A 57671-nucleotide genomic window follows, 5' to 3' on the forward strand; every position below is an offset into this window, starting at 1 on the left:
CCCCGGAGGCCTCGGAGAAACAGCGCCGGATGGAGGAGCTGGAGCGGATCCTCTCCAACGATCCCCTGGCATTTTAGGGGACGTGATGCGTCGGCGAGGTGACAGAAAGGGCAGGGGGGTTGGTTTAAACTGAAGTTTGGTGCAGTTTTTGGAGTTACCCTGAAAATCATACGGGAAATCACGGGCTTGGGCTTTCAGGCCTTGCGTTCCGACAGGTGATTGGATACTATCCGGTGCAACAAAACAAACCGGGTGGTATCCATGGCGGACCCTTTTTCCGTTGTGATAAAAGATAAGCAGGTGATGGTGATCCGCCGGTGGCTTATCTTTTTTTTTGATGCATCCGGTCATGCGGTACACACGATGTTCCGGGCCTGTCGGTCAGGCAGGCCGGGTTTCTGTTCGTATAATCCATATCCAACGCATCTCGTGCGATTTTTAGAGGTAACTTCATGGGGCATAACACCAAGTATATTTTTGTGACCGGCGGGGTTGTTTCATCACTGGGCAAGGGGCTCGCCTCCGCAGTGATCGGAGCACTTCTCGAAGCACGTGGCCTGAAGGTCACGATCCAGAAACTGGACCCGTACATCAACGTTGACCCGGGTACCATGAGCCCCTTTCAGCACGGTGAGGTGTTCGTCACCGACGACGGCGCCGAGACCGACCTCGACCTCGGCCACTACGAGCGCTTCACCACGGCCCGCATGGGCCGGAACAACAACTTCACCACCGGTAAGATCTACAACTCCGTCATCACCAAGGAGCGCCGCGGGGAGTACCTGGGCGGCACCGTGCAGGTGATCCCCCACATCACCGATGAGATCAAGCGCAGCATCCTTATGGTGGGGGACGACGTGGACGTGGCCCTCATTGAGATCGGCGGTACCATCGGCGATATCGAGAGCCTTCCCTTCCTGGAGGCCATCCGCCAGTTGCGGGCCGACCTCGGCAAAGAGAACGTCCTGTACGTTCACCTCACCCTGGTGCCCTACATCGCCGCCGCAGGCGAGCTCAAGACCAAGCCCACCCAGCAGAACGTCAAGGAGCTCAGGAGTATCGGTATCCAGCCCAACATCCTCATCTGCCGCTCCGACCGCGAGATCCCCAAAGAGCTCAAGAAGAAGATCTCCCTGTTCTGCAACGTGGACGACGACGCGGTCATCACCGCCCGGGACGTGGACTGCATCTATGAGCTGCCCCAGGTCTACCACGAAGAGGGGCTGGACGAGAAGATTATCAAATACCTCCAGATCTGGACCCGGGCCCCCCGCCTGGAGAACTGGGAGGAGTTCGCCCACCGCTTCAAAAACCCCAAAAAACGCGTCACCATCGCCATCGTGGGCAAGTACGTGGACCTCACCGAGTCGTATAAGAGCCTCAACGAGGCCCTCTACCATGCCGGGGTTCCCAACAACTGCGGTGTGGATCTCGATTTCGTCGACTCCGAGACCGTGGATGACGCCAACGCCGCAAGCCTCCTCGCCCATGCCGACGGCATCCTCATTCCCGGCGGGTTCGGGTCCCGGGGCACCGAGGGCAAGGTGGCGGCCGCGCGTTACGCCCGAGAGAACAAGGTGCCGTACTTCGGTATCTGCCTCGGCATGCAGATCGCCGTCATTGAATACGCCCGTCACGTGGCCGGTATGGATGATGCCAACAGCGCCGAGTTCGACGCCAAGACCGGCCATCCCGTCATCTATCTGATGACCGAGTGGATCAACGAGCGCACCGGCGAGATGGAGAAAAGGGACGTGAACTCCGAAAAGGGCGGTACCCTGCGCCTGGGCGCCTACCCCTGCACCCTTGCGGAAGGCACCCACGCCCGGGACGCCTACGGCACCGAGGCCATCTCCGAGCGCCATCGCCACCGCTACGAGTTCAACAACGAATTCAAAAAGGCCCTCACCGACAAGGGACTCATCCTCTCCGGGACCTCACCCAACGGCGAGCTTGTGGAGATTGTGGAAGTCCCCGACCACCCCTGGTTTGTGGGCTGCCAGTTCCACCCCGAGTTCAAGTCCCGCCCCATGGAACCCCACCCTCTCTTCGTGGAGTTCATCCGGGCGTCTCTGAAGAACGCCAAAAAGTAGAAAGGCTGGGAAATCCAGCCTCCGGCGGCCAGGGGCTTTTTAGCCTAAGTGGCTTCGCCACCCCTGGACCCCAGGATTGCGAATGCTCTCGGCCTTCGTTCCTCAGGCCGATCGCATTCGCTGACGGGCTGCGCCCGTGGAAGGCCCGATGAGGTCTTTTTGCGATGTCGTTTAGCACTGATCCGGATATGCTCTCGTCCCCAGGCTCTGCCTGGGGACGTTTTGAGGAAATTTTCCTCCACTCCTGACCCTCCCCCTACCTGAGAAAATCACCCCACGACATATCGTTCTATGCAGGCAAGGCTGAGCCATTGATGGCAGCAATCTTCTCGAAAATGGATGGCAAGGGTGCTTTGGCGCGAAACCGGATTCATACGCAAGGAGTTTGTTCAAATAGAGTAGCGTGCGCTTGCGTACGGTGCTTGTCGACCCCCTGCGACCTGTCGATACGCGCCAACCCCAGCGTTGATACAGGACGTGCTTCCAGAAAAATGAAATGGGCCTCTCCGGAAAAAACGGTTGCCGCATATCACACCCCGCGCGAATGCCCCGAAAACGTGTGCATGATGTCTGCCGTCATGCATTCGCCATAGCCCGGATATTTCACGAAATGATGTTTTCTTTTTGACTGGTTGTTTTCTCATGAAATATCCGGGATAGGGTTCCCAGGTGCCCCCACCTGGCCACCGGAGGCATGCGTTGGTTTTTTTCTCTGAACCTTGAATTTTTAACCGACTCTCCTTATCTTTGGATCATTGAAGGCTGAAAGGCCCATCTGTTGATGATTCATTGCCCATCGAAAGGGAACCCCCATGACCGAACCTGTCGAAACCCACCTCAAGGACTACAAGCGCCCTGATTTTAATGTGGAGACCGTTGAGCTCCATGTAGATATATTCGAGACCGAAACCTTTGTGACCGCCAGCCTGGGCGTCAAGAAAAGCTCCGAGGCAGCCGACGGCGCCTCTTTTCTTCTGGACGGCAGGGAGCTTGAGTTGCTCTCCATCGAGCTGGATGGCCGTACTCTTACCGACGGCGAGTACACCCTTGAAGGAGAGGTCCTCACCCTGCAGGCGCCCCCCGATGTTTTTTGCCTTACAACAAAGGTGAAGATTCATCCCGAGACCAACACCTCCCTTGAGGGGCTTTACCTTGCCGACGGAACCTTCCTGACCCAGTGCGAGGCAGAGGGCTTTCGCCGCATCACCTTTTTCCCGGACCGCCCGGACGTGATGAGCAGCTACCGCTGCACGGTGTCGGCCGATAAGGAAAAATACCCGGTGCTCCTGGCCAACGGGAACCTGGTGGACGAAGGGGAGCTTACCGGCGGCCGTCATTTTGCCACCTGGGAGGATCCACACAAAAAGCCGAGCTACCTGTTTGCCATGGTTGCAGGGGATCTGGCCTGTCGGGAAGATACTTTTACTACGGCCTCGGGGCGAGAGGTGGCCCTGAAGTTCTATGTGGACCATCAGGACGCCGACAAGTGCGGACACGCCATAGAGTCCCTGAAAAAGTCCATGGCCTGGGACGAACAGACCTTTGGCCTGGAGTACGACCTGGATATTTATATGGTGGTGGCCACCCACAGCTTTAACGCCGGGGCCATGGAGAACAAGGGGCTTAACGTCTTTAACTCCAAGTACGTGCTGGCAAAGCCCGAGACGGCAACGGACACGGATTTCCAGGGCATCGAAGGGGTCATCGGCCACGAGTACTTCCACAACTGGACAGGCAACCGGGTGACCCTGTGCAACTGGTTCCAGCTCTCCCTCAAAGAGGGGCTCACTGTCTTCCGTGACCAGGAGTTCTCCTCGGACATGGGCTCCCGGGCGGTGAAGCGCATCGCAGACGTCCGGGGCTTACGGGCCTCCCAGTTCCCTGAAGACGCAGGGCCCATGGCCCATCCCATCCGGCCCGAGTCTTACATCGAGATGAACAACTTCTACACGGCCACGGTGTACAACAAAGGGGCCGAGGTGATCCGCATGATCCATACCTTTCTTGGCCCCGAGGGCTTTCGCAAGGGCATGGATCTTTACGTGGCCCGCCACGACGGCAGCGCCGTGGCCTGCGAGGATTTCATCGCGGCCATGGAGGACGCCTCCGGGGTTGACCTTACCCGGTTCCGTCTCTGGTACAGCCAGGCTGGTACCCCCACGGTGACTGTCACCCGCGCCTTTGACGCGGAGACCTCTCGCTACACCCTCACCTTTACCCAGAAAGTGCCCGACACCCCGGGTCAGGCCAACAAGAAGGCCATGCAGATCCCTGTGAGGATGGGGCTTCTGGGGAGTGAAGGGGCACCCATACCCCTCACCCTTGAGGGGGAAGCCTCTCCCGGGCCCCTGGAGCGCGTTCTGAGCCTCTCCTCGGAGTTGGAATCCTTCACTTTTACCGGGGTGGAGAAAGAGCCTGTTCCTTCCCTGTTCAGGGGCTTTTCCGCCCCCGTCAATCAGGTGACGGACTTAACCGAGGCCGAGTTGATCTTTCTCATGGCCCACGATCAGGACTCCTTCAACAGGTGGGACGCTGCCCAGCAGCTCTATGCCAACACCATCCTGGGTATGGTGGCAGAACTCAAAAAAGGAGAGCCTCTGGCCCTGAGCACCGACCTGGTGGCAGCGGTTCAAAAGACCCTCACGCATCCGACTCTGGACAAGGCCCTCATCGCCCAGGCCCTGACCCTGCCGTCGGAAACCGAGCTGGGGGACCGCATGGCCGAGATCGATGTGGACGGGATCCACGCGGCCCGCGAGTTCGTGGCAGACACCCTGGCCGTGGCCCTCAAGGAGAGCTGGCGGTCCGTGTACGAGGCGAGCAAAGAGGACGGCCCCTATCGCCCGGACACCCAGTCCATGGCCAAGCGCCGCCTCAAGGGCCTTTGCCTTTCTTATCTTTCCAGAGTTGAGTCCCCGGCCTTTGTCATGGACGCCTTTGCTTCGGCTGCCAACATGACCGACGAGCTGGCAGCCCTTACGGTTCTGGCCGGTCTGGATGCCCCGGAGAGCGATGAGGCCATGGGCCGGTTCTACGGTGCGTGGAAAGGGGACACCCTGGTTCTGGATAAGTGGTTCACCGCCCAGTCCCTCTCCAACCGCCCCGGGACCCTGGAACGGGTTGCCACCCTCATGGAGCATCCCGACTTCGACATCAAAAATCCCAACAAGGTGCGGGCCCTCATCGGCGCTTTCTGCCAGGCCAACCCCTGGCATTTCCACCGGCTGGACGGCAAAGGATACGACCTGCTGGCCGATGCGGTCATTGCCCTCAATACCATCAACCCCAGCATCGCCGCTCGCATGGCCTCCGGCTTCAACCGCTGGAAACGCTACGATGAAAAACGCCAGGGCCTCATGAAGGCCAGGCTGGAGCGCATCAAGGGCACCGAAAACCTTGCCAACGGTGTCTTTGAGATTGTTTCCAAGGCTCTGGCTTAGCCCTTGGAATCCAGGTTCGCACATGCTCCGCCCCTTCGTTTCTCAGGAGCGTAACATGTGATGATGGGCTGCGGCCATTCATGACGATGGTGGTGTAACGCTTCACGTTCGTCCCAACGGGTTTGACTCGATAATCAGGATATTTTGTAGACGAAAGGCCGTTGCGGTTTGCAACGGCCTTTCGTGTATGGCAGGCTGGTGTAGCTTTGTTGACATGGTGACCCTTCCGGCGAGGAGGCCCTTGATCCCTCTTGGCATGCCCCGAAAATTAATGCTGTCCAAGTCTTTGGAGGCGTCACGCTTCATTAGACCGGACATTTCATGGCATGTTATGTGAGGTCCTGTAGGGTGTGCTTGCGCACCATTTGGTCGGAAAAATAGTGTCTTTTGTTGCTTTAATACTTTGTGATTATCACCCGTACATAGAGTTTATGATTGTTACGGTTCTTCGACGGTGCGCAAGCGCACCCTACCTCACATTCCCTATACCGCTGGCAATGTGCCAAACCCACATAAAGATGTAATCATTGAAGAAATACCAATTCTTTATCATAGGGTTGGCTTCGCGGGGACTGTGCATGTGGCATCCGTATCACGGCCCAGCTGCGCCCTGATTTTTTCCAGTAACGTGCCGGTGTCCATGGGTTTCTGGAGGTAATCGGTGTTGCCGAGATCCGTCAGGAAGTCGTCCGGGGGGGGGGTACCCCGAGAAGAGGAGGGCCGGGAGTCCCGGGCGGATGGCGGTTATTTCACGGATCAGTTCCATGCCGGTCATCCCGGGCATGGTGACGTCGGTAAGGACCAGGTCGAAGGTGTCCGGTGCCTCCTTGAAGCAGGCCAGGGCACGGGCACCGTCGGTGAAGGTGCGTGTTGCGTAGCCGTGCAGGCAGAGAAGGTCCGAGAGGCTGTCCGTGATTTTCTTTTCATCATCCACCACAAGGATGGTCTCGTTGGCGCCACCTGGCAGTCCTTGGTCGGGGGAGGAGAGGGCCGGGTCACCTTTCTGGGGCAGGCGGGGGAGGTAGATTTTGAAGGTGGTGCCGTCCCCGGGCTGGCTTTGCACGCTGATGTGACCGTGATGCTCTTTGACGATGGCGTGGACCACGGAGAGCCCAAGGCCCGTTCCCTTTCCCTTTTCTTTGGTGGTGAAGTACGGGTCAAAGATATGCGCAAGGTGTCCCTGGTCGATGCCGCAGCCCGTATCGGAGACCTCAAGGAGGATGTATTCCCCCGGGGCATAGGGCGCGTCGGATATCGGGGCGTCGATACAGACATCCGTCAGGGAAACGCGAAGGGTGCCCCCGGTGGTTTCCATGGCATGGTAGGCGTTGGTGCACAGGTTCATGATGACCTGGTGGATCTGGGTGGGGTCTGCGTGAATGAGGCTTTTTGATTGGATGACGCTCTCGATGCCGATGGAGGAGGGCAGGGACGGCCTCAGGAGTTTCACGGTTTCCTTGATGATCAACAGGGGCTGGAGGGATTGCTTTTCCGGCTCGGTTTTCCTGCTGAAGGTAAGGATCTGGGAGACTAGCTCTTTAGCCCTTAAGCCCCCTTGGGTGATCTGTTCCAGGGCCTCTTTGACCTTTTTTGGGGTGTTGAGGTGAAGCTGGGCCAGTTCGGTGTAGCCGAAGATCACCGTCAGGATGTTGTTGAAGTCGTGGGCGATGCCTCCGGCCAGGGTGCCGATGGCCTCCATTTTCTGGGCCTGGTAGAGGCTGGTCTCCAGCTGGCGACGCTGGCTGATGTCGATGCCGATGCTCAGGATCTCCTGAAAGCGGCCCAGGTCGTCGGTAATGGCCCGGTTGCTCCACTGGATATAGACCGTGCGCCCGTCCTTGCAGGTGTTTTCATTTTCAATGAGGGCATGGGTCTCCAGCAGGTCGAAGGTCTCATTGTCGAGGTTGTTGATGTGCAAGGCCCGGGCCGCTTCCGGGGTGAGGATGGTGCCCAGGACGTTGCGTCCGTAGAGCTCTTCCCGAGTGTACCCGAAGAGCTCCAGGCCAAAGCGGTTGAGGAACAGGACACGGCCGTACTTGTCCATTCTGAGGATGATGCTGTTGGCGCTCTCCACCAGGTCCTTGTACAGTTTTTTCTGGTATTCCAGTTCCCGGGTGCGGTTCGTGACGGTGAGCTTCAGGGCCCTGTTCAGGTAGAACAGCATGGCCGATATCATGGCAATGGCCACCACCGCCATAAATGGCCAGCGGGGGACCACGGTTTTTTCATAGGCTGTCAGCCCTGTCCAGTTGGTAATGCTCTTGTCGTAAAGGGAGTCCGGCTTTCTCTTCCATTGAATGAGATAACGATCAATGGTGGCCAGGATGTCACCGTGGAGACCTTTTTTGGTGGCAAAGTTGATGGTGAAGGGGGAGAACTGGATGGCGCTGGCTATAAGGGAGGGGGTGTCTGATCGATGGAGCCCGTATAGCTTGCTGGCCACCCCTGCGTCAACCTCTCCTGAAGTGACCGCGGCAAACACTTCGTCGGGTGAGGTGTATTCCGTGATGGTGCATTTTATGCCGAGCCCTTCTACGGTTTTTCGGAAGTTGATGCCGCTGATGTCCCGGGCGGTGACGGCCACGTGTCGGTCGCCTAAGTCTGAGATGGTGTCGATGGGGCTCCCGGCTTTCAGGAAAACCTGCCCCCACTCTTCAAAGACCGGCTCCAGGTTGAAATCCATGGTGCGGGCACGTTCGGGGGAATGGGCGATGGTGCAGACCAGGTCGACCTCCTCGTGTTCAAGCCTGTCCAGCCCCTGCTCCCAGGTGCCGTAAACATAGGCGACGGTCCAGTGCTCCGATTTGGCGATGTGGTTGATGAGGTCGGGGTAGAGGCCCCGTGGGGTTCCCGATGCATCGACAAAGCAGAACGGAGGGGTGTCGCTTATGCCTATGCGCAAGGTGGTGGGAAGGTCTGAACCGTATCCAGTGGAGGAGGAGAAAAAAAGAAGGGTAGCAAAAAGGTACGCGGTACAAACAACGTATTTCATATTCTGGCTTTATACTGTTCAGTGACCGGCTGTCGAAAGGCCGGTGTGTTGTTTATTTTGCGTTGGGGGGCACACAGCGGTTCCGGTTTCATGTGACTTCATGAACAAAAACCGTTCCCCGACGGATGTTGTCGGTTGTCTATTTTCAGCAAACTATAGCTTGGCCGGTGGGGATGTCAAGGCCACAGAGGCAGGGGTGGTAAATTAAGCAGGGGAGATGAGGGAAGGGCAGGGGCTTGGGGAGAAATGGCCCACCGATCCTCTCTGCAGGAGTTGCTGATGTCCGGCATGTGACAGGATGTAAAGTGAAACTTAATATTACTATTTGTGAAAAGTTTAGATTAATTGCTGGTTCGTTTGACATGGTGTGGTTGAGCCTCGGAGGAACCAATGGTCGATGCTATGTCGCGTCGGGGATGTGTGCTTTTGGGTTTTGGGTAACTGTTTGGTGTCGCGGAGGATCCGGTGGGTGCCCATTGACGTGACGTGTCCGGGATACGCCCCGGATTCCGAAGATCACATGACGGGGCTATTCATTGGCTAAATACTTCCAATGGGTGTAGGGTAGATATAAGCGCAGTAACGGGCGATCAAGATCAGCGTGCTGCGTATTACCCATAAAGCAGGAATCTTATGACTTCGGTACGTGTTCGTTATCAAACCATGGAATTCGATGGTATGGATATTCATATACGAACGTTACGCGATAGACAGCAATATGAAGATGTCGGCGGGGTTGCAGAAAAACTGGGCATATCATCCGCCACCTGGCCACTGTTCGGTGTGATCTGGGCGTCCAGCGAAGTTCTGGCTCATTTCATGGTGGATTTTGAGATCGAAGGAAAGCGCATTCTTGAGGTGGGCTGCGGCATTGCCTTGACGAGCCTGGTGTTGAACCATCGCCATGCGGACATCACCGCCACGGACTACCATCCTGAGGTGTCTGATTTCCTTCTGGAAAACGTGAGGATCAACAACGGGCGGAAGATTCCCTTTGTCCGCACGGGGTGGGGGGACAACGATACGAGGCTGGGGACATTTGACCTCATCACCGGGAGCGATCTTCTGTACGAACGAGACCATGCCGACCTGTTGTCCCGTTTTATCGATCAGCATGCCAACCCTCACTGTGAAGTGATTATCGTGGACCCTGGACGAGGAGAACAGGCCCGGTTCAGCAAGAAAATGGCCCTCCTGGGGTATTCCCACAGCCAGAGCAAGCCCGTCAACCCAGAGTCCTACCTGAAGAGCCCCTTTCGGGGGAAAATCCTACGATACAAGCGGTAGCCGATCCTTGGGGCCGGGGCATCAGTCCCTGGCCCTTGCGGCGTAATTGGAGGTGTCTCCCAGTGCTGCTGGCCGGTGGACCTGTTGCTGATCATGAGCAGCAGTGAATAGGCCAGGAAAACGGAGAGAACCTGGCAAAGGACGGTCAGGACGCTGTCCATGAGGGGCTGGTGGAAATAGCTGGCGATGGGATCCCCTGTGATGGCGAAGACAACGCGGGCAAAAAAGACGGCTGCAAAGAGCGCAAAGGTCACCCCGGCGGGGACGCCATGGCTTTTCAACGCCCTGTCTGGGCAGGAAAAGACAATCCAGGCACTGTAGGAGACCACGGGGAGCAGCATGCCCGAGAAGAGAACGATACGTACCCTGATGTCAGGGTGGATGAGGGCAAAGAAGGCGTAAAGCGCCGTGAAAAGAAGAATGTACAGGGCATAGGGCATGGCGCGGAGCCGGATCCTGAAAAATCGAGCCATGCCGAAGAGCATGAAGATGGTGCCGGAAAACATCAGGACGTTTGCCGCGACAATGGAGATGGCGTGGGGAAGGGTGTTCCGAAGGCAGGCCAGGGTCATTCCCGTGGATTTCAACACAAAATCAGCGAAAAAGAAGCCGACTCCCCAGCGGTGCGTTCGGCTCCGGTACCAGACGACTCCCAGTACCATGCTGTAAATGTGGTTGACGAGGATGTAGGTGAAGATGGACGTCTTCATGTCAAAGGGCATCATGGCAATCATCCGGTTTGGCCGACTGTCCCGGGGGTGGTCAACCGAACGCATGGCGGTTCCGGTGATATGGGGCTCCCGTGACGTGAGCGGCGTTTATGTTAGCGGATACCATTCATACGTTGTTGCGATGGCGTATGCAACCTTGTTGCGTGGCGGCAGATCATGAAAATAAGGGGGCAGGAGGCGGTAAAGGGAGGCCGGCACAAAGAAAAACCCAGCGGCATTGGGGCGCCGTTGGGTTTTTATTGGTGGGCGGGGTAGGGCTTTTACAGAAGCTGCTCAGCCCCTGCGAAGACCGCCTCGACCTTGAGGGCCGTGGCTGCATGGCCCGGGTGTTTTTCCGGGTTCCAGGTCTTCATATCGTCAAAGATAGCACCTTCGGTGTGGTACTCAATGGAGCCCTTAACCTGGTAGGCCTTTCCATCTTTCGTGATGAAGAGCAGGGAACCGTTGCTGCCGGACTGGATGTTTTTCAACGTTTTGGAAAAGTAGTTGTTGGCCACCACCAGAGTCTCTTCATCGTATTTGGAGACGCAGGTAGCGTAGATGGCGTTGGGAGTCCCGGCTTCATCCACGGTTGTTAAAATGACGGGGCCCTGGTGGTCGTCCCAGGCTTTGCTGGCTTTTTCAGGTAAAGCAGGCATGTTATGTCCTTATTGCTGTAGGCGGTTTGATTGTTTCATCGGGATATCAGCGGTCCGAGGGGACGTAAAACAACCCGGTAAGGCGTTTCAGGTGAGCATATCCGATGGGTCCCGAAGCAGGCCGAAGGGGGCATGATTCGGGTTGACAATTAATTCTACAGGAACAAAGCATAGTTTTTTTGTGAAAGCAATAGCCCGGTTATTTTACGAGCCGGGCTCTCCCATGGTCAAGGCACCGGAATTTTCGGTGTCTTGATTTGCCTCAACGCTCTGATAAGGCAGAGATACCGTTACCGTAATGGTGTTTTATGGCTTGGGCTTGATCGATTTTCGCGACATTTCAGGGGCAGGGAATGGGCAGGCCTGCCGAAGAAGGGGGCGAGGGTTGCTGGCTGAACAGGGGTATTGGATGCTCCCTGGGGGGAGGGCGCACCGGCCGCTCTGTTTCGGCCGGTGCGTCAGGCTATGCAGCGATGGTACGGTTTGTTACGGCGTTTTCCGTAAGAGGGGTTAAAATCTGTAAAGGACGGACACCGTTCCCATGGTGATGGTTGTGTCGTAAAAGTCGATGTCGGAGTCGCTGTCGTAGTATGCGAGGGTGCCCACAAGGCTCATCTTGGGAACCCCGAGGAATTTTTTCCAGAAGGCGGAAATGGTTGCACCGGCGACATCGTCTTCCCGGGTTTTGTCGTAGATGGGGTTCTCTTCATCAAACTCGGAGCGGCCAACATAGAGGTTGGTGATGAGGTTTACTTTTTCGGTGTTGAAAAGATAGGAGAGCAGCAGGCCGTACCGGTCAAAGGCCATGGCGTCGCCATCAAGGTCGTAGATGGTGTAATCCAGGGTGGGGACAAGGATGTGGCGTTTTTCTTTGATCACGAAGGGGTAGGTAAGCTTGGTCACATAAACGTCCCCGTTTCGGTCCAGGAGCTTGGCTTGTTCGGCGGTGATGTCGCTTCCGACAAGCTGGGTCTGCCCGCTTTTTTCATCGTCCAGGCTCACGTCTCGCCAGGTGAATTCCGCCTCGAATTTGGTCCCCAGAATCTTGTCATACCCCAGGCGAAGGCCGTCGGAGGTTCGATCGGTCTCTTCCCGTTTCTGGTTGATCACGTAGGGGTCCTCCCACACCTCGGTGGGAAAGGATGTGAAAACATAAGCAATGCTGACAATGCTCTTGCCCTTGAGTTCCTGGCGGATACCGACCAGGGTGGACAGGTCGTACCGGACCAGGTCTTCGAGCCTGTTACCCGCAAAGATCTGGGTGCGTGACTCGGCGAAGGTATACGATGCTTCAAAGTTCAGCACCGGGGTGGCGCTGGATTCCGAGTCCGGGCTGTCTTCCAATGAGGTGATGACATCGTCACCGGTATCGCCGATGGCGTTGCCGGCGATCATGTTGGTTTCGAATTCCATGGCGCCGATGCCGACGTTAACGAATCCGGAAAAGCCGGTTTCTTCCGGGATGGGCTGAATGGCGTGGGCCGGCATGATGAAGGCTGCCAGGGAAAAGACCAGTGTGATCAGGAACCATGAACGTTTCATTTTTTCACCTTTTTTCCTTGGTTGTTGAGAGGGCCTGCATGAATCATGAGCACCTGAGAAAGAGGGGCGGGTGGGCCCCTCTTCGGTTTATGACTAAGTGGACGCCTTACCAGTGGAACAGCACGTTGGCTCCCCAGGTAAATTCATCCACATCATAACGGTACCAGTCGGTGTTTTCCCTGCCTCCGTTTTCATAATCAACGGCTGTGAACTCTCCATATACCTCGGTGGACCAGTGGGCGTGAAAGCGCCAGGTGACGCCGGTGGAGGCAAACCAGGTCCCTTCCGAGCCCCCGAATCCCACATTGAACTTGTTACTCCAGAGCCATTTTTCTGCAAACGGAACATCTGCCGATGCGCCGATCAGAAGGTCCAACCAAGACTCGTCCGCTTCTGTCCGCTCGGTGTCGTTACCTTGGGAAAGGTCCACCGAAAGTTCCTGGCGGTCGTAGCGAAGGCCCCCATGGAGCCCAAGGTCAACCCATCGACTTTCGTAGACGTTGCGCCCCACGGTCAGTTCCACGGAGATGGTGTCGAAGCCCATGTTGGAACGGATGGTGACGCCGTCGGACAGCAACTCCGGGGCATTGTCTTCAAGGTCGAGCAGGTCAAGGGAGAAATCCACCATCCATGTGCCGTCGCTGAGGGCGAGGTCGATGCCGAAGGAGGTGTCTGTCACATCATCGAAATCACTTGGGGAGAGGTCCACATCCACAAGGACGGGACCGAACCCCTGGGTTCCCAGCCCGAGGTCCCCGCTTCTCTGGGGCCGGGAAAAGCCTGTGCCGATGGAGCCGCTCCACCGGGCGGAAGCCGGTGACAAAGGGCCCGAGCAAAGGATCCCTGCAAAAATAAGTACCAGAATGCATGGTCGGTATGCTGTCATTTTGATGATGCGGTTCACGTGATCAAGGCCACAGAGATGGCGTTGTTTTTTCCATAGGTCGTTGGCCGTCATGGCCAAAAAGGTGTTCCCGGCCCATGGATTCGGTCCATGGCGGGGTGGCTTATGCAGATGCTTCGCACCGGAGGGCGTTTTCTGGATGCCCTTGCAAGGTTGCTGTAGATTGTTCCTGCGCGTTACAGGGCCGTCGTGGTGGCTAAGGGTTGCAGATTCGCGAATTGACGGTCCCTTTATATCGGGGCGCCCCGTGGGGGCTGTAGATTCTGGATGGATCACTGGCGGATGTGTGGTTGCCAGCTGCGCTTATAATTGTATGGAAGGGTGTTGGGTGAAAAAGGCTTGTATATGTTGGATTTAAAGGATTATTTCATGTTTCGGATGGAAAGTCAATTGACCTGCCGAAGGTTGTTGTTTCGTCAAGGTCGGCTCTCTGCCCTTTTTGGCGAGGCCTTCTCCACATGGGGACGCGGTTAGTAACCTGCGGCTTGATCGATAAGGGAGATTCGTCCGTGTTTCGGGTGAATACCCCGCCGTTGGCGTTGTAAAAAAAAACGGTCCCTTTTTGTGTGGGATGGCTTTTTGTTTAAATCTGTGATTTACCTGCAAGGCTTTTAACCGGTGGCATCCCCGGGGTGATGAATTCCAGGGGGCCTTTGGATTATTTTTAGACAGGGATTTCCCATGAGCACATTTACGGCCTTGCCGTTGACCGAATCGATGATCAAGAACCTGGGGACCATGGGGTATGACGAGATGACCCCCATCCAGGCCGCGAGCCTGCCCCACGTGTTGAAGGGCAGGGACCTTCTGGCCCGGGCCAAGACAGGGAGCGGCAAGACGGCTGCCTTTGGCATCGGGCTGCTCCATAACCTTGATGTGGCACGTTTCAGGGTGCAGGCCCTGGTGATGTGCCCCACCCGGGAGCTGGCCGAGCAGGTGGCAGGCGAGCTGCGACGCATCGCCCGCTTCAGGCACAACATCAAGATCGTTAGTATCTGCGGTGGCGTTCCCTTCCGGCCCCAGCAGGTCTCCCTGGAGCACCAGGCCCATATCGTTGTGGGGACCCCGGGACGCATCGAGCAGCACCTGCTTCGGGGGACCCTTTCCCTGAAGCATCTCACCACCCTTGTTCTGGACGAGGCGGACCGGATGCTTGATGTGGGCTTTGAAGAGAGTATCAACGCCATCATGGATTATGTGCCGGGAAGGCGTCAGACCCTTCTTTTTTCGGCAACCTTTCCGGAGTCCATCCTGGGGCTGAGTCGCAGATTCCAGACCGAGGCAGAGCACGTGTCCGTGGATGTTGCCCATGAAGAAAATGCTATCTGCCAGCGTTTCTATGAAACAAGCTGGGACGCCAAACCCGAGGCCGTGGCCGGGATTTTGACGGCCTACAATCCGGTGTCGTGCCTTGTTTTCTGCAACACCAAGCTGCATTGCAAGGCCCTTGCCTCCTCCTTGCAAAAGAAGGGGTTTTCAGCCCTTTCCATTCACGGGGACATGGACCAGAAGGAGCGCACCGAGGTGCTGGTGCGCTTTTCCAACGGAAGCTGCCCCATTCTGGTGGCAACGGACGTGGCGGCAAGGGGCCTGGACATCAAAGGACTCGATGCGGTGATCAACCACGACCTCCCCTTTGAGACCGAGGTGTATGTCCATCGCATCGGCCGCACGGGGCGGGCCGGGGAGGAAGGGCAGGCCTTTTCCTTGCTGACCCCCAAGGAGAGGTTTCGCCTGAAGGAGATCAACGCCATGCAGAAAACCGGTTTCGAGCCGTTGGATGCCGCAGCCCTTCCAGCTATCGACGGCGAGGCTCCGGCCTCTCCCATGGTGACCCTGTCCATCAACGGCGGGCGAAAGAGCAAGCTCCGGCCCGGGGACATTTTAGGGGCCCTGACCAAGGATGTGGGCATCCCGGGAAAGGCCGTGGGCAAGATCGACTGCTTTGATTTTTATTCGTATGTGGCCATCCGTCGCAGCGAGGCCCACAAGGCCGAAAAAGGCCTTGCCGGGAAAAAGATCAAGGGGCGTCAGTATATCATTTACCGGCACGGGCAGTAGGGGCACGGTGAAGAGCCCTTTTGGGCAAACCCCTCATGCAAAAGCCTCCGGCACAAGAGCCGGAGGCTTTTTTTGTTTATGGGATACCCCATGTATCGGTTTTTGTTTTTGGGCAAGGCGCCCGGTTAATTACCGGCCCCCCAGCTTCGGTCGAGGTTATCCCACTCGGGGACCTGCATGATGGCTTCACGCGGGTCAAAGGGAAGCTTTTTGGGATCTAAGCGGGGTTTGGACGCTTCAACAGACTCGGGCCGTGCATTTTCGATGTTTTTGAAGGGGAAGTCGCGATTTTGCCTCTTGTCCGGGTACGCTGATTTCATCATGAGGTGGCGGGTCTTCATGATGTTGAACATGCTTTTGGTGGGGAACAATGGAAGCATCATGGGGGAGACTTCCCGGGGGTCGTTGTAGAGATCGTAGAATTCGGGCCCGCTGAGGCCGGGTACGGCGTTGCGCCAGTCCCGCTTGTAGCGGCCCTTGACCGTGGCGGCGAGTTCGTTACCGGTGTAGATAAAGACGTAATCCCGCCTGCTGTGGGAGTCGCCGTTTAAAAAGAGCGCGGTCTGGTCCACCCCGTCGATGATGCGGTCCGTGGGGATGTACTTCGTGGCCCCCCCGAGACGGGCAAAGGTGGTGAACAGGTCGGTCTCGTGGATGATATCCCCCACAATCTGGCCCGGCTCGATAACACCTGGCCATCGGGCATGGGCGGTGACGCGTACCCCCCCTTCAAGGAAGTCTCCCTTGCCCCCGCGATAGAGGGTCTCCACCATGCCTGGGGGACCGTTGTGCGTCATGGGGCCATTGTCGGCCATAATAATGACTAAGGTATTCTCTTCGATACCTAAGGTTTTTAGCTCTTCCATGAGTTCACCGATATAGATATCAAGGCGTGCCAGCGCTTCCTGTAAAAAACCTGCTGAGACAGTAACTTTTTCAGGGAATCCGGTGAAGGGCGTTATTTGTGGCCAGTACGCTGCGTAGAAGGGTTTTTTTGCCTCTACATTTTTTTTCATGAACACGCTGAGCCGTTTCTGGGATTCACCGTCCATGGCGATGTAGTCTTTCAGGTTGGGGGGAGTTCCCCACTCCTTCACCGGTCCGTCTTTCACCCCTTCAAGGGCCCAGATGTAGCCCTTTACTTTCCACCCCTTGTCGATGTCGTAAGGGTCGTCCGGGATAATCCCGTCATTAAGTGTGCCCGGTCGGATGGCACCGGCCCGCTCCGAGTCCGGGGTGTATATGCTGGGGACCTGGTTGTAGGGGGCCCATAGTGCTTCGTCAAAGCCCTGCTTGTTCAGGTAGCTCGATTCAACATCCCCTAAGTGGGACTTGCCGTAGAAGGCCGTGGCGTACCCGGCCTGGCCCAGCACCTCTGCCATGGTCACCTCATCAGCAGCCAGCCCGCCGTATTCGTAAGGGAACCCCACATTGTACATGCCGTTTCGCACGGCGTGCCGACCGGTCATTACCGCGGCCCTGCTCGGTGTGCAGGAGGGCTCGGTGTACATCCTGGCAAAGTAGATCCCCTCGGCCGAGAATTTGTTCATGTTCGGTGTTTCCCAGCCGCGGGTTTTCTGGATCTGAGGAACTCCGACTTCTCCAACGCCGGTGTCGTCCCACATGATGTGGATGATGTTGGGCGGGGTGCCGTGTTTCTCCTTTAACTCGGCCAGTTTCTTGTCCAGCTCTTCGTCTTCGGTGGCCCATTTTTCACCGTGCTGCGCTTCCAGGACGTAGTATTCGGCGTCGTGGATGATCGCTTTGGATTTGGCCTTGGCCGGGCCGCAACAAAACAACACGGAAAGGCTCAAGGCAACAACCACGTTCAACAACTTGTGCCTGCTCATGGTCCATCCTCCTGTGCTTCGGATGATCGTTTATGTCTGTGGCGACGGTCTTATTCTGAAAGCATCACGCGGGCAGCGCATGCTGAAGAAAGTGGGGTGCCGGAGGGTGCAGGGAGGGGCGTCAGCAAGAAAGTCCTCCGGGGCAAAGCGGGTGCCTTGAATACAGGACAGCGCATCTGTTCGCGGCACATCATTCCAGGGCGTGAACGGACAACGGGTGCAACTTGGTAACGAGGGGACGGGCGCTATTGAGCAAGCAGCCTCACGAAGGCGACATCATAGGTGGCGTTCTGGATGGCATGGTAATATTCCCCTTCCAGGGCGTCTTTCTCCTTGTTGTATTTCAGAAAATAACGTGATCCCGGGTAGTGCCTGTCCTGAAATTCAATAAACAGATGGACCCTGTTTTGCCGGACAGTCCAATTCGCCTTGTGGACATGGATGCTTCGGGGATTGAAGTAGGACGAATGCATCGCCCCGTCGGGGCCGATGTCGCTGATGGAAAGCCGATAGGGTGCGTCCTGCCTGACCCATTGCCCGTTTAGCCGCTGGGCCATGGACAGCTCCCTTGTCTCCGCAGACGATACCTTTACGGGGGTATGGGCCAGGAACAGGGCAAGGACTGAGAGGAGCGCCATCAACCCGATGGGTGACATGTTTTTTGTTCGTTTCATCGCTGTTCGTCTCTTTTCTGGAAGGGTGGCTTGTGAAGGGCATGGGACCCTTGGGGATCCCCACGATGGCCGGGATGATGCGGTTCAATGCCTTTGGTATTCTTAAGAACTGCAGGAGTAAATGAGGTGCTCTGCGTGAGGATGGGTGTAGATTTTATAAATATTTACAAGAGTTTTTGGGGTATGTCAATGCGCTGAGGGACGACTGATGGGTGCCGGGACGTCGCTTACGGAGAGTTGATCCGTGCAAGGGCGTTGATCCTTTGGGGAGGCGGCATTGTCACGGCCCGTCCATGCCGCCTTTGCTCCCTTCAGGTACCAGGCCTGCCGGTGCCCGGCGCAGGCCTTCAGCGCCCAGGTATCCCAGCCTGTTCCATGATGACCGTGGGCAGACCCGCCGGGTTGTTTCCGCCGTCTTCCCGCTCGACAAACCCGAAGCGGGCGTAGAGGGCCCGTGCGGCGCGCCCTTCGGGTACCGAGTCGTCAAAGGTCTGGACGACAATGTTTTTTTCTGGGTTGAGGCGGGCCAGAGCCTTTTCAAGGAGGGCCGCACCAAGGCCTCTTCCCCGATGGGCCCCAGAAACGGCAAGCCATGCGACCTCGTTGGTGGCCGGGGAGATGACAACGCCTCCGGCAAGGGGGGCGTCCGTCTCCAGCCGAAGGCAAAAGGCACTTTCGTCTTTGATGGCCTGCTTCAATGCGGCTTGGAACGAGGCGTCGTCGGCCATGGGCCCGAAGAGCGGCTCAACCTCCCGGGCCAGAGCGAGCCAAGCCCCAAGATCCGATGCGATGGCTGTGCGTACGTCGGTCATGCCTGTATCTCGCAGGCCATCTCATAATAGTGATTGGCGTTGAATTCGAATTCGTTGATGATATCGAGGCCGAGCTTTCGCGTATGCGCCGCGTGGGACCTCGGGTTGTTTTTGTTCACAAAGGTGACCAGCACCGGGTACCGTTTTGCCATGGTCTCTTTCATGAGGTGAAAGACGCTCTCCAGGACGCCCTGGCCCCTGAGGCGCTTATCGACGCATATGGGACCGTACTGAAAGGAGTTGTCCACACTCAGCACCCGGCCGTGGTAGGTCAGCTCGGGGAGCCCTTTGATCATGTGGGCGAACATGGGCCATACCGACCAGAATTCCCAGGAGGCCGCCATGGCGTAAGCCACCACCTCATTCTCCTCCTTTGCAATGAACAGCCCCTGTTCCCGGGTGATCAACGCGTCCAGTTGGGCCTCAGTAAAGGGGGTGGTGACAAAGCCGTCCTTTTTATCTGCCTCGTCGATGGAGTCAACCTGGTACCTGTAATGAAGGCGGAGCGTGCTTTCGATATCCGATGGGTCAGCAATCTTTACTTCCACTGTCATTCCTTCCGTTGTTGCGTGTGTCCTGTCTGGCAATCCGGACGCAGATGGCCCGGCTTATCTCTGTATGGCTGTGCGGGCGACACCCCTCGGAAACAAAGAGGGGATTCGCCTGATTTAACCCGCATATTTCTTCAATACCTTAGAACCCGTCATGGAATAAACCTGTTTTTTTATGAAAAAGCAGCAGGAGGTCTCCTCGCAAGGGGGGGGGCTACCCGACGTGATCGGTGCCGATGTCGAAAAATTCGTGCTTTAAGTCCACGGTGGACCGTTTTCCGATGGACTCATAGTTTTCCGAGAGCCAGGTCTCTGCGGTGGCGCGGCCCCGGTTGAACAGGTCCGTGAGGAATCCCCAGTCGCTGTTGAATTTGCTGGAGACCTTCAGGTCACACAGGATCCTGTCCGCCCGTATGGAGTGCATCAGCATGTGCTTCAGGCGGCCCTTGTACTCGTCTTTGAGCCAGCCTTCTTCTATGAGTTTGGTGATAAAGGCGATGGCCCGCAGCTCTTTGAGCAGGGAGGCGTTGAAGGTGATTTCGTTCAGGCGGTCCGTGATGTCGCTGGCGTCTGTGGGGAGTTCTTCCCGGTCCATGGGGTTGATGTGGATGATCACCACGTCCCGGGTGTCGGTATGGTAAAACAGGGGGAAAATTGCCGGGTTGCCCATGTAGCCGCCGTCCCAGTAGTGATCGCCGTTGATCTTTACGGCCTGGAACAGTTGGGGCAGGCAGGCCGAGGCCATGACCACATCCAGGGTGATCTCATCGGTGGTAAATATCCGGACTTTTCCGCTCCTGACCCTGGTGGTGCTGATGAACAGCCTGGTCTCCTGGCAGCGGTTCAGTACCTGGAAGTCCACGGCTTTGTCGAGGATATCCCGCAGGGGGTTGATGTTCATGGGGTTGAACTGGTAGGGAGAAAAGGCCCGGGTCATGAGCTCGAACATGTTGAATGAAAACGAGGTGTCCATGTTCCAGGTGCCGCTCCATGCCTCCCAGGGGGCCTGTTGCATCGGGCTCATGATGCGGGCGGTGTCGCTGATGGTTTTCCAGAAGTCGTACAGCGCCTGCCTGGCGCCGTCGTCCCCTCCGACCATGTTGCCGTAGGCATACACCACAGCATTCATGGCCCCTGCGCTTGTTCCGCACAACCCGTCGATTCTCAATCGTCCGTCCTCAATGATCCGGTCCATGACGCCCCACGTGAATGCACCGTGGGCCCCGCCACCCTGGAGGGCCAGGTTGATGGTTTTTTCATGGCTGCCATTTTTTTCCGGGATCGGGCATCCGCAGTCGTCACTGGCGGGGGGCTTGTTTTCCGGCCTGTTCATAGGGGCTCCTTATTTTTTGAAAGAGGCAAGGGATGGCCTTGCCCTGCGGCAATGGCGTCTTCGTGTGGTTCACGAGCTGTTTTTCGGCCATGAGTCCGTAGGAGATGTGGTGACAGTGTATTGATGAATGGGGGTGGTGTATTCTTGTATTTAATTTAACATGTTACTCGAAGCGTTCTCAACGCCTGCGAAAAAAAACCTTTCCGCTGTTTCCATGGATTGCCCGAAGGGTGAGATAACCGAGAGTTACATTTTGTGTTTTTGAACTATCTGATTGTTCTGATGGTAACTGATTGTATTGCTTTCTTATAATCTCGTAATTATTAGGGCCGGTGCAAAGGATTTTACCGAAGAGAAAAAGGCCTTTGAACTGCCTGAGCCCGCAAACACCTCTGGAGGATAAGCACTCCTCCTCGGAACGCCCCAAGACAAACAAAAAAAGCCGCACCCTTTGAGAAAAAGGGTGCGGCTTTTTTTGTGATGATTCAGGCGATACCGGTGACGGTTCTCAACCAGCTTTCAATGTGGCATACCTTGCCGCTGGCGGTATGTTGCTTAACTCTTGACCTCTTATCGCTCGGGCTCCAGCTCTTTGAGGATATGGTCCGTCAGCTCTCCGAATCGGGGCATGGAGCGGCGCCGTGGGCGCTCTAAGTCCACGTCCAGTGTGTTTCGAATCCTTCCCGGGCTTCCGGTCATGATCACGATGCGGTCGGCCAGGAAGACCGCTTCGTCCACGCTGTGGGTCACCAGGACAATGGTTTTGCGGGTCATCTCCCAGACATTGAGCAGCTCCTGCTGCAGGAGGATGCGGGTGTGGGCGTCCAGGGCGCCGAAGGGCTCGTCCATGAACAACAGGTCCGGATTGGTGGCCAGGGCCCGGGCAATGGCCACCCGCTGCTTCATGCCCCCGGACAGCTCATGGGGGTAGGCACCGGCAAAGGGTGTCATGCCCACCATGTCAAGGAACTCCATGGCCCTGCCGTGGCGGGTCTCCTTGTCCGCACCGGCAAACCTCAACCCCGAAGCCACGTTGTCACGGGCCGTGAGCCAGGGAAACAGGGAGTACTCCTGGAACACGAGGCCGATGTGTTCACACGGTTTGATGACGGGGGCACCGCGGTAGTGCACCGTGCCTTCGGTGGCCTTTTCAAGGCCGGAGGCGATGCGCAGGATGGTGGACTTGCCGCACCCCGAAGGCCCCACAATGCAGGTAAACGAGTGCTCCTCCATGGCCAGGTTGATGTCGGTGACCGCTGTGACGGTTTCTCCGCGCCTCGTGGTAAAGGTTTTGGACAGGTTCTCTATGGTGACGATGTTCTGTGGTAGGTGGGTCATGGGTTGGACTGCCTTTGCCAGCTGAATTTTTGCGTTTCAATGTGGTGAAAAAGCCTGTCCATCAGGGCCCCCACAACGCCGATGGAGACCATACCCGCGATGACGATATCGGTTGCGGCCAGGGTAAAGGCGTGGGTGATCATGTAGCCGATGCCTGACAGGGAGCCCGGGAGCATCTCTGCGGACACAAGGCACATCCACGCGATGCCCAGGCCAATGCGCATCCCGGTGATGATGGACGGCATGGCAGCCGGAAGGAGCACCCGGGTAAACACCTGGGCCTCGCTTGCCCCCAGCACCCTGGCCGAGTCGATGAGGGTGGGGTTGACATGCCGTACCCCGTGGATGGTGGCGGTGAGGATGGGGAAAAATGCTCCGATGGCGATGATGAAGAGCATGGCAAAGGTGATGTTGTTCAGGGTCACAAAGAGCTGGCCTGTCTCTACTCCCGTGAGGGTGGCCAGGCTGGAGACGCCGAACCACGCCATGACCAGGGGGACCCAGGCCAGGGGAGGGATGGGCCGGAAGAGGTTTAAGAACCCGTTGAAAAATCGAAAGGCAAGGGCGTAGTACCCCATGACAATCCCTAAGGGCACGGCGATGAGGGCCGCCGCCGAGTACCCGATGAGCACGCGTGTGAGGCTCACCAGGACGTTGTCTATCAGAGAACCCATGCTGATGAGATCATGGGTGGGGTGGGCCAGAAGCCCCGCCACCTGGTCCATGCCCGGCAGGATGACCTGGTTGGCGATCCGCTGGGAGAGAAAGGCCCAGGCCAGGGCAAAGAGGGTCGGTGCCAGAAAGGGCAGGGAAAGGGATATGACGTTTTTTTTCATGTTGATTCCAGACATCTCACCAAGGGCCGTGGTGCTGTTTTTTGAGCTATATCGTTACAGGCCTTGTCCCGAAAAGCTGGGAACAAGGCCTGTTGCAACCCGAATGCTTACTTTTTGACAAAGGAAAAGTCATAGAGGAGGGGCGTTGCGCTCTTTAAATCCTCCCCTTTGAGCACGCCGCGGAATTTGTTCATGCGGTTGAGCATGGCAAGGAAGACATCTTCTCCTTTCAGCCAGTTTTCCGTGGGATCCGTGGTGTAGATGATGGACGATTTTTCAACGGCCTTGGCGGGCACGCCGATCCATTTTGCTGAAATCTGAGCGGTTTCCGCCTTCTCGGCATTGCACCAGGTGGCGGAAGCTGCCAGGAGGTCTGTCATGGCCTGGACCACGGCGGGATGCGATTTGATGAGGCTGTCGCTTGCGCCCAGGGCGCAGCAGGGAAAGTCTGTCCACTGGCCTTTCGGGGGCAGGTCCCTTGAGTTGAGGGCAACATGGCCGACCTTGCGGAACTCTGCGACGGCAGGGTGGGGGGCAGGGCCAACCCAGCAGTCCACCTGGCCGCTGACCAGGGCGGGGATGAGGTTGGCTGTGGACTTCAGGTCCACCATGAGGATGTCGGCGTCGATGTTGTTGGGGTTGCCCGTGGTGGTGAAGCCCGCCTCCCGAAGAGCTCCTTCAAAGACGATGCGGGGCGCGCTGGTGGGGGAGTGGTAGCCGATTTTAAAGGGCACCTTGGAGGCCTTGATGGCAGCAGCCACCTCGTCGTACCCGCTGATGGTGCTTCCCTTGGGAAAGACCATGCTCAGGCCGTCCACATGCAGGGGGCAGAGCATCTTGACCTTGGTGCCTTTGTCGATGCCGCTCATGAAGGCTGTGCTTGAGGCAAGACCCAGATCCAGGCGGTTCATGGCAAAGAGGGTGGATGTCTCGGATCCGTTTTTGGAGACAATGAAGTTGATGACGGCAAGGGGGGTGCCGTCCGCGGCCATGAGTTTGTATTTTTGCTTGGGCACCATGGGGGCAAGGTACGCACCGCATTCTTTGAAGGCATCTCCCCTGTCGGCGGCAACCATGAGGGGGGTGTGGTGCGTGGTGAAGATGTATCCCATGTAAAGGCTCGGGATCTTTTTGGGGGCAGCGTAGGCTGCGGATGCCAGGCACAGGGCCACGATCAGGGTGGTCATGGCTGTTCTGGCAAGGGTTCGTGCAAGGGGACGGGTGTTCATCGGTATGCCTCCGGTCATGGTGCTTTGGTCCTTGTCTCACATGGATAAAGCGGGGTGTTTGTTTTTTCGGGCTCTACTGCCCCTTTGGGCGCATGCGAGACAGCTGAACCCGCTTTCGGACTGGGGACCGGTGGGGTTGCTGCACGTGGTTTTAAAGGGGAATTGCCCGTGGAATGGGAAGGAAAATAGGAAACTCGGGAAGGGAAGTCAAAATGCTTATATTGATGTTCTGTTGAAAACCGATAGGAATTTTCAATGATGATGCGGTGAAGGGGGCTGCTTTGACGGGAGCCGCCGGGAGGGGAGTGAACCTCGGGGTTACGGTATCAGGGGGTGGTCTTGGAGCGGCTGCGACGTTTTCGTCTCTGTTTCTGGCGCCTGATTTTTTCGGCTGCCGCATCAACCCGTGATGTGCCGTGGAGGGTCTCGTCGATTTTATCCACAAGGAGCCTGAGCCCCAGGAATCGGTTGAGGGTTTGGGACCGCTTGGCTCCGTATTTGACGATGATCCCCGTGGGACGATGCTTCAGGTGAACGCAGGAGGCCACCTTGTTGAGGCGTTGCCCGCCCCGGCCCGATGAGCGGATGAAGGTCTCTTCGATGTCTCCGGGTTTGATTCCCAGGGCGTCCATCCTTGCCTTCAATTCTTTGAGTTTTTTATCTCCCGGCCCCATGGTGTCCTGTGCGTATCTGGCGTTGTGGTGTGGGGGGTGCCTTTTCCGTACCGTTTACGGGGCACCCCTTCTTCAGTCCTTAACACAGGCCGGGGCCGGGCCTCAAGGCACCTCGTTACAGAGCACCTTCCACAACGGCGCCGACTCCCTTGATTCTGGCGATGGATCCATTGCCGGGGCAGGCCACGGTGAGGTTTCCGTCCCGGTCCACGGCAATGCCCGTGGGCCTGCTCAGCCCTTCGGCCACCAGGGTTTTTGTTCCGTTGGGGCAGATGCACTGGATGGTGCCGTGGGAACCTTCGGCCACATAGAGCCTGCCCTTGGCGTCCATGGCAAGGCCTGTGGGGGTCCGAAGGCCCATGGCAAAAAGGATCTGCGAGCCATCGGGGTACATCAGGATCACCTGGCCGTTTTCCGGGTCGGCGATATAGAGGTTTCCGCGGCGATCCATGGTGACGGCAGACGGGGGGGCCTGGGTTGCCTTGGTAAAGGAGATCTTCGCAGCCGGTGCCCGTGGGGCCGGAGATGTGTCGTCGGCACGGCAGGCCGTGGAGAAGGACGTCAGGGCAACGGCAAGTCCCAGGAGAAAACAGCAACGTGTGGCAGTGTGTGAATAACTCATCTTTGTCTTCCTCGTTTCATGGTCTTGCCCGGATACTTCACGAGTCGAGTGTTTCCATCGTCAAGGCGTAAGGGCTGCAGATGTCGCGCTTTATCTCATCGCCAGGATTCGATGGTTTTCTCATGAAAGATCCAGGTTGGGTTGCTTCCTTACATACAATGTGGTGTATTGATACGTCTAATATATGTTTGTGTAGTGATTCATATGAATTTCAAATCGATCTTCCCTTGAGGCAACCTCTCTCGGTTTCTAAGGGAGCGAAGGAGTAATTTTGTATGGAACTGAGGCAACTGAAATACTTTCTGGCCGTGGCCGAGGAGCTGCATTTCGGCAACGCGGCCCGTCGCATGAATATCTCGCAACCCCCCTTGTCCCAGCAGGTCAAGCAGCTGGAAGAAGAGCTCGGGGCAAAGTTGTTTGAGAGGACGAGTCGGTCGGTGGCCCTGACCCCGGAAGGTACTTTTTTCAAGGAAGAGGCAAGAGCTATCCTGGAAAGGCTGGAGCGGGCAGGCGATACCGTGCGAGCCATGGCCCGTGGTGAGGAGGGGGCGCTCTCCATCGGCTTTGTGGTGATCATCAACCAGAGCCTGTTGCCGGAGGTGATCCTGGACTTTCAGCAACGGTTTCCGAAGGTTCGGCTGGAGCTCAAGGAGATGACCACTTCCTGCCAGCTGGAGTCGGTAAGGAACGGGAGTCTGGATATCGGGTTTATCCGGTACCACAATCAGGACCTGAGCGGGCTCTGCAAGAAAACATACATCAAGGAAAACTATGTTCTGGCCCTCTCGGACCGGCATCCCCTGGCCAGGCGATCAAAGATCAGCCTGGGGGAGCTCACCGACGAGCCCCTGGTCATGTTCAAGCGAGACAACCTGCCGGCCCTGTATGACGAGATCGTTCAAACGTTTACCCGGGCCGGGATGAGGCCCCGCATGGTGCAGGAGACCAACCGGCGCCTTACGGCCATTGCCCTTGTGGCCGCAGGCATGGGGGTGAGCCCGGTGCCGGAGTCCACCCGTCGCCTGGGGCGCGAAGGGGTGACCTACCTCCCCATCGTGGAATCCTTACCGGAGATTGAGGTGGCGGCGGTCTGGGCAGATAAGGGGGGTGCCAGCGTCTTGGACTCTTTTGTGGCGGTTATGGAGTCGCATCGCCACCGGGACTGAGGGTGGCCCAGCCACCGACGGTGCCCGCCGCAAAGAGGCCTCCCACGGATAGGGCGGCCGCGGACATGACCACGAACCTTGGCGCGATGGGGATGGAGGTCACCACAACCCCTGCAATGACGAGAACCTCGGGAATGAGAACAAGGCCCCTTAGGATATAGATTCCGCTGATGATGATCAGCATCTGACGCAACCAGGGCAGGCGTCTGACGGTTCCGGCCCCGGACAGGGCGTAGAACCCGAACAGGATCAGGAATCCGCTCACGAAAAAACTCGCTCCTATCAGGGCGGTTTTATTGCCCACAAGGGTCTCCGGGGCTCCGAAATAGAGACTGAGGGAGGGGGAGAAGGCCAGCCCTGCTTGAAAAAGCGCCAGTGCAAACTGGAAGATACCCGATGCAAGCAAGATCTTCTGTGTCGTTGTCATGGATGCGGCTCCCTGTGGTGTTTTTTGCTTGGCTCTCCTTGATGAAGGCAGGAGAGTCATTTTTTTATGTGCTCATAAAACTAACATGTTAACTCAGTATGGGGCAATGGTGTGTCCTGAATAGTTAACTTTCTTATTGCTTGACCTTCAGATGTCAGGGATTTGCCGGATTTGTTGTTTTTGAGGGATGTTCCTTCATGGGTGATAGCTGCTGCCGATGCCCGACGGGTCCTGTGAGTATTCCAGAAATATAACGTGAATGACGCATTTGATTTCTGTCTGCGATTAATGATTGATTCGTTAAATAATCTATGTTAGTGCTTACGAGAAATAGTTAAGTTCGCTTCAATGTCCTGTGGCTTTTTGTGTCCAACCTGTTTAAATGCTGCTTTATCTATTGCAGCGCTGGGGGCGCTCGGTGTCCCCTGTTTCGCGGATAATATGTCTGATGCGAAATTCTCCGCGAGCCTTAATGAACCCTGCGGTTTTATATCCCGGATTAAGATAAAAAATCTCCCGGCAGACTTTCCTGATGCCTTGCCATGAAGGCTCCTCGCCCCGGTACGATAGGGGTGGGGGGCTGCCGGTGGCGGGTCGGTCCCTGTTGCCCACGGTGGTACTTACGGGATGGGATTCATTGTTCTACAGTGCGAAATACCCCAAAAAAATAATCTGTTCGCGAAATTCGCCGGTGCGTGGGGCATGGTGGCGGCCGTTGCCCTGCGCCGACACGCGCCGGGACTGTTGCGACGCACACCCACAACCCAACGTCGGACTCTTTCTATGGAGGGCAAAGGCATGGCGGTTTATTTCAAGAATCTTGTCACGTTGTCGTACTTGGGCCGGGTCGTGGTTTTTGGAAACAGGAACACGACGGATGAGAGCTCCAAGGAGATCTTTTTCAACGTCCTGGACCTGCAGACCACCTCTGAAAACGACGCCTTTGACTGGACCGGCTTCAAGCCCGTCGTGTTCACCAAACAGCTTCGACCCGCCGGCATGAGCCTGATCACCCTGGACGAATCCGAGTCCCTGTCCATTTCGCCTGCCGAGGCTCCTTTTCGCGTGGTCTCCGACGAGAAGTACATCTCCATTTTTCGCCAGTCCACCTACGGCACCCTTTACGTGAACCGGTTTACCCTGGTGAGCAGCCCGTCGCGGCGGGACCCCGACGTCACGGAGTTTTCCCTCCAGCCAGCTTGGGAGGTGCGCTTTGAAAAGAGCGGCAAGGAGGATGTGCCGGCCAACGAAAAAGACATCCAGGCGTATCTGGACCCCGAGGGCAAGCCCTTCCTTGAGCCCACCATCGAGCTGAGCATGGTGACGGACATGACCGCAGGGGAGTTTGACGTCTCTCTGTTGCCCGTGATGAACTCGGATCGGTTCTGCTGGCAGTTCACCGTCCTCAACAACACCTCCAAAAAAATCGACCTTTACAACATTCCCGCCGATGGAAACAACCTCTTTGACCTCACCGGGAAAACCGTGGGCACCGACAACAAGCTGCACCCGGACAAGAGCTTTTCGGTGAAGGTGACAAACGGGTCGGATGTCTCCTTTGATGTGACAGGCGCTCCGGCCGCCTCTTTTTACACCAAGCAGGAGAAGGTGGTGGGCCCCGAAGGGGAGACGTCTTCCGTTAAGCGCTCCGGCCGGTTCATGATGGCCTTTGCAGGGACCCACGGAGGCACGGTCTCCACGGCCCTGGTGGATTCTGCGGTGTCGGCGGCCGGGACCCTGGCCGATATCCCGGACGAGCTGACGGCCTCCCTCATCAGCGAAGCCAACTACACCCTTGCTTTCAGCGACATTGCACGGGTGGGGCTTGCTTCTCCTTCGCCCAACCCCCTGGAGATCAGGGGGGCGTTTCAGTTCAACACCTGGATCTATCCCAAGGCCGCCACCGCGGGAAAGCAGTTTATCATCGGCAGCATCGACGCCAGCGCCGAGGCATCCTCCGCCCCCTACCTCGCCCTGGTGGACGGTGCCCGGCTGGAGGTGGGATTCGGTGACGGCACGAAGCGCATCTCCTGCCAGACCCTTCAGCCCCTGGTGTCGGTCAACAACTGGTTCCATGTGGAGGTGACCTACAGTGGTAAGGGGGCCAACCCCTTTACCCTGACGATCAACAGCAGCGGGGCTCCCTTAAGCGATGTCACTGCCGATGCCGAGCCGTCGGGTACGGCCCTTTCATCCATCGGCGCCCAGGGAAGCGGCTTTGTGGGGCTCATCGACAGGACTGTCGTTTCCGTGGGCGGAAGCGAGGTCTGTTCCTTTGAGTTTAACGAGGTCGACTACGGGCAGTCGCCGCCGGTGACGCCCAACAGCACCTCGGGTTCCACGGTGAAAGGCGAAGTATACGGCGCCACCCTGGAACCGTCCAACAGCCCGCTGGGCACGAACACCACCGGGGAGCTGGTCATCGACAAGGACAACCTGAGCATCTACGCCGGGGTGGCGGATTTTCTGACCCCGGCATCGTCTCCCTATCTCATGGAGGGCTCAGACGGCCTGGTACACCTCTACTATGCCGACCACGACACCGATGAGTTTGCCGTGGCGCACTACGCCCTGGACACCTCCCGGGCCTCCTTTTACGCCAACTGGGCCGCGGACGCCGCCCATGACAGCCAGGAGGGCCTGGTCACCTTCATGGCCGTGCGGCCGGGCTCCTACGTGAACAGCGCCACGATTTCTGTTGCCAACTCCTTTTCCACGGCACACTGCGATGTCACCATGACCCATACCGTGTCGGGTACCACCGAGACCTGGAAAGGGGTCCCGAGGTCCCTGGACCGTCTGGTGGCGGTCTTTGCAGGGGATGCCTCGGGGTCGCCCAACGACAGCACCTTGAGTTCCGGGGCCACGGTGTTTTTTGATTACGCGGGCCTTTATCCCGGCGTCTGGGCTCCTTCGGACAATGCGAGTTCCCCGGAGCACTTTGTCTTTATGACCCGTTTTGAAAGCGGGCTGCCCTTAGGCTCGGTGGAGATCCTCGACAACGCCTCGGCTGTCCCGGGCACGGTGAACGTCAACCTTACTATCAACCCCGATCACTGGGCCGCAAACCCCTCGGGGAGCCAGTCCATCACCCAGGCCTGGACCGCAGTGCCCGTGGGGGCCAGGCAGTTCGTGGACGTGATGAACGGCAGCGCCTCCTCCTACGACTACAGCGATGCCGGTTTTTCCAACTGCGACGTCCAGTACCTGGATGCCAGCCTGAGCCTGAGGGCCGAAGCCTCGAACCTTTTGACCGTGTTTGTCCAGAAGAGCCACATCAGCGATTTTGCGGTGCAAATCGCCGGGACAGGCCAGGCCGACTGCGACATGACCGTCACGGCCGGTGGGGCAAGCTATGCGTTTCCAGGGATCAGCCGGGACCAGAACGAGATGGCGCTCCTGCTCAACGGCCAGGGGGAGGCAGGCCACTATCCCGACGGGTACCTGGCCAACGTGGCGCCCTGGGTCATGGCCGTCACCGACGGGCTCCTGGCCCACGTGTCCAATCAGGACAGCAAGGCCCCCACCGAGAACATCCTTGCCGGGGCCATGCTCTTTGCCCAGTTTTTCACCGGAAACATCGACTCCGAATCCCGGGTCGTCCCCCTCACCCAGACCACTGCCACCATCCAGCAGCAGGGCAAGAGCCAGAAAGGCTCAGATGTAACGGTGCTCTCCGAGGGCTCCGGGCTTTTTGCCGCCGTGGCCGACACCACGCCCACCAACGGCGCCGTGGCCGTGGTGAAAAACACCGCCCAGGCCCCGGCCCTTACCCAGGGGACCGACGGCGGATGGATCAAAGAGCCCAACCGCTTTGCCCTGGAGGTCAACAAAACAACCTCGTCCCCCAATTACGTCTCCTTTGATGTCTCCAGGGGGCACATGCCCAGTGAGGTGCTGGCCATTGACGGCGATGTCACCCTGGAGGCCTGGGGCCGTCCTGTTCCCCCCACGGGCGGGGAGACCATTTCAAAGCTGCTGAGCTACCATGTGCACGGCAACGTGGACAACCCGGACAAGGACTTTCAGTACATGATGGGGTACGAGAACTGGTATGTGCCGAGTTTTCGGGCCAGCACCACGGTCTACTCCTCCATCATCCTCAACGAGGGCACGCCCAACGACATCACCCTCCACGGCTTTGTCCGCATCGATTCGTCGGCCCGGGACGACGGCGACCTCTTCGGCATGACCACCAACCAGCTGGTGAAAGAGTACCTGCGGGTCTATTCGGATACCTCCGGCAGCCTGAGCGTCTCCTTTGCCGGAACAAAAAGGATCTCCGGGTCGGCCCCCACCGACACCTGGACGGCCGTGGGCATGACCCTGCGCACCGTCAGCGACACCGAGGTGGAGATCATCCTCTATGTGGACGGGAAGAACCAGGGTTCGGCCACGGTGACCCAGAACTTCACGGATTCCCTGGGCACGCTCTACGGAGGCGGGTATCTGGACACCGGCATGCAGATGAAGATCAATCAGCTCGCCCTCTGGCCCCGGGCCCTGGATCCCATCTCCATGGAGCGCCTGGCCGAAAGCGGGGTCTCCCAGGTGGTGAACCCGCCCCTGGTCTGCCTGAATTTAAACGACGGCCTGGACACCATGGTGGCCAGCAACTCCAGTTACCTGGGTTCCGAATACAACGGCACCTACCAGAACCTGGACAACTCCTCCTGGAGCCAGGACGGGGGGCTCTTCATGAGCCCCTTTGCGGCCAACGATCAGGAGGCCCTGGTGGCAAAGGACACCGGCAGCAAGGCCTGGACCCATTCGGCCTTTGTCTTCCGTCAGGGCTTCTGCCTTGAGATGATCGACGAAAACTACGTGGACTGCGGCGGGGATTCCAGCCTGAAGATCGTTGAAAAAGGGGCCATGGAAGCCTGGGTGAAACCGGCTGAAGAGGCGGGGATCTACCGGATCATCGCCTCCAAGAACGGAAGCTACACCCTGGGGCTCTACCCTGACGGTACCGCCTTTTTCGAGCTCTCCATTGAGTCGGGGGATGCCGCCCACACCCTCACCGTCAAGGCCTCTTCGGCCATCGCGGGCGGGCAGACCGGTTACCTGACGGCCACCGCCGAGATTCGGAGCATCGATCAGGAGTACGTGGACGGGCAGCCGGCCAAACCCCAGAAATACGGGGTCTACCTTGATCTTTACGTGGACGGCGCCCTGTCCGGTTCCTTTAAAAAAGAGGACTTTGACAAGCCGGTCCAGACCAGGGAGTCCGATGAGCACCTCTACCTGTGCGGTTCCCCCAAGCTCAACCAGATCTACCACGGCAAGATCGGCGAGGTGCGGTTCTGGAACCGGGTGCTGGAGGCCGATGAGATCCGTCAGGCCTTTCTTACCCACCGTCCGCCCGTTAACTCCGACGGCCTGATCTCTTACTGGCGTTTCTCCGAGATGAAGGGGCAGACGGCCTTTGACAGCAAGGACGTCAACAACGCCACCATCACCAGCGGGGAGCTGTGGCAGCTCTTCCCGGAGATCGCCACCACCGTCTTTTACGTGGACGGGGGCGAGTCCAACGTGGAGCACGTGCCCGTGGCGGATCTGGGCGGCTACGGCGACCAGGGCACCTTCACCCTGGGGACCTCCCTGGTGAGCAATGCGTCCCGGTACCCCCTCAAGGGGGGCATGGACGAGGTGAGGATCTGGAAGGCCCAGCTCACAGGGGAGCAGATCTCCGACAACATGAACCGGACCCTCTCCGGCGCGGAGACGAACCTGGCCGCCTACTGGCGCTTTGACAGCGGGTCGGGCCTGGAGGTGGGGGACCGCACCGGCCGCGGCAACACCGGCACCTTTGTTCCGGCAGATGTTGCCACGGGTCCGGCCTGGATTGCTTCGGACGCTCCCATCAGCAATGAGGCGCCCGTGGTCTACAATGCCCTGAACGGCATCAAGACCCTGGCCCTGGCCCGCATCACGGGGCAGCCCTCGGTGATTGAGTACAGCGATCTCCAGGTCAACGCCTACGGCGATGTGTTCAGCGTCATGAAGCGGGCCTATATTTATGAGGACAAAGGAAGCGGCCAGCAGGTGCTCTACACCGGGTTCAAGGTGGGGGACCTGGACACCATCTACATCGGCCAGGTGCAGACCAAGCCCTCGGTCATCGGGTTCATCGAAGGAGCGCCCCCGCTGCCCAGCGAGAACCAGACCTTCCCGTATTGGAATTATCCCGCCTCGGACAACAGCAACTATGCCGGGGCCACCTCCGTGGATATGACCGAGGCCAGCGAGGTGGAGTACAGCTTTTCCGCATCCCAGAACGACGGCTCCCGTCTGACCTTCGGAAGCAAGCTGGGCATCATCAGCGAAGGGGATGTGAAGAGTTCGGTGGGCCTGGGCGTGGAGGCGGAGACCACCCTGTTCGAATACGGGATCTCCGGGGGCGGCAAGCACAGTTTTGAACTGGCCAACTCCACGATCCAGGAGAGTTCCCTGAAGAACCGGACCTCCATCAGCAAGATCAGCGCCTTCCGGCCCGGGGGCTCCTGGGAGAGCATCTCCGATATGGTCAACGATGCCGTGGGACTGCGGTTTATCACGGACAACGCCGGGGTGGCCATTGTCAAGTCCGGCACAGCGGATCTCTACATGCTGGCCATCAAGGGGACCCGCACCCCTGTACGGTACAGCGTGGTGCCCAACGAAGACATCCCCGAGGACATGAACCTCATCCCCTTTCCCATCAACAACCGCTACATCAAGCAGGGCACCCTGGACGGCAAGATCGGCCTGGAAAACGATCCGGATTACCCGGACGCCAATCTGGTCCGGGGCAGTTACTTCAAGCCTGTGGAGGCATACTCCCTCAAGCGCAAGATCGAGCGCAAGGAAAAGGAGCTGGAGGGCTACTACGAGCAGTTTGCAACAGACGGCGGCATGACCATCGAGGACTTTACGGCCAAGATCAAGGACAACCCGGCCTTTGACTGGTCCCGCAAGATCTCCAACCGCAATATCGTCAACACCTACGTCTGGTCGTCCAGCGGGGCCACCTACGCAGAGCAGACCTCGGTGATGGACACCTATTCGGAGACCTTCTCCGGGGTGGAGCTGGTGGACAACGGGGGCGGGCTTTTTGTGGAGACCAAGATCAACAAGCCCATCGGTCCCTTGGCCGAGTTTGACCTGATGTTCAGCGTCAGCCTGGAAAAGACGGCCACCAAGGCCAAGGAGGCGTCCCAGTCCTTTGACCTGAGCTGCTCGGCAAATGCGGAGAGCACCCTGGTGGCTCCCATCGTGAGCGAGCAGGGCGGCAACCCCCACCTCGACGGCATGACCACCGAGCTGGCACCGGGCAAGGTGGACGGCTACCGGTACCTTGCCTTCTACCTCACCCCGTCCGAGGAAAATTTCCAGACTCTGTTTTCTACGGTGATGGATCCCAACTGGCTCCACAACAGCGTGGATGCCAACGCCGTGGCCCTGAGGCAGGCGTCGGTGGCCGAAAACGGCTGCTGGCGCATTTTGTACCGGGTGACCTTTGTGAGCCGGATCCCGGCGAAATTCCAGCCCGTGAAGTCCGAGACCCAGCCTCCCAACATCGATCCCCCGGCCAACCTGGATTTCAACGTGTGGCTGACGCAGATCGTGGAAAAGCTTGTGGACACGGACACGCCCACCCCCGAAGAGATCGGCAGCGCCGTGGCCCGGACCCTGGGCACGGACTCTTCGGATGTCGGTGTGCTGGGGGCTGTTTTGCCCTGGTGGACGGCGTTTCTTACCGCCGCGGAGACCTACGGCTCCAAGGAGTACAAGGCCTTGCTCACCCTGAGGGAGGACCTGTTGCGCTACATGATCGAGAAGTACGAAGCAGACCAATTGTGATGTGGGGTTTACCCCACCAACAGACAACCAAGGAGGCGTCAAAATGGCAGACTCAACATGGGATGGCTTGCTCCTGAGAACCTCATTGTCCGACGACGGGAGCCTGCCCAGGAAAGTGACCTCGAGCTCTCCGGACGTGATCTGCTCGGGTTCCGTTCCCCCGGAGAATCCCGATCAGTACGTGGACCCGGCCAATTACAGCAACGGGTACTCCAACCGGATCTTTAACAACGTGAGCAACTACTTCTACATCCGGGCAAAGAACATCAGCAGCACGGCCCAGGAGAAGTTCCTGCACGCCTACTGGGCCCAAAGTAACCTGATCCTGTTGCCGTCCATCTGGAAGGACAACTACATGCGTACTTCCTCCAACGCGGACGGGGTGAAGGTCAAGGCGGAGAACAAGGGCGATATCGTGGCCAACACCGAAGACGCTTTTCGCTGGGAACCCACCACGCCGGACCCCGATACCCACTATTGCATCGTGGCCCAGGCGTCGGACTCCATCGACCCTTCCGTGGGCGTTCCGGAGGATAACTTCGAGAGCGCCGCGGCCTGGTCCGACTGGCTGGCCCAGAGGGGAAACTGGGCCTGGCGAAACACGGTCTACGTTGCTTCCGACAGCCCGGACCTCACCCAGACCACAGGCCACAAGATCCAGATCCCCGGAGACCCCGTGGATCCTCCGCACCTGTACAACCTGTACATCAAGTGCACCAACGTGCCTGTGGGGTGGTCCTTCCAGTTTACCAGCGGCACGGTCATCGAGTTGCCCCCTGGCTACGAAAACCCCGTGGACACCCTCACAAAGCCCAAAGCCGATGTGACCAATCCCAACGACAACATCGGGGGGCACTGGTACCTGCCCGCCCAGTTCATGACCAATATTTCCGTGAGCGTGTGGTTCAACGGCATCCCCCCCAACTCCGACACCAAGTGGCAGCTGAAGATCAACGAGGTCACCGACGACGACACCCTGAGCCTCTACACAACGGCCCTGCCCATTATGATGCATGACGAGCCCCACCCCAAGGTCCTGGAGTGGCTGGCCCACAACGAGCTTCACGCCACGTCCCGGGACATTCCCATCGGCAAGGAGGTGGAGTGCGGCAACATCAACTTTGACCTGATTTAACGACAGGCACGGCCATGGGCATGCCATGACTCTTTCGACCCTATAACACGCAAAGGAGAAGGCCATGAATACCATAGACGCAACCATCAGGTTCAAGGGGATCGATGTGGTCGCCGGGGCCACGGGAAGTTTCTTCAGTCTGGCCGGTAAGCAGACGGCAAGCTACGCAGCCGTGACATCGGTTGCCCCGGATGAGAACGGGGATGTGGCCATTGATATCGCAGCGCAGGTCAGCGACGCCCCGGATTTTCAGGCCCACTACGCCTACAGCCAGCTCTCGGCTCCGGAAAACCTGGTTTTCAAGGTTGTGTTCAGCGGGGAGTACCCCATGGACGGGGAGTTCCAGATCGCGAGCAGCAATTTCGACGGATTCAACGTCAACCGGGGGCCCGTGGAGAACAAGGAACTCAACGCCAGCACCACGGCGACCTTTGACACGGATCTGGATTTTTGTATCTGGCTCGGGGACCTGCCCATCTCGGGCACGGCAAGCGTCTCCCTTAAGTTCTACAAAATCGTGAGCGACCCCAGCGGCATTGACAAGCAGGTCAAGATCGCCGAGAGCGTCCTGACGTTGAACAACAAGACATGATGCCCTCCCTCGGGGCCGGTTGTTTACGGCCCTGTGCATAAAAAACACCTCTTCGGGCATGGGCCCGGGGAGGTGTTTTTTTGTTTAGTCCGTCCGGGGGGATAAAAAGGACATGGGCCGTGTTGACTCGACCAGGGAGATGGCCCCGACCGGGCAGGTGGTGACGCAGAGGCCGCAGCCTGTGCAGGCGTGGGGATGAAATACCACCTGATCGTTCTCAAAAATTCGGGCTCCGAACACACATCGGTCCACACACTCCCCGCAGTGAACGCAATCGTCCATCTGCGTGACAGCGGCATAATCTGAGTGGGCGATGAGTTCCTTTCGCCCGGAGTCGCGAATGATCTGCAGCTCATGGCAGCAACACGGGCAGCAGCTGCACAGGGCATACAGCGCATGGTCCGGCCTGTACAGGGCCAGGTGAACGAGGCCGCATCGGTTGGCGTGTTTCAGGATTTCCTTGGCTTCAGAAAACTCAACACGGCGGGCTTCCCCTTTTTCAATGCATGCCTCGGCCATTTCATCGAAGAGCAGGCAGACCTCAAGAGGGTTGTTACACCGTTTGTATCGGACCCTGCATTCGCACGCCTGAACCGCTACGACTCTTGCCGTGCGCACGATCTCCGTCACCTGCTCTGTGGGGAGCACCCACTGTTTTTCCTGAACCGATTCGGAGACGGGAATCACCCGTGATGAATGGGAGATCCTGCGTGTCTTGAGCCATTTGTCATAGGTTGCGAGGCGTTTCGAGAGATAAGAGTCCATGGGCTCTGCTCCCCATCAGGGTTAAAGCCCGGTGAGCATCAAGGCCCCCAGGGCTGTAAGCGCCGTGCCGGAGACGGCGGTGAGGATTCCCGGAAGGCGTCTGGGCCGTGCCGAGGTGGTCTTCAGTCCGGCGTTTTTTCCTGCCACCACAAGGATGACGGCGGCGGAGATGGTGGCGGCCATGCCCAGGGTGATACCAAAGGCCATGAGGATGCCCAGGTGGGTGAGGTGAAGGCCCATGGCAAGGAGCATGACCGTGACGACACCTGGGCAGGGGACCATGCCGAAGGCAACAGCGGCCAGAAGGCCCCCGGTTTTCGGGGCACTTTCCTGATGGGGCTTGGGCCGTGCTGCTTCGTAGATACCGGAGAGCAGGAGAAAGAGCCCCAGGAGGATGACAAGGGTAAAGCTCACCTGGCTGGTGAGGCGGGTGGCGTCTTTGAGGCCGGTGGTCATGCGGATTTCAAGGAACCATTTGATGCACAGCACGGTGAGGATCCCGGAGAGGCCGTGGCTCAAGGCGACGATGTTGCCGAAGAGGACTCCGTCTTTGGCCTTGCGGTTTCCGTGGAGCATGTAGGCGGTTGCCACGGCCTTTCCGTGGCCGGGACCGGCTGCGTGGATGGCTCCGTAGAGGATGGCAAGTCCCAAAAGCGGTGCCAGGGCAAAGAGGTCGGGGGCGGCGGCAAAGGATTTCAGGGTGGCGGCCATCTCGTTTCTCATCTGGAACTGGATGAGGATGAGCTTGTGCATGAGGCGTGCCCCAAGGCCCGGCGCAGTATCCGGGGGGCCGAAGGCGTGGGCGGCAAGGGGGCTTAAAAGAACCCATGTGAAGAGGGCAGGGGCTGCAGAGCGGATGCGTGGGGTCATGGGTGTTACTCCTTACCGGAGATGGAAACAACGGCTTCAATAGGGTGAAGCATGCCGAAGTAGTATGATTCTTCGGTGTTCTCCCTCAAGGTGAACCCCATGCCCTGGGGCACATCCCCGGAGAAGGAGAGGGGGGCGTCTTCTGAGAGAAAGAGGGCCGAGTAGTTGGTGGGGTCGTACTGGCTGAGCCGCAAAGGCTCTCCCTTTTCAGGCTGCGGGGAAATGGGGATTGAAAAGCGATACACCACGATGCCGTCCTGGGCCTCGCAGTTGAAAGAGGCAATGGTGACGGCGTGATTTTTGGTTCCGCTGTGGGTGATGAAGGTGAAGTAGTGTTGCTCGGAGAGGTAATCAAAGGCCTCGGATTTAAGCGTGTTCAGCTCTTTGGGGGAGAAGGTCCCGTCGCCGTTGGTGTCGTAGTCTTCCAGGATCATGGCTGAAAAGCCGTCGTCAAATGCCCAGTCTACATCCAGGCGAACCGGTTGCTTTGCCTCGAAGCAAAGGGTCATCCGGCTGGTGATAAAAACATGGGGGTGAGCCCCCGGAAAGGACAACGGGGCAAGGGTAAAGATAAGGGCCAGGGCAAATACTAAGGGAATGCGCATGAAGACGGTTCCTGCGTGTTAAAGGTTACTTCGAATCGTTTCGGTTCTATATAAAGTGGGTGGAACAGGGAGCGCAAGGGAAAAAGGGCGGTGGGCCGAGTTCGTCGATCCCGGGTTTTTCGCCGGAGATTTTCGCCGCCAGCATTGGTGGTTAACGGATGTTGCCGTGAGCCGCCCCCTGGGGACGGCTGCCTTCGTTGGAAAACAGAGGGTGATACTTGCCGGTAACGTGCATATTGTCCTGTGTTTGTCGAAATTTATCTTTGGTCCGTGTGCTGCTTTTCTCCTTGACAAATCAACGGCGGGGTCATTATAACTTCATTTACTCAGGTGATGAAATAGATTGCCTGGTACGATACACGCCCTGCGGATGAGATGTTTCCCGCATGCATCAGGGGTGGGCTCCCGATGTCATATCTTAACGCTGCATAAATATAGATTGATACAACCTAAAAATTTGTTTGACGTTCAGGTTCCCCGGTCTCGTGATGTCCCGAGACCCGGGCTAAGAGGGAATCCCGTGAAAATCGGGAACGGTCCCGCCGCTGTAACTCCTGCAAACCTTTCAACGCGTTGTGCCACTGGGTCAAACCGGGAAGGCCGTTGAAAGGGGGGGAAGTCAGAAGACCTGCCTGGATGTATCGGCACGGAAAGGAACGATCCATGATCGTTCCGAAGGCCTCGAGGAAGGTCTTGTGCAGAGTGTGAGTCTGTGGTGAGGATGAAAACGGTTCCCCATATCGATGCATGCATCGGTATGGGGTTTTTTTATGGGCTTTTTTGAAGCAGGTAGCACGATGAATGAACGAGAGTTGTTGAAACGGCACCTGCCCTTCGGCAGGCTTTCTCCTGAGGCCCTTGATCGCGTGGTCTCGGCGTTTCAGTCCTATCGGTTCGCCGAGAAGGAGAAACTGGTTGTGCAGGATGAAGTGGCGACCTGGGTTGGCTTTGTGGTGTCCGGGAGCATTGAGCTTCGCATCAAGCGTTTTACCGGAGGGGATCTCTCCTTTGGGTCCCTTCGGCGTGGGGGTTTTTTCGGGCTGATGTCCTTTGAACCCAAGGGGATGTCCATTGCCAGCGCCGTGGGTGCCATTCCCGGGGTTGTGCTCATGGCCAGGCGCGAAGCCTTTCATCAGATGCTGGAGACGTTTCCGGCATTGAAAACCTATTTTTACAAGATGTCCCTGGACAGGGTCTGGACCGCCTACCAGAGCCTTTACCAGGGAAAAGCCGCCGAAGGCCCCGGTCCGTCCATGCCGGGGTGCGCCGCCCTGGAGGTCCAAAAATCCATCGATTTCATCGACCGAAACTTTATGAATCCCATCACCCTGGAGGAGGCCGCCAAGGCCAACGGCATGAGCAAGTTTCATTTTTCGCGGATTTTTAAGGACAAGACAGGCATGTCCTTTAAAGAGTACCTCAACATGCGGCGAATCCATGTGGCGAAAAAACTGTTCATGGCGGACAACCTCAACGTGTCGGAGGCCTGCTACCAGGTGGGCTTCAACGATCAATCCTATTTTTGCAGGGTGTTCCGCAAGCTCGAAGGCTATACCCCGTCGGAGTTCAAGAAGATATGCACCGGGCAGTTTCCTGCCAGGAAACGGGGGGAATCCCATGCCAAGGTGGTGTCGGGGTGAATGCCGGGAAGGGACTGACTTGAATGATAAGGGCAAGTAAGAGGTCTCGGTTGGCCCGGAGGCTCCAGGTGTGCTTATGTCGATGGCATATGGAAGGCTGCTATGTCTTGACCATGGTGCATAAATGCACCCTACGGGCCGTGGGTTTTACCATTGGCTGGGATTAATGGATCTTATCGTTGGATAGCTCAAGGCGGCCGTGCATGAGAAGGGCCGCACTGCAGGGGGGGCCGAAGGTGCCGTTTAGTATGTATGTTTTTGCTGACTGTGGCAGGAAAGTTGATGTGAAGTAAATGGACCCCTCGGCAAGGATATTGATGTAATTTGAAAGTTGAGGGTTCGGGTCAAATGGGTTGTCGTGGCCCACTATCCTTGCATAAAAGTTTTTTTCGGTTCGGAAAATGACCCCTTTCAAGGTGTTGGGGGGAAGTTGGCCTGTGTCGGCTTCCGGGGCAAATCTGCCCATATCTTTTTTGCAAAAGATATAGACAGTGTTATGTTTTTTCCCACCCAAGTAAATTTCCGACAATTCACCGCTGTGAAAATCGATGTTTATTTCAGATGCAATGGTGAAATTGTATGCACTGTAGTATAGCTCACTGCAAATTCTATTAAAAAATAAGGTCGCATTGTCAGCGGCGTTTGCGTTGCTGAAATAGTATATTCGTCCATGGTGATCTCCGGGGTGAAGGCCGAATACATATTGTGGTGTAAAGCCTGGGTCATCTTTTCCTCTTCGATACAGTGTGTTTCCGAAGTCGACAGGGATTTCGTTTTCGCATGAAAGTTTGTGCTCATTAGTCTCCGGCCATTGATCCACGGTATATACCGTGGCGTTGGCTCTCAGGTACTCCCAGTCAATGGGGCGGACATCATGGACCGGCGGGGCATTTTGGAGCCCGGTCCGGCAATTGACGATTCGTCTGCCTGCAGTGACCAAGGTGTTTCCTGTTACCTCCACGGGTTCGATGAATTTGATGTCGCCGTTGGCATGGACGCCGCCCATGTTTGTTAAGACCAGCTGGTCCCGGCGCCACGTGTGGGTGGATCGAATTTCTGACATGTGGGCTTCTCCATGGGCCAGGATACCGAAACGCCGCCGAAACGCCACGGAAGCCACGTGGACGTCGACATTTTTTTTCTTTTCCAACTCTCCCATAAGAAGGGATTCTCTGACAGTCAGGGACACTTTGACGGCGTTGACGTACTCGTCGGCGGGAAAATCGGGGTCTCCTTCGGCTGCAAATTCTTTGTAGACGAGAAAATCATCGTAGGCGTCGTTCTCATCGTAGTATCCCCGTGTGATCTCCACCTCATGGTTTTGCGGCAAGTCCTCATCAAAGGCAGGATCCTCCACGGCTTCTTTTCCCGGAAACAGATTCTGGAAAAGGACCTTGCGGGCACGGGCTTCGGGGTCTCCGTCACAGAGGTGAAGGGCCCCAGCCATGGCGGCGGCGTCCACGCAGTTCTGGAGGGTTCGTTTTTCGCTGAAGAGATAGCCGGATTCGATGACCAGGGCGAGCATCATCAACAGGGCCGTCATGAAAAAGGCCACCACAAGGACGATGGAGCCTTGCTCGTGTTTTTTGGGGGGGCTTGTCTTGATTGCTTTTTTTGCCATATGTACGGTTCTTTCAAACAAACGTCGGCCTTGCCCGGATATTTCACGAGTCGAGTGCACCCATGTTCAAGGCATCAGAGCTGCAGATGTAGTGGTTTACCTCAAAGCTCTGATAACGCAGAAGATGGGTGCTCTCGGCTCGCCCGAAGGGTGAGAAAATCAAACAGCAAACGTCGATTTACATTTTGCATTTTCAAAATAGCCGACATTTTTATTATATCCATCAGAAATCATGACATTTTACATTTGGATGGTTGTTTTCTCATGAAATATCCGGGCTTGATGCTCGTTTGGGCGATGGGTGTATTGGCATCACCCTACGAAAACCCTTGTCCCTTGGAGCGCCGCACTCCTGTGCGGCACGGGTAACGACCGACTAAAAAGCCGCGCCGGAGTGCGGCGCTCCGTTTCGATGGATCTTTCGTAACCATTCAGTCTATCCCGGATATTTCACGAGTGCTATGCCTCCGGTACCCCTGCCGGAGGCTTTTTATCTCTCATCAACCAAGGGATTTGTGAGATATCAATCGGCCATGATGTCGGTGTTGTTATCCTTGGAGTCTGAGTCGGAGTCGGAGTCTGAGTCGATCTCTTTCATTGGGTGCTCGTACTTGTTTTTGTAGATGGCGTTTGCCAGGGGCCCGGGCATGGTGGTGACGGGGGCGCGATTGATCGGTGCGTCGGGGTTCATGACCTGGGCGTGAAAGGCCTTGGTAAAGGATTCGCCGAACTCAGGGGAGATGTGCCTTGGGGCTGAGCAACCTGCGAGAAGGATGGCCACAAAGGAGAGGGGAACGGCAAACGCTTTGGAAAAGGGGATCATGGTTCAGGGTGCTCCTTTGGTTGCTGCGATGTTTTTCTGGGCGGCGGACAGGGTGGGGTCCATGGCAAGGGCCTGTTCGAAAAAGCCGGCTGCCTGCTCTGTATTGTGCGCCAGGGCGTGGATGGCGCCCATGTTGTTCAGGGCCTCGGCAGGTTTCATGAGTTTGCTCAGCAGGGCCATGGCTTCGGCCTCCCGGCCTGCCACGCCCAGGCAGATGGCGAGGTTGTGCCGGGCCAGGAAAAAGGTGTCGTCAAGGGCGATGGCCCGGGTGAAGCACTCCTGGGCCAGGTCGAGGTTTCCTGCGCACAGGTGGGAGAAGCCCATGTTGTTGTAAACATCGGGACGCGCCGGGTTGATTTCAATGGCTTTCCGGTAATGGGCCTGGGCCGCCCCTGGGTTGCCGGTGAGATCCAGGGTCATGGCCAGACCGTTGTGTGCCGGAGCGTAGTCCGGCTCCCGGGTGAGGGCTTTGTCGAAACATGTTTTTGCCTTGTGGTAGTCCTTTTTCTCCCGGTGGCAGCAGCCCATGAGGTGGAATATTTCAGCTTCTTCTCCCCTCATCGACAGGGCTTTCTCCAGCTGGACCAGGGCAATGTCGTGATACCCCTTGCTGATCATGTCCTTTGCCAGGGCGAGGTGGTTGGGTTCGGGGCGTTTCTGTGTCATGGCCGGGGACAGTCCCCGTGCCATGGCGTCGTCGGGCGAGAAGGCGGGTGGCGTCTTCCCGGCGCAGCCGACAAGCAAAAGGAAGCCGACAAACAAGAGACAGTTGATACGTATATTTGTGAAGTATGTCGCTGTGGTGTGCCCCGAGGAACGAGGGGCAGATCGCAGCGGGAATACGCTTTCAAGGCGGCTCACCTTGCCGCCGGAGGCATCGTTTTCTGTCTGGCTAAAATCCATGCTTGAACCTTTCGATGAGGTTGATGATGGCCGGGCCGAGGATGATGATCATCAGGGCGGGCATGATGAGGCCCACAAGGGGAAAGGTGAGCTTTGCGGCGACCTTGCCTCCTTTCTCTTCGGCCAGTTGTTTTCGCTGTTTTCTCATGGACGAGATGGTTGTGCGCAGGGCGTCGGCAATGTCCGTGCCGAATCGTGCGGACTGGTTCAGAACGGTCACCACGCTGCCAAGGGATGAGGAGCCGTTTCGTGCTGCAAGGTGTGAGAGGGCTTGTGCCCGTGGCAATCCGCTTCGTGTTTCGACAAGGTAGAGCTCGAACTCCTTGGCGAGGGTGGGGGTGATGGAGGCAAACTCGCCGCTGATGCGGGCAATGGCCATGTCAAAGCCCAGGCCGGAGTCGATGCAGATGATCAGAAGGTCCAGGGCGTCGGGAAGTTCACGGAAGATGGTTTTTTTCCGTTTTCTTATTTTCCAGGCCAGGGCCCAGGCCGGTGCCTGGTAGCCCATGCCTGCGGGAAGAAAGGCCAAAAGGGGCGAGCCGCCGCTGCCCAGGGCCCAGAGCAGGGCCAGCACCCCGAAACATCCGGCAAGTCCTGCCCGGAGTCCGAAGAAGAGGGCCACGGCCGAGGAGTCTCTGTATCCTGCGTGGTTGAGACGGACTCGCAGGGCAGAGAGGGTCTCCTCGTCATCCGGCGTGGTGAAGCGGCCCAGGGGGTAAGTGAGTTTGAACCAGAGCCTCTCCTCCAGGGTTTTTTCCTTGTGCCTGGGGCCGCGTTTTTTTCCGTTGAAACGTCGGTTGAGCCGCATGCGGAGATAGGCCTCCTCCAGCCTGATGTAGAGAATCATCAGAAGGACGGTGACGCATAAAAACGTGATGACTGCCAGGATGGAAGGGGTCACAGCGTATGGCTCCGTATGTGTCGTGAGGTATGGACAAAAAAAGCAATGCCTCCGGCGGCGAGGTGAGCCACCTCGAAAGCATATTGCCCTTGCGCTTTGTCCCTCGTTCCTCGGGCCAAAGCGCAAGGGCCTTCGGCTCGGGCTGCGCCCGATATGGACGCTGATGGTTTATGCGTATTGGATCGCAAGCTTCGACGTTACAAGATACGTTGTCACCACTTGCCCAGTGTTGATTTAACTGCATTGCCTTCTATGGTTAAAGTAGCCAGGAAAAACCTGCCTCCGGCGGCCAGGGGATGATTCCCAGGACCCCAGGTTGCGAAAGCCCTCTCCCTTCGTTCCTCAGGGGCAGAGCTTCCGCGAAGGCTTCTGCGAAATTGAGCAAAACCTGTTTGTCAAACTTTTCAAAGGTTTGGCGCCCTGTAGGGCCGCCGGAGGCATCTTTGTGTTCCTCGGGGCCTTTTTGGAACATAGACGGCTGATTTGGCCTCAGACGTCGAGTTTTGTCATGGCGCGCATGACGATAAACCCCGTGATCTCAAAAAGGACCGCTGCCACGAGCAAGTGCTGCCCCGTGGGGTGGGTGACAAGGGTCCGGATGTAACCGGGGTTTAGCAGCCATGTCACGAGACCGAAGACCGGGGGCAAGAGGCCGATGACCATGGCGCTGAGGCGTCCTTCGCTGGAATGGGCCTTGATCTGCCGCTCCAGCTGAAACCGCTCCCGGATGGTGGTGGAAAGGCCAGCCAGGATGGCCGCCAGGTTTCCGCCGGTTTCGCGCTGGAGGATAAAGGCGGCGCAGAAAATCCGGATATCCGGCACATCGGCAAAGCGCTCTTCAAGGTGGTTGATGGCCTGTTTGAAGGGAAGGCCCATGGCGATCTCTTCGTAAATGAGGGTGACCTCCTGCCCCAGGGGATCCGGAAAGCTCCTGCCGGCTTCTTTGAGGGCTCCGTCCACACTGTGCCCCACCTTGAGGGAGCGCACGATCATGTCCAGAGCGTCGGGAAGCTGTTCCACGAGGCGCCGTTCTCTTTGTCTCTTTTTCCAGATGACCACCCCAAAGGGCAGGGCCATCACTGTGACTGCAAGGAGTGTGGCCACCGCGAGCTGTCGAGTGATCAGAAGGAGGGGCAAAAACAGGAGGGCACCGGCTCCTGCGGCCCACAACACAAATCGTTCCGGGGAGGTTGTGACGCCTGCGGTCACAAGGGTCGACTCCAGCCTGGACAGGTCAAAAAGGGCGGAAACCAGCTCTTCTGCGGCAATTTTCCGGGGGTTGTTTTTCAAGGCCGGGGCGTGGGGTGCCGAGGGTGAGGTTTCCTTTTTAAGGGCGCGGATGAGGGCTCGGGCTTTGCCTCGCTTGCGGTCTGTTTTGAAAAAGTGGAACGCCAGGGCAAAGAGGCCCGCATCCACAAGGAGCACCGGAATCCAAAGGCTCATGGTGACACCTCCAGGGACGTGGAGAAGGCCTCTGGATCCAGGCGGATGCCGAAGCTTCGGATGTGGTCGGCATACCGGGGTGTGTGGCCTTCGCCTTTGAAGATTCCCCGTATGGCGCCCCGGTCATCCATGCTTTGCTGCTCAAAAGTAAACAGGGGCCGGGTGATGACGGTGTCCCCTTCCATGCCCATGACCTCTGAGATGGAGGTGATGCGCCTTTTGCCGTCGGCCAGGCGCGCCAGCTGAACAATGATGTGGATGGCCTGGGAGATGAGGCGCCTGATGGAAACTTCGGAGAAAAAGGCGTGGCTCATGCCGGCCATGATCTCCATGCGTGAGATGGCATCGGATGGAGAGTTGGCGTGGATGGTGCTCATGGAACCCGGATGGCCCGTGTTCATGGCCTGGAGCATGTCCATGACCTCGGCCCCCCTTGTCTCCCCCACGATGATGCGGTCCGGTCGCATACGCAGGCTGTTCTTGACGAGATCGGTGAGGGTGATCTCGCCTTTGCCTTCGATGTTGGCGGGCCGGGATTCCAGGCTCAGGGTGTGGTGCTGGTTGAGCCTGAGTTCTGCGCTGTCCTCGATGGTGACGATGCGTTCATGGTCCGGGATGTGGGCGGAGAGCACGTTGAGCAGGGTGGTTTTCCCCGCGCCGGTGCCCCCGGAGATGAGGATGTTGAGCTTGGCGTGGACGGCAGCTCGGAGAAAGGCCATCATCTCTTTTGTGAAGGTCTGGTTGGCGAGCATCATGGCCTCGGACACGGGCACGGCCCCGAATTTTCGGATGGAGAGAAGGGGCCCGCTCAACGAAAGGGGCGGGATGATGACGTTGACCCGGGAGCCGTCGGGCATGCGCGCATCCACCATGGGAGAGGCCTCGTCAATGCGTCTTCCCACGGCTGAGACGATCTTGTCGATGACCTGCATGAGGTGGTCGTTGTCTCGAAAGGTGATGGGGGTCAGGTGCAGCATGCCCTCTTTTTCCACGTAGACCTTGTCGTGGCCGTTCACCAGGATGTCCTGGACGGTCTGGTCGTTGACCAGGGTGTCGATGGGGCCGAAGCCCATGATCTCGTCCATGATGTCCGAGATGAGGACGGTGCGTTCCCGGGCGTTCAGGGGGACCTTGTCCGAGGCGGTGATGTCCAGGAGCGCGGTTTTTACCGATGCGGCCAGGGCTTCTTTGGGGAGGTCGGTGAGGGTGTGCAGGTCCAGCCGTTCCACGAGTTTCTGGTGGACGCCGGACTTGAGGGCATAGAACGCTTCGGAGGTCATGGCGTTGGATGCCGTTGAGTTCAAGCCGTCGGCTGTGCCCTGTCGGATTCGGTCCCTTAAGGTCATGATGCGGCTCCTGCACGGGGCGGTCGCAGGTGGGCCGCGGGCCTGAAACGAAAGGGCCAGGGCCTTTTTTCCCGTGGGCGGGACGGGACCTTACCCCCAAGGACCCGGTGAATAAGGGTCTCCACATCGCGGCAGATGTTGGCGTGGGGCTGCATGGCGTGCAGGGTTTTGCCTGCCATCAGGGCCTCGTGGCAGATCTTTCGATTGTGGGCAACGGTTCCGCAGACGGGAAATCCAAAGATATCCTCCATGTGATCGGAAGAGATGTCGTGCCTTGTGCTGTACCTGCTGGCAACCACGTGGAGGTTCTCCTCATCGAAGAAGAGGTCCTGCAAAAGCCGGATGGTTTTGGTTGTGGCCTTGATGGCCGGGATCTCCTGGGTGCTCACCAGCATCAGGTGGTCGGTCTGCTTGAGGGCGCCGATGGTTTTACCCGAAAAATCATGGGGCAGGTCCACGATGACGTGGTCGAAATAGTGGGTGAGCAGGTTCAGCATGCTGTCGATATCCGAGGCACTCAGGCTCTCTGCGTCGCCGATCTCCTTGGTGGTGCTCAGGACGTAGAACCCGCTTTCATGCCTGGGGATGGAGGAAAAGAGCAGGTTGGCGTCCATTCTCTCCAGGTTGTCCAGAAGGTCGAAGGGGGAGAAATGGGACGGGAGGTCCATGAACCCTGCGGTGTTGCCGCAATAGAGGTCCAGGTCCAGAAGAAGGACTCCGGCATCCGTGGTCCTGGCCAGGTGATCGGCCGTGGCCAGGGAGAGGGTGGTGGTACCCTGGCCGCCCCTGGCGCTGAAAAACGAGAGCACGGACCCGGCCCGGGACTCTTTGCCCGTGCGGGCAAGGGCCGACAGGATGGCCGGCAGCAGGGTGTCCCGTTCCTCGGGGTAGACAAGAAAATCGGTGACGCCTGTGCGAAGGCCCTGCCTGATCAGGTCCGGGTCTTTGGTGTCTGCGATGAGAAAGGTGACGAGGTTCGGGAATTCGTCGATGACCTCGGTGAGCTCCGGGTGGCCTGCACCATGGGGCCCATGGGCGAACACAAAAAGCACATCCGGGTTTACGGCGTGAACCAATGCAGTGAGGGCGGTTTCCCCGCGGGATACCTCAACCTGGATCAGGGGGTGGAGATCGGCTGCAAAGGTTTTTTCCGCACCGTGTCCGTTGCCAATGATCAATCCTTGGAGTTTGTGTGCCATTTCTTACCTTGCAAACCCTACATCCCCCACAAACACAGGGGAAGGCGGGCGTGAGACATGGGTGTTTTTGGTGTCTCCCTCTTCATGGGAGGGCCTGGTGGCGGAGGTGCCGTAGGAGAGCCGGTTGAGCATGAAAAAATCCATGTCGCTGATGCTGTCATGCATGGTCTCCCCGGGCAGGGTGGGCCGTTCGTCTGGGTTTAATGGCCTTACCAGCCTGGGGGTGACCATCACCACCAGCTCGGTCTCTTCCTTGGAGTACTCCTTGCTGGTAAAGATCCCGCCGATGACGGGGATGTCTCCCAGCACCGGTACTTTTTTGACGCTTCGGGAGCTCTCTTCCTTGAGGAGGCCGGCCATGGCAAAACTCTGGCCGTCCCGCAGGGTGAGGGTGGCCGAGCCCTTGCGGGTCTTGACCCCGGGGACAAACACGCCTCCGGATTTGACGGCCACGGTGTAATCCAGGGAGCTGATTTCCGGTTTGATCACCAGGGAGATGACCTCGCTGTCGATGATGGTGGGGGTGAAGTTGAGCTTGACCCCCACCTCCTTGAACTGGATGGAGATCTGGCCGGACTCTCCGGCCACGGGCACGGGAAACTCTCCGCCCACCACAAAATTGGCTGTCTGGCCCGAGGTGGTGACAAGGGTAGGCGTTGCCAGCAGGCGCATGAGTTCCTGGCCCTTTAAGATACTCAGGATGGCCGAGGCATTTCCCTTTTCATTGGTGACGGCGATCTGAAAAGCTGAAGCAAAGGGGGAGGTGATGTTGGATGCCGACGCGGAGATTTGTGAACCGGTGTTGGTGCGGGCCATGTTGGCCGAGGCCGACCCGTTTTCAAAGACGCTGATTCCCAGGGACTGGTTCACGAGAAATCCCAGCCCCATGCGTTTGAGGCCGGTGCGGGAGACCTCGGCGATGGTCACCTCCAGCTGCACCTGCTGGGCGCAGCGGAGTTCGATGAGGTTGGTGATCTTGAGCACATGGGCGGAGACCACGGTGAGGACTCTGTCGAGTTCCTGCTGGCTCTCCACGGACCCGGAGAGGGTGACGCCGTCCTGGCTTCGGGTGACGCGCACCCTGGCATGGGGCACAAAGGCCTTGAGCTGGGACCGGATAAAATCGATTTTTTTATCCGAAAGATAGACGGACACCTCGTAGACGTCGGCCCGGCTCTCTTCGCCCTGTCCGTACCAGAGGACAAGGTTCGTGGACCCGGGCTTCTGGGCGATGATGAGTACCTGGCGCGGGGTGACGAGCTTGACATCGGCAATGTCCGGGTTGGCGACGGAGATGCTGGTGACCTTCTTGTCCGTCAATTTAACGAAGGACTTGTTGGCTTCGATGAGGATCCGGCATCCTGAGTCGGCAAAATCCTGGCACGATGAGGCTGCGCAGGGACGGACACAAAACAGGAAGACAAGGGCGTGAAACAGAAACAGAGAATATTTCAAATCAGGCTCCGCTAATCGTGGGTATAGAATATTTTGTTGGACGATTTTGTCTTTCGGTAAATGGTGACGCGGTGGACCTCTTTTTTATGGGCCAGCATGTCGATGACGTACGCCCCTTGAGTGTCGGTGCGTGATTTATCGGACCGGTTCCTGCTGATGAGCCGGAAGACGGTTTTTTGCGAGGCGTCGGACACCGCCGCGATCATTTCGGCCTCATGGGGCTTTACCAGCAGGGTGACCCGATGTGCGGACTGCCCCGGGGACGGCAGGTTGTTCAGCACCTTTTCGGAGCTGAGCACCTCGATGTTCTGGAGCAGGGTTTTCGAGGAGTGGTGAAAGGCGGTGGCCACCCCTTCGGAGCCGGGGTTGTCCGTGTCCCCGGTGAACCCGCCGATTTTGCTTGTGCCGATGAGATCAACCCGGTCCCCCCGTTCAAAGACGCTGCAGATGCCGTCGTCTTCCCGGACGGTGAGGGTGATGGCCCGTAAGCCCTCGGGAATCTCGGCGCTTAAGTCTTCGGGTTTTTGGAGCAGGTGCACCCCGGAGTGGGGAGAAAACCCGGCGTTGTATCTTTCCACGGGCTGGTGGTCCTCCGGGTTGACGGCCAGAAGGGAGATCTCCCCGGATGCGGCGGCAGAACTCAGGGCCGCCCCTTGCTCCGGCGTGACGAGGAGGCTGACGTTCCAGGCCTTGGTGAAGGTGCGGGCCTTGGCGGATGTTTCGGTTTCCGGGTAAGCGCTGAGGATGGTGACCCGTTGCAGGACGACCCGGGAGAGGTGGGCGAATTTCTCCTTGGGGTCGCTGCTCGTGACAATGACATCGACGATGTCCCCGTGTTTCAGCTTTTTGGAGAGCCCCGACGTAGACGTGACCTGCACGCTGATGGCCCGAAGGCCCGGCGGGATGCTTCGGGTATACGAGGGGGGCGCCTTGGACACGGTCGGGGCATGAACCGGTGGGGGGGCCGCAGCCGATGTGCTGAAGCTTTTCAAGACCGCCAAGGAGGCGATGCCCCCTAAGGTGACGGCCAGGATCAGTGCGATGATGCCTCGAATGTGTCGCATGGGTGCCTCTTTTTCTTCGTGACTATTCAGGACAAAAAAGCCTCCGGCGGCCTTGCCGGGGGCCAAACTTTTGCCAAACTATTATGATCTGGGTTTGACAAACAGGTTTTGAGGACGAATTCGGCTCAATGGAACGTCATCGTATGATAGTCGATTGCAACTGAGGAGCATGCCCCTCTTTAAATATCGTGAAACACCATGACGGCCCGTGCATTCAGCTTCGTGGGCACCATGAACTCCGGCAGGAAGCCGGTGAGCTGGCTGGCCTTCAGGGAAGGCACGCTGACCTCGATGCGCCGGGGGCCTTCAGCATCCCTGGCCGTGATGGTGACCCGGATGTCTTTGCCCTGATTCAGCTTATAAACCCAGAACGCATCGGCCACGGCCTTGCGAGCGAATGTTTCGGGGTCTTCTCCGTAGGCGTTCCACTCCCGCGCCTCCACGGCGGCCTTGGCCCCTGTGTACACGGCATCGGTGAGGACGATCCGGGTGGTGAAATACCAGCCGTACTCGATGATGAGAAACAGGATCATCAACAGGATGGGGAGCAGCAGGGAAAATTCCACGACCACAGCGCCCCTGTTGTTGTCTTTGTATGCCCGTCCCCTCATCCCAGGGGGACCTTACCCATGAGCAGGTACGCCGCATAGCCCGCGGCCATGGCCAGGGAATAGGGCATGGTGTCGGATGGCCTGGTCCATGGACCAGCGGGTTTGTTGCCGCATCGTCTCTCTTTTTGGTGTTTTACATACGGCACAAGGGCCATGGCTCCCCCTGCCATGGCGCCGTAGAGAAAGATCGAAAAGAGGGCATAAGCTCCGACCCAGGTCCCCGTGGCCACCAGCAGCTTGACATCTCCCCCGCCCACGCCCCCCAGTACAAAGGGAATGAAGAGGCATGCAAGGCCTGTGAGGGCGCCCTGCACGCTCCAGAGGGCCCCGGGTGCTCCGGACTGGAGGGTGTGGAAGGCAAGTCCCCCCAGGGCCGCAGAAAGGGTGAGGGTGTTGGGGATGACCCTTTCCTGGAGGTCCGTGCAGAGGGCCGCGGTAAAGAGTGCGGCACATGCCCATGCGCTGTTCATAGCGACTAATACGTCCCGGAGGATTCGTCGGAGGTTGCCACGGTCTGTGCCGCGTTGCCCAGCTTGTCGGAGATGGCGGTGAACAATTCGGTGAGCTGGGTGCCGAAGAGGTTGAGGGCGCCCACGAGAACCGCGGCCATCACCCCGACGATTAGGCCGTACTCAATGGCGGTGGCTCCGCTTTCGTCGTTCCATAATGTGCTCATCAGTTTGATCATATGATGCGTCCTTCGTCGTGTGTGAGGTGCATGGCGGTTAAGATAGTCAATTTCTGAGTAAAAAGCTGGGACATAGTTGCGGTATGTTGTGAATAAATTGCGGGGTTGATTCTCTTTGTCGAGGGGAGCCATGATCGTGGTCATCCGGCAGGGCCCCCGGAGTCAGATGCTCCGGGGGCCGAGGGCTTTGCAGCCAACGTGGCGTCGCCACATCCGGGCCCCGGACCGGGCAATCCGTGGCCGGTAAAAAGGGCATGAGCGTGACGTTGTTTTTGTATTTTTACGCTCACTGCGTTTCAAGGCAACCGATAAAGCACCCCCCGGATGTATCCCCGTCTGCCGCCTTCACGGACCCTTCCCCATCGCTTTGCTTTGTGTCGTCGTCGATGTTTGTAAAGGATACCTGTGTGGGCGCCAGAGCAGCAAAGCCGCTGGTATCCTTTGTGAACTCTGTGTTGACGGAGACGTTGACGTAATAATCCTGGTTGCCGTCGGCCTCGGTGTCGTCTTTGCCGGTGACCGTGACGTACTGGGTGTCGCACCAGTTTTCCGATGAAAAAAAGAGGGCCTTGGGCGTGACCCTGGCTTCGGTGTCGTCGGAGCAGGTCACATCAAAGGCCACGGTGTTTTCAGGGGCCGTGCTCAGCTTGACGTCGATGACCGCCTGGGACCCGATTTCCCGGGTTGTGTCGTCATGGGGGATGGCGCAGAGGTATTTTCTGCACTCAGTATAAAAGATGCCCGTGCTGGCCCCTCTGGCTGCATAAGCCCCGTGAAGGGGCATTATTTTAAGGACTCCGTTGACGTCGTCCTGTTCGGTGACGGTCCAGGAATACGCTCCGTCGTTTGGCGTGTCATCCGTTATGGAGGCAAAGGACTTTCCACCGTCGCAGGAGATGGCAATGGCGACATTGCCGGGGATCTCCGGGCTCGGGTTCTCCCAGGTGATCAGCATGGTATCCCCTTTGTGCCAGGTGGAACCGGGTTTAGGGTTTGTGATGACAAGGCCCCCCGGCTGCAAGGCCTGTCCTCCCCTGACGGCTCGAACCCGGAAGGCGTCCCCGCTGTTGTCCTGGGAGGTCTTAAAGCCACGTTTGGTGACACCGTGCTGTATATCAACGGCCCATGCCATGGTTTTTTTTCCTGTCTGGATAACAGGCGTAACCGATGTTGTGGACGACCAGTAACACGCCGATATTTCGCTGTGGAAGGCAATGACTGAGTTCGTGAAAACGGGCATATGGAGCATGGGCTGCTCTGTCCTGGTGTAATCGATCAAGGTCAGCAGCTCTTTGATCGTGGGCAGTCGCCAGTCGGTGTAACCGCCGATTTCCAGGTCGTTGCAGTACGCTGCCGCCATGTGCTGGTGCCATTTGTCGCTGGTGTTCTCCTGGGTCTTCAGTTCCCAGATGAGGCCGGTGTTGAAATCGGTGACCGTATTGTCCATGTTCAGGTGGTATCGGCTCGGGTTGGTCAGGGGGATGCCCCTTACGGCACGGACTGTGGCCGCCGTATCCGGGTTGGTGGTGTTGGAAACGTGTCCGAGATCAAAATTGAGGAGGTAATACTTTGTAACGCCCTCCACTTCGCTGGTGGTTGACGACCAGTAGTGACGCGTCTTCTGGGTGTTGGGGAAAAAGTCGGTGTCGACTGCCGGGCCGTCATGTTCGAAGTCGGCCATAGCGTGAAGCTCAAGGATGGTTGGCAGTCGCCAGTCCCGGTGCCCGCAGAATGCCTCGGCGTTGAGCTGGTCGATGTACGCCAGGGCCTCGGTCTGGGTGACGGTTTCTTCTAAACTGGCCGCTGTTTTTACCTCCCAGGTCAGGCCGGTGGCATCGTCTGTGACTGTTTTATCGCTGTCTGTTTTTGAAAAGGACGGTGGGTTGATGAGGAAGTTGCCGTCCTGGCCGTAGAAGGGCTGGCCCGGAGAGGGGCAGGCAATGGGGTTTCCTTCGTTGTCAAAGCAGGTGGTTTGTCCGGTGTCCGGCACGGCAAAGGCCCATACGGGGAGCAAAGGAAGGCTCCAGAGAATCAGGGCAAGGGCAATGTGTTTTTTCTTCATGGGAAACCTAAAACGAGTGAGTGAAAATGAATGGTCACGGATATGGGCATTGCACCGGGAGGAGCGCCCACGAGCCCTTCGGTTGTGTCACCGGAGGGCTCGTGGCGTCACGCATTACGGCAGACCGTGATGCAGTGATTGGATAAAGCAACCGCCTCCGGTGTCTTGGCCTTGGGCTTCGGGACTCTTGGAGACATTTTCGGAGGATGATGGGGCGTCGCTGCTCTTGAAGGGGACCTTGGTGGTTGCGGTGTCTTTGTATCCGGTGGTGTCTGAGGAGGCTCCGTTGACGGATAGCTGAACAGTCACCTCTTTTTCACCGTCCTCCTTGCTGTCCGGGACACCGGTGACCGTCACCGTCTTTTTGTCGTTCCAGGTCTCGGGGGCAAAGACAAGGGTAGCAGGTGAGACGGAGGCTTCGGCTTCGTTGCTGCTCGTGACATCTACAATGACGTCCCCGTTGGGCACGGTGGCCAGGGCCACGTGGAAGGTTGCGGAACCGCCGTTTTCAGTCACGGTTCCGGCGATGTCGCTGACGGCCATGCCGATGTTTTCCCAGTCGTTGTCGTCTGCGTTGCGGACCGGCTGGATTACCAACGGGGTCACTTTCTTGTACCCTGTAGCATCTCGTGTCGCGGATGCATTGACCGATACCTCAATTTGGAATTCTTGCTCTTTGTCAATTTCCTTGTCGTCAACACCTATGATGGTAACTAATTGATTCATTTCCCAGTTTGTGGGTGTGAATGTCAATTGTTGCGGTGAGACTCTTCCTTCGGATGGGTCTGAGCATGCGATGTCCACAACGACTGTATTGTCGGGTGGCAGAATCAGCTTAGCTGAAAAGCTTGAGGTCAGGCCGCTTTCTGAAATTTTGTGGCAATGGGGTATTCCCGTAATATGGTGAGTTAACCGTATGCCCGGATCAGTGTTTATGGTTGTTACTGGGACTTTTACAGGCTGTAGGCCAGTGTACCCGCTTGTATCAAACGTTTTTTCCTTGTCGATTTTCAGTTCTATGTCAAACGTCATATCATTGTCCGGGCTGTTGTCTGCCAGGGCGGTTATCGTGACTGTTTGAGTTGCGTTCCACGTTGCCGGGTTGAACGTCAGTGATGTCGGGCTGAAGTGGCACTCATCAGGGTATGGGGTGTTGAGCGTGACAATGACAGGATGGGTTGGCTTGGAGGTTATCCTGACAGTGAATGATTCCGGTGGTCCGTTTTCTAAGACCACATTGCTTATCTGACTGGCCACAAGCGATGCCGTGTCATCATCACCATTGACAAGTGAAAGCAGGATTGGATCGCAGTTTTTATAACCTGTTTCATCCGAGGTGAGTCCCTGGTCCACTTTGATACAGGCATGGTAGGCAACCGATCCGTCGGCAATATCATCATCGATTCCTTCGAACATCACGAGTTGCGGCTGGCCGTAATCATCGGGTTCAAAAGTCAGCGTATTGCCTTGGGAGACAATTCCTTCTAAAGGATTGTCACTTTCAATGGAGAGAACTACTGCTCCGTCGGGTTGGGTTTTCAGGCGGACAGGAAACGTTGCGGAAGAACCGTCCTCGTGTGTTTGACCTGTCGGTTCGCCCACCTGGATTCCTAATAGAGGTCCCACCTTGAACAGCCCTTGGGTGGTGCCCTTATAAGCTTGACTTTGTTCAAGGGGGGTGAGTTTAAGCATGCAGTTAACCGAATTGAGTTCGGGTGGGATATTCCACAGGTACTCTCCGTCATTTTCTGTGTTTTGGATTATGAACTCATAGGATTTTCCCCCATCAGTGGATAATGAGATGGATATATTGCCTTGTAAGGCCTGTTCACCTTTATTCCAAATGATGCGTTTCATGCTACCGGCTTCAAGGCATTCCCCTTGGGCGGGAGATGTCATCAACAGGTTTCCGTCGATAACGGTTTGCCCTCCTCTCACTGCGATGGCGTGTAGTCCTCTTTTTTCGCTGTATATCCCATAATTATGGAAGGATATGCATAGTGGGGCTTTTGTCTCATTTGGCGCTGACATTTTAGAAAATGTCGAGGTCCAGTATTGATCGGTTTGACCAGCTTTTGTGTTTTTGAAAATTTCCGAGTAAAGGTAGTTTTCTGTGGCGTTGCAATTGATGATGGACAAGATTTCTTTCATTGTCGGCAGCCGCCAGTCCTGATATCCGTCAAGAGTCAAGGTGTTGCAGTACTCAAGGGCCCCATCCCAGTCAAAAGTTCCAGTGGCATATTTATCAGCCGACTCGAGTTCCCACATCAGCCCTGTTTCGGTGTCCGTTACGGTGAACTCTCCTTGATTTTGATGGAAACGAGCTATTCCTTCCTGTGGCATTCCACTGACGGCACGAAAACATAGGGCTTGTTTGCTTCCCGGTATCAGGCCTATGCCCGGATACGTTATATCGTGTGTAAATCCGCAGGCTGTAAGAAACTTTCTGAAGTCAAAAGCCCCTACGGATGGAAATTCCGATATATAGGGTGAGGAGGACCAGTAAAAGGTATCCAGATTCGTATTGGGAAAATAGTCAGTGTCGGTTTTTACTATGTCTTCGGTGTCGTCGTCGATGTGACTTCCTAAGGCTGCAAGCTCATAAATCGTCGGCATGCGCCAGTCGTTACGCCCCGCATATTGTTTGGTGTTTAGAGTCTGAAGAAAATCGTCAACATAGAGATCCGATGATTCCGAAGGCGCAGCGCCCCAGAAGTATTTCAGCTTTTTGTTGGCGTCGCTTTTTACCTCCCAGACAAGCCCGGTGACCTTGTCGCGGACAGCAGCCCAGGTTGTTGCTTCCGGGGAGAGCACATATCCCTCATCATCCAGTTTTTCGTAGGACATGGGATTGATAGATTCAGATCCGTCCTGCCCTGAGCCAGCGCAGTCAATCTCGTTACCGG

At 57.5% G+C, this 57671-nt stretch carries 43 protein-coding genes and 1 riboswitch (2 of these 44 running past the window's edge); of the genes, 10 read left to right on the plus strand and 33 right to left on the minus strand.

All coding sequences use genetic code 11. The features are described from left to right. From ACOYW0_RS19820 to pepN, 3 genes are all read left to right on the plus strand, one after another. Window positions 1-77, plus strand: the final stretch of a protein-coding gene (locus ACOYW0_RS19820) for a hypothetical protein (protein ID WP_482415510.1). It extends 793 nt beyond the left edge of the window; the window shows 77 of its 870 coding nt (coding positions 794-870); its start codon lies beyond the left edge, outside the window; the stop codon is at window positions 75-77. A gap of 375 nt (window positions 78-452) precedes the next feature. Beyond that, window positions 453-2093, plus strand: coding sequence for a CTP synthase (locus ACOYW0_RS19825; RefSeq protein WP_180143667.1), 1641 nt, complete (start codon window positions 453-455; stop codon window positions 2091-2093). Between the two features lie 812 nt (window positions 2094-2905). Beyond that, window positions 2906-5533, plus strand: coding sequence for an aminopeptidase N (pepN, locus tag ACOYW0_RS19830; RefSeq protein ID WP_482415511.1), 2628 nt, complete (start codon window positions 2906-2908; stop codon window positions 5531-5533). Between the two features lie 592 nt (window positions 5534-6125). Here the strand turns inward: pepN and ACOYW0_RS19835 are convergent. Beyond that, window positions 6126-8525 (minus strand): ATP-binding protein, encoded by a 2400-nt coding sequence (locus tag ACOYW0_RS19835; RefSeq protein ID WP_482415512.1) that lies wholly within the window; start codon window positions 8523-8525, stop codon window positions 6126-6128. Between the two features lie 678 nt (window positions 8526-9203). Here ACOYW0_RS19835 and ACOYW0_RS19840 point away from each other — a divergent pair. After that, complete coding sequence (locus ACOYW0_RS19840) at window positions 9204-9812, plus strand: class I SAM-dependent methyltransferase (RefSeq protein WP_482415513.1); 609 nt, start codon at window positions 9204-9206, stop codon at window positions 9810-9812. On the opposite strand, the gene ACOYW0_RS19845 is transcribed toward ACOYW0_RS19840, so the two are convergent. The 4 genes from ACOYW0_RS19845 to ACOYW0_RS19860 all read right to left on the minus strand — a co-directional run bounded on the left by ACOYW0_RS19845 (window position 9764) and on the right by ACOYW0_RS19860 (window position 13609). Further along, window positions 9764-10537 carry a hypothetical protein gene (locus ACOYW0_RS19845; protein ID WP_482415514.1) on the minus strand — a complete coding sequence of 258 codons (774 nt, stop codon included), beginning with the start codon at window positions 10535-10537 and terminating at the stop codon, window positions 9764-9766. The genes ACOYW0_RS19840 and ACOYW0_RS19845 overlap by 49 nt on opposite strands. 266 nt (window positions 10538-10803) lie before the next feature. Continuing rightward, complete coding sequence (locus ACOYW0_RS19850) at window positions 10804-11181, minus strand: pyridoxamine 5'-phosphate oxidase family protein (protein WP_482415515.1); 378 nt, start codon at window positions 11179-11181, stop codon at window positions 10804-10806. Between the two features lie 510 nt (window positions 11182-11691). Continuing rightward, on the minus strand, window positions 11692-12723 hold the full coding sequence (locus ACOYW0_RS19855) for a DUF2860 family protein (protein ID WP_482415516.1): 1032 nt from the start codon (window positions 12721-12723) through the stop codon (window positions 11692-11694). 106 nt (window positions 12724-12829) lie between these two features. Continuing rightward, on the minus strand, window positions 12830-13609 hold the full coding sequence (locus tag ACOYW0_RS19860; protein WP_482415517.1) for a hypothetical protein: 780 nt from the start codon (window positions 13607-13609) through the stop codon (window positions 12830-12832). Between the two features lie 699 nt (window positions 13610-14308). Between ACOYW0_RS19860 and dbpA the strand changes: the two genes are divergently transcribed. Then, entirely contained in the window at window positions 14309-15688 is a 1380-nt protein-coding gene (dbpA, locus tag ACOYW0_RS19865) for an ATP-dependent RNA helicase DbpA (protein ID WP_482415518.1), read from the plus strand. Between the two features lie 125 nt (window positions 15689-15813). Here dbpA and ACOYW0_RS19870 read toward each other — a convergent pair whose 3' ends face one another. The 10 genes from ACOYW0_RS19870 to ACOYW0_RS19915 all read right to left on the minus strand — a co-directional run bounded on the left by ACOYW0_RS19870 (window position 15814) and on the right by ACOYW0_RS19915 (window position 25607). Then, entirely contained in the window at window positions 15814-17538 is a 1725-nt protein-coding gene (locus tag ACOYW0_RS19870; RefSeq protein WP_482415519.1) for a sulfatase-like hydrolase/transferase, read from the minus strand. A gap of 245 nt (window positions 17539-17783) precedes the next feature. Continuing rightward, complete coding sequence (locus ACOYW0_RS19875; RefSeq protein WP_482415520.1) at window positions 17784-18212, minus strand: hypothetical protein; 429 nt, start codon at window positions 18210-18212, stop codon at window positions 17784-17786. A gap of 347 nt (window positions 18213-18559) precedes the next feature. Then, complete coding sequence (locus ACOYW0_RS19880; protein WP_482415521.1) at window positions 18560-19024, minus strand: GNAT family N-acetyltransferase; 465 nt, start codon at window positions 19022-19024, stop codon at window positions 18560-18562. Further along, window positions 19021-19572, minus strand: coding sequence for a GNAT family N-acetyltransferase (locus tag ACOYW0_RS19885; RefSeq protein ID WP_482415522.1), 552 nt, complete (start codon window positions 19570-19572; stop codon window positions 19021-19023). Before ACOYW0_RS19885 ends, ACOYW0_RS19880 begins: the two co-directional genes overlap by 4 nt. Window positions 19573-19789: 217 nt before the next feature. After that, entirely contained in the window at window positions 19790-20908 is a 1119-nt protein-coding gene (locus ACOYW0_RS19890; RefSeq protein ID WP_482415523.1) for a patatin-like phospholipase family protein, read from the minus strand. Between the two features lie 570 nt (window positions 20909-21478). After that, complete coding sequence (locus ACOYW0_RS19895) at window positions 21479-22246, minus strand: ABC transporter ATP-binding protein (RefSeq protein WP_482415524.1); 768 nt, start codon at window positions 22244-22246, stop codon at window positions 21479-21481. Further along, complete coding sequence (locus tag ACOYW0_RS19900; RefSeq protein WP_482415525.1) at window positions 22243-23082, minus strand: ABC transporter permease; 840 nt, start codon at window positions 23080-23082, stop codon at window positions 22243-22245. Before ACOYW0_RS19900 ends, ACOYW0_RS19895 begins: the two co-directional genes overlap by 4 nt. A gap of 107 nt (window positions 23083-23189) precedes the next feature. Continuing rightward, the gene (locus ACOYW0_RS19905; RefSeq protein WP_482415526.1) at window positions 23190-24311 is read right to left on the minus strand and encodes a CmpA/NrtA family ABC transporter substrate-binding protein; all 1122 of its coding nucleotides are present in this window, start codon (window positions 24309-24311) and stop codon (window positions 23190-23192) included. A 326-nt stretch (window positions 24312-24637) separates the two neighbouring features. Then, window positions 24638-24985: a peptide chain release factor family protein gene (locus tag ACOYW0_RS19910; RefSeq protein WP_180143966.1), complete on the minus strand. Its 348-nt coding sequence runs from the start codon at window positions 24983-24985 to the stop codon at window positions 24638-24640. A 115-nt stretch (window positions 24986-25100) separates the two neighbouring features. Then, the gene (locus tag ACOYW0_RS19915) at window positions 25101-25607 is read right to left on the minus strand and encodes an NHL repeat-containing protein (RefSeq protein WP_482415527.1); all 507 of its coding nucleotides are present in this window, start codon (window positions 25605-25607) and stop codon (window positions 25101-25103) included. 275 nt (window positions 25608-25882) lie between these two features. On the opposite strand from ACOYW0_RS19915, the gene ACOYW0_RS19920 reads away from it, so the two are divergent. Continuing rightward, window positions 25883-26773 (plus strand): LysR family transcriptional regulator, encoded by an 891-nt coding sequence (locus ACOYW0_RS19920; protein WP_482415528.1) that lies wholly within the window; start codon window positions 25883-25885, stop codon window positions 26771-26773. Here ACOYW0_RS19920 and ACOYW0_RS19925 read toward each other — a convergent pair. Then, window positions 26745-27200, minus strand: a complete 456-nt coding sequence (locus tag ACOYW0_RS19925; RefSeq protein WP_482415529.1) for a hypothetical protein — start codon at window positions 27198-27200, stop codon at window positions 26745-26747. The two genes, ACOYW0_RS19920 and ACOYW0_RS19925, sit on opposite strands and share 29 nt — an antisense overlap. Before the next feature lie 798 nt (window positions 27201-27998). Here ACOYW0_RS19925 and ACOYW0_RS19930 point away from each other — a divergent pair. The 3 genes from ACOYW0_RS19930 to ACOYW0_RS19940 all read left to right on the plus strand — a co-directional run bounded on the left by ACOYW0_RS19930 (window position 27999) and on the right by ACOYW0_RS19940 (window position 36769). Beyond that, window positions 27999-35042 (plus strand): LamG-like jellyroll fold domain-containing protein, encoded by a 7044-nt coding sequence (locus ACOYW0_RS19930; protein ID WP_482415530.1) that lies wholly within the window; start codon window positions 27999-28001, stop codon window positions 35040-35042. 43 nt (window positions 35043-35085) lie between these two features. Further along, window positions 35086-36177: a hypothetical protein gene (locus ACOYW0_RS19935; RefSeq protein ID WP_482415531.1), complete on the plus strand. Its 1092-nt coding sequence runs from the start codon at window positions 35086-35088 to the stop codon at window positions 36175-36177. Window positions 36178-36241: 64 nt separating this feature from the next. Next, entirely contained in the window at window positions 36242-36769 is a 528-nt protein-coding gene (locus tag ACOYW0_RS19940; RefSeq protein WP_482415532.1) for a hypothetical protein, read from the plus strand. A gap of 84 nt (window positions 36770-36853) precedes the next feature. Here the strand turns inward: ACOYW0_RS19940 and ACOYW0_RS19945 are convergent, their stop codons facing one another. From ACOYW0_RS19945 to ACOYW0_RS19955, 3 genes are read right to left on the minus strand one after another with little or no spacing between them, the layout of a single operon-like run. Next, window positions 36854-37534, minus strand: a complete 681-nt coding sequence (locus tag ACOYW0_RS19945) for a 4Fe-4S binding protein (protein WP_482415533.1) — start codon at window positions 37532-37534, stop codon at window positions 36854-36856. Between the two features lie 21 nt (window positions 37535-37555). Further along, window positions 37556-38404, minus strand: coding sequence for a HoxN/HupN/NixA family nickel/cobalt transporter (locus tag ACOYW0_RS19950; protein WP_482415534.1), 849 nt, complete (start codon window positions 38402-38404; stop codon window positions 37556-37558). A 5-nt stretch (window positions 38405-38409) separates the two neighbouring features. Next, window positions 38410-39009, minus strand: coding sequence for a DUF1007 family protein (locus ACOYW0_RS19955; protein ID WP_482415535.1), 600 nt, complete (start codon window positions 39007-39009; stop codon window positions 38410-38412). A 453-nt stretch (window positions 39010-39462) separates the two neighbouring features. Then, window positions 39463-39659, plus strand: a riboswitch (cobalamin riboswitch). 147 nt (window positions 39660-39806) lie between these two features. Between ACOYW0_RS19955 and ACOYW0_RS19960 the strand changes: the two genes are divergently transcribed. Next, window positions 39807-40649, plus strand: coding sequence for a helix-turn-helix domain-containing protein (locus tag ACOYW0_RS19960; RefSeq protein ID WP_482415536.1), 843 nt, complete (start codon window positions 39807-39809; stop codon window positions 40647-40649). Window positions 40650-40812: 163 nt separating this feature from the next. Here the strand turns inward: ACOYW0_RS19960 and ACOYW0_RS19965 are convergent, their stop codons facing one another. From ACOYW0_RS19965 to ACOYW0_RS20030, 14 genes are all read right to left on the minus strand, one after another. Next, window positions 40813-42270, minus strand: a complete 1458-nt coding sequence (locus ACOYW0_RS19965) for a pilus assembly protein TadG-related protein (RefSeq protein ID WP_482415537.1) — start codon at window positions 42268-42270, stop codon at window positions 40813-40815. Between the two features lie 523 nt (window positions 42271-42793). Then, complete coding sequence (locus ACOYW0_RS19970; protein ID WP_482415538.1) at window positions 42794-43093, minus strand: hypothetical protein; 300 nt, start codon at window positions 43091-43093, stop codon at window positions 42794-42796. A 3-nt stretch (window positions 43094-43096) separates the two neighbouring features. Further along, window positions 43097-43759, minus strand: coding sequence for a tetratricopeptide repeat protein (locus ACOYW0_RS19975; protein WP_482415539.1), 663 nt, complete (start codon window positions 43757-43759; stop codon window positions 43097-43099). Between the two features lie 226 nt (window positions 43760-43985). Then, complete coding sequence (locus tag ACOYW0_RS19980; protein WP_482415540.1) at window positions 43986-44897, minus strand: type II secretion system F family protein; 912 nt, start codon at window positions 44895-44897, stop codon at window positions 43986-43988. A 489-nt stretch (window positions 44898-45386) separates the two neighbouring features. Then, entirely contained in the window at window positions 45387-46340 is a 954-nt protein-coding gene (locus tag ACOYW0_RS19985; RefSeq protein WP_482415541.1) for a type II secretion system F family protein, read from the minus strand. After that, window positions 46337-47686: a TadA family conjugal transfer-associated ATPase gene (locus tag ACOYW0_RS19990; protein WP_482415542.1), complete on the minus strand. Its 1350-nt coding sequence runs from the start codon at window positions 47684-47686 to the stop codon at window positions 46337-46339. The genes ACOYW0_RS19985 and ACOYW0_RS19990 overlap by 4 nt, the downstream gene beginning before the upstream one ends. Continuing rightward, complete coding sequence (locus ACOYW0_RS19995) at window positions 47683-48885, minus strand: CpaE/TadZ family protein (protein ID WP_482415543.1); 1203 nt, start codon at window positions 48883-48885, stop codon at window positions 47683-47685. Before ACOYW0_RS19995 ends, ACOYW0_RS19990 begins: the two co-directional genes overlap by 4 nt. A gap of 3 nt (window positions 48886-48888) precedes the next feature. Then, window positions 48889-50340 (minus strand): type II and III secretion system protein family protein, encoded by a 1452-nt coding sequence (locus ACOYW0_RS20000; protein ID WP_482415544.1) that lies wholly within the window; start codon window positions 50338-50340, stop codon window positions 48889-48891. A gap of 11 nt (window positions 50341-50351) precedes the next feature. Beyond that, a complete protein-coding gene (gene cpaB, locus ACOYW0_RS20005; protein WP_482415545.1) occupies window positions 50352-51404 on the minus strand; it encodes a Flp pilus assembly protein CpaB in 1053 nt (350 codons plus the stop codon). Between the two features lie 179 nt (window positions 51405-51583). Further along, window positions 51584-51970: a TadE/TadG family type IV pilus assembly protein gene (locus ACOYW0_RS20010; protein WP_482415546.1), complete on the minus strand. Its 387-nt coding sequence runs from the start codon at window positions 51968-51970 to the stop codon at window positions 51584-51586. A 41-nt stretch (window positions 51971-52011) separates the two neighbouring features. Beyond that, window positions 52012-52485, minus strand: coding sequence for an A24 family peptidase (locus ACOYW0_RS20015; RefSeq protein ID WP_482415547.1), 474 nt, complete (start codon window positions 52483-52485; stop codon window positions 52012-52014). 5 nt (window positions 52486-52490) lie between these two features. Continuing rightward, window positions 52491-52703, minus strand: a complete 213-nt coding sequence (locus ACOYW0_RS20020) for a Flp family type IVb pilin (protein ID WP_092212348.1) — start codon at window positions 52701-52703, stop codon at window positions 52491-52493. A 286-nt stretch (window positions 52704-52989) separates the two neighbouring features. After that, entirely contained in the window at window positions 52990-54765 is a 1776-nt protein-coding gene (locus tag ACOYW0_RS20025) for an Lcl C-terminal domain-containing protein (RefSeq protein ID WP_482415548.1), read from the minus strand. A gap of 114 nt (window positions 54766-54879) precedes the next feature. Further along, window positions 54880-57671 carry the 3' portion of an Lcl C-terminal domain-containing protein gene (locus ACOYW0_RS20030; RefSeq protein WP_482415549.1) on the minus strand. Its footprint extends 115 nt past the window's final position, so only the last 2792 of its 2907 coding nucleotides appear in the window; its start codon lies off the right edge, out of view; its stop codon occupies window positions 54880-54882.

It is taken from the genome of Desulfoluna sp. HI9BLuna (assembly GCF_056829775.1).

Excerpts from the sequence above, each read along its gene's own strand:
- ACOYW0_RS19825 (WP_180143667.1), top strand. The coding sequence starts at position 453 with ATGGGGCATAACACCAAGTATATTTTTGTGACCGGCGGGGTTGTTTCA.
- pepN (WP_482415511.1), top strand. The coding sequence starts at position 2,906 with ATGACCGAACCTGTCGAAACCCACCTCAAGGACTACAAGCGCCCTGAT.
- ACOYW0_RS19835 (WP_482415512.1), bottom strand. The coding sequence starts at position 8,525 with ATGAAATACGTTGTTTGTACCGCGTACCTTTTTGCTACCCTTCTTTTT.
- ACOYW0_RS19840 (WP_482415513.1), top strand. The coding sequence starts at position 9,204 with ATGGATATTCATATACGAACGTTACGCGATAGACAGCAATATGAAGAT.
- ACOYW0_RS19845 (WP_482415514.1), bottom strand. The coding sequence starts at position 10,537 with ATGATGCCCTTTGACATGAAGACGTCCATCTTCACCTACATCCTCGTC.
- ACOYW0_RS19850 (WP_482415515.1), bottom strand. The coding sequence starts at position 11,181 with ATGCCTGCTTTACCTGAAAAAGCCAGCAAAGCCTGGGACGACCACCAG.
- ACOYW0_RS19855 (WP_482415516.1), bottom strand. The coding sequence starts at position 12,723 with ATGAAACGTTCATGGTTCCTGATCACACTGGTCTTTTCCCTGGCAGCC.
- ACOYW0_RS19860 (WP_482415517.1), bottom strand. The coding sequence starts at position 13,609 with ATGACAGCATACCGACCATGCATTCTGGTACTTATTTTTGCAGGGATC.
- dbpA (WP_482415518.1), top strand. The coding sequence starts at position 14,309 with ATGAGCACATTTACGGCCTTGCCGTTGACCGAATCGATGATCAAGAAC.
- ACOYW0_RS19870 (WP_482415519.1), bottom strand. The coding sequence starts at position 17,538 with ATGAGCAGGCACAAGTTGTTGAACGTGGTTGTTGCCTTGAGCCTTTCC.
- ACOYW0_RS19875 (WP_482415520.1), bottom strand. The coding sequence starts at position 18,212 with ATGAAACGAACAAAAAACATGTCACCCATCGGGTTGATGGCGCTCCTC.
- ACOYW0_RS19880 (WP_482415521.1), bottom strand. The coding sequence starts at position 19,024 with ATGACCGACGTACGCACAGCCATCGCATCGGATCTTGGGGCTTGGCTC.
- ACOYW0_RS19890 (WP_482415523.1), bottom strand. The coding sequence starts at position 20,908 with ATGAACAGGCCGGAAAACAAGCCCCCCGCCAGTGACGACTGCGGATGC.
- ACOYW0_RS19895 (WP_482415524.1), bottom strand. The coding sequence starts at position 22,246 with ATGACCCACCTACCACAGAACATCGTCACCATAGAGAACCTGTCCAAA.
- ACOYW0_RS19900 (WP_482415525.1), bottom strand. The coding sequence starts at position 23,082 with ATGAAAAAAAACGTCATATCCCTTTCCCTGCCCTTTCTGGCACCGACC.
- ACOYW0_RS19905 (WP_482415526.1), bottom strand. The coding sequence starts at position 24,311 with ATGAACACCCGTCCCCTTGCACGAACCCTTGCCAGAACAGCCATGACC.
- ACOYW0_RS19910 (WP_180143966.1), bottom strand. The coding sequence starts at position 24,985 with ATGGGGCCGGGAGATAAAAAACTCAAAGAATTGAAGGCAAGGATGGAC.
- ACOYW0_RS19915 (WP_482415527.1), bottom strand. The coding sequence starts at position 25,607 with ATGAGTTATTCACACACTGCCACACGTTGCTGTTTTCTCCTGGGACTT.
- ACOYW0_RS19920 (WP_482415528.1), top strand. The coding sequence starts at position 25,883 with ATGGAACTGAGGCAACTGAAATACTTTCTGGCCGTGGCCGAGGAGCTG.
- ACOYW0_RS19925 (WP_482415529.1), bottom strand. The coding sequence starts at position 27,200 with ATGACAACGACACAGAAGATCTTGCTTGCATCGGGTATCTTCCAGTTT.
- ACOYW0_RS19930 (WP_482415530.1), top strand. The coding sequence starts at position 27,999 with ATGGCGGTTTATTTCAAGAATCTTGTCACGTTGTCGTACTTGGGCCGG.
- ACOYW0_RS19935 (WP_482415531.1), top strand. The coding sequence starts at position 35,086 with ATGGCAGACTCAACATGGGATGGCTTGCTCCTGAGAACCTCATTGTCC.
- ACOYW0_RS19940 (WP_482415532.1), top strand. The coding sequence starts at position 36,242 with ATGAATACCATAGACGCAACCATCAGGTTCAAGGGGATCGATGTGGTC.
- ACOYW0_RS19945 (WP_482415533.1), bottom strand. The coding sequence starts at position 37,534 with ATGGACTCTTATCTCTCGAAACGCCTCGCAACCTATGACAAATGGCTC.
- ACOYW0_RS19950 (WP_482415534.1), bottom strand. The coding sequence starts at position 38,404 with ATGACCCCACGCATCCGCTCTGCAGCCCCTGCCCTCTTCACATGGGTT.
- ACOYW0_RS19955 (WP_482415535.1), bottom strand. The coding sequence starts at position 39,009 with ATGCGCATTCCCTTAGTATTTGCCCTGGCCCTTATCTTTACCCTTGCC.
- ACOYW0_RS19960 (WP_482415536.1), top strand. The coding sequence starts at position 39,807 with ATGAATGAACGAGAGTTGTTGAAACGGCACCTGCCCTTCGGCAGGCTT.
- ACOYW0_RS19965 (WP_482415537.1), bottom strand. The coding sequence starts at position 42,270 with ATGGCAAAAAAAGCAATCAAGACAAGCCCCCCCAAAAAACACGAGCAA.
- ACOYW0_RS19970 (WP_482415538.1), bottom strand. The coding sequence starts at position 43,093 with ATGATCCCCTTTTCCAAAGCGTTTGCCGTTCCCCTCTCCTTTGTGGCC.
- ACOYW0_RS19975 (WP_482415539.1), bottom strand. The coding sequence starts at position 43,759 with ATGACACAGAAACGCCCCGAACCCAACCACCTCGCCCTGGCAAAGGAC.
- ACOYW0_RS19985 (WP_482415541.1), bottom strand. The coding sequence starts at position 46,340 with ATGAGCCTTTGGATTCCGGTGCTCCTTGTGGATGCGGGCCTCTTTGCC.
- ACOYW0_RS19990 (WP_482415542.1), bottom strand. The coding sequence starts at position 47,686 with ATGACCTTAAGGGACCGAATCCGACAGGGCACAGCCGACGGCTTGAAC.
- ACOYW0_RS19995 (WP_482415543.1), bottom strand. The coding sequence starts at position 48,885 with ATGGCACACAAACTCCAAGGATTGATCATTGGCAACGGACACGGTGCG.
- cpaB (WP_482415545.1), bottom strand. The coding sequence starts at position 51,404 with ATGCGACACATTCGAGGCATCATCGCACTGATCCTGGCCGTCACCTTA.
- ACOYW0_RS20015 (WP_482415547.1), bottom strand. The coding sequence starts at position 52,485 with ATGAACAGCGCATGGGCATGTGCCGCACTCTTTACCGCGGCCCTCTGC.
- ACOYW0_RS20020 (WP_092212348.1), bottom strand. The coding sequence starts at position 52,703 with ATGATCAAACTGATGAGCACATTATGGAACGACGAAAGCGGAGCCACC.
- ACOYW0_RS20025 (WP_482415548.1), bottom strand. The coding sequence starts at position 54,765 with ATGAAGAAAAAACACATTGCCCTTGCCCTGATTCTCTGGAGCCTTCCT.